At 67.2% G+C, this 56339-nt stretch carries 51 protein-coding genes and 4 tRNA genes (2 of these 55 running past the window's edge); 21 read left to right on the top strand and 34 right to left on the bottom strand.

What is annotated here, in order from left to right; all coding sequences use genetic code 11:
- A protein-coding gene (locus ACOZBP_RS05685) for a chorismate mutase (RefSeq protein WP_422675402.1) crosses the window boundary here: on the bottom strand, positions 1-78 show its start. The gene continues 255 nt to the left of window position 1, outside the view; only the first 78 of its 333 coding nucleotides appear in the window; its start codon is at positions 76-78; the stop codon falls past the left edge of the window.
- A 4-nt stretch (positions 79-82) separates the two neighbouring features.
- Positions 83-898 carry a ferredoxin--NADP reductase gene (locus ACOZBP_RS05680; protein ID WP_422675401.1) on the bottom strand — a complete coding sequence of 272 codons (816 nt, stop codon included), beginning with the start codon at positions 896-898 and terminating at the stop codon, positions 83-85.
- A 138-nt stretch (positions 899-1036) separates the two neighbouring features.
- Between ACOZBP_RS05680 and ACOZBP_RS05675 the strand changes: the two genes are divergently transcribed.
- Together ACOZBP_RS05675 and ACOZBP_RS05670 are read left to right on the top strand one after the other, a co-directional pair.
- A complete protein-coding gene (locus ACOZBP_RS05675; protein WP_422675400.1) occupies positions 1037-3286 on the top strand; it encodes a S9 family peptidase in 2250 nt (749 codons plus the stop codon).
- Positions 3220-4818 (top strand): amidase, encoded by a 1599-nt coding sequence (locus ACOZBP_RS05670; RefSeq protein WP_422675399.1) that lies wholly within the window; start codon positions 3220-3222, stop codon positions 4816-4818. Before ACOZBP_RS05675 ends, ACOZBP_RS05670 begins: the two co-directional genes overlap by 67 nt.
- Positions 4819-5092: 274 nt before the next feature.
- On the opposite strand, the gene ACOZBP_RS05665 is transcribed toward ACOZBP_RS05670, so the two are convergent.
- Both ACOZBP_RS05665 and ACOZBP_RS05660 read right to left on the bottom strand, forming a co-directional pair.
- Positions 5093-6547: an amidohydrolase gene (locus ACOZBP_RS05665; protein ID WP_422675398.1), complete on the bottom strand. Its 1455-nt coding sequence runs from the start codon at positions 6545-6547 to the stop codon at positions 5093-5095.
- An 83-nt stretch (positions 6548-6630) separates the two neighbouring features.
- A complete protein-coding gene (locus tag ACOZBP_RS05660) occupies positions 6631-9684 on the bottom strand; it encodes a TonB-dependent receptor domain-containing protein (protein ID WP_422675397.1) in 3054 nt (1017 codons plus the stop codon).
- A gap of 397 nt (positions 9685-10081) precedes the next feature.
- On the opposite strand from ACOZBP_RS05660, the gene ggt reads away from it, so the two are divergent.
- Positions 10082-11821: a gamma-glutamyltransferase gene (gene ggt / locus ACOZBP_RS05655; RefSeq protein ID WP_422675396.1), complete on the top strand. Its 1740-nt coding sequence runs from the start codon at positions 10082-10084 to the stop codon at positions 11819-11821.
- A 48-nt stretch (positions 11822-11869) separates the two neighbouring features.
- Positions 11870-14341 (top strand): zinc-dependent metalloprotease, encoded by a 2472-nt coding sequence (locus ACOZBP_RS05650; protein ID WP_422675395.1) that lies wholly within the window; start codon positions 11870-11872, stop codon positions 14339-14341.
- Positions 14342-14360: 19 nt separating this feature from the next.
- Here ACOZBP_RS05650 and ACOZBP_RS05645 read toward each other — a convergent pair whose 3' ends face one another.
- The 19 genes from ACOZBP_RS05645 to ACOZBP_RS05555 form a co-directional block, all read right to left on the bottom strand.
- Positions 14361-15482, bottom strand: coding sequence for a P1 family peptidase (locus ACOZBP_RS05645; RefSeq protein ID WP_422675394.1), 1122 nt, complete (start codon positions 15480-15482; stop codon positions 14361-14363).
- The gene (locus ACOZBP_RS05640; protein WP_422675393.1) at positions 15479-17095 is read right to left on the bottom strand and encodes an ABC transporter ATP-binding protein; all 1617 of its coding nucleotides are present in this window, start codon (positions 17093-17095) and stop codon (positions 15479-15481) included. Before ACOZBP_RS05640 ends, ACOZBP_RS05645 begins: the two co-directional genes overlap by 4 nt.
- Positions 17096-17097: 2 nt before the next feature.
- Entirely contained in the window at positions 17098-17949 is an 852-nt protein-coding gene (locus ACOZBP_RS05635) for an ABC transporter permease (RefSeq protein ID WP_422675392.1), read from the bottom strand.
- The gene (locus ACOZBP_RS05630; RefSeq protein WP_422675391.1) at positions 17946-20534 is read right to left on the bottom strand and encodes an ABC transporter substrate-binding protein; all 2589 of its coding nucleotides are present in this window, start codon (positions 20532-20534) and stop codon (positions 17946-17948) included. The genes ACOZBP_RS05635 and ACOZBP_RS05630 overlap by 4 nt, the downstream gene beginning before the upstream one ends.
- A 52-nt stretch (positions 20535-20586) precedes the next feature.
- Entirely contained in the window at positions 20587-21906 is a 1320-nt protein-coding gene (locus ACOZBP_RS05625; RefSeq protein WP_422675390.1) for an aspartate aminotransferase family protein, read from the bottom strand.
- A gap of 180 nt (positions 21907-22086) precedes the next feature.
- Entirely contained in the window at positions 22087-24282 is a 2196-nt protein-coding gene (locus tag ACOZBP_RS05620; protein WP_422675389.1) for a TonB-dependent receptor, read from the bottom strand.
- 289 nt (positions 24283-24571) lie between these two features.
- Complete coding sequence (locus tag ACOZBP_RS05615; protein WP_422675388.1) at positions 24572-25141, bottom strand: cupin domain-containing protein; 570 nt, start codon at positions 25139-25141, stop codon at positions 24572-24574.
- Positions 25142-25146: 5 nt separating this feature from the next.
- Positions 25147-26433, bottom strand: coding sequence for an acetylornithine deacetylase/succinyl-diaminopimelate desuccinylase family protein (locus ACOZBP_RS05610; protein ID WP_422675387.1), 1287 nt, complete (start codon positions 26431-26433; stop codon positions 25147-25149).
- Positions 26434-26443: 10 nt separating this feature from the next.
- Positions 26444-27571 carry a 3-isopropylmalate dehydrogenase gene (gene leuB, locus ACOZBP_RS05605; RefSeq protein WP_422675386.1) on the bottom strand — a complete coding sequence of 376 codons (1128 nt, stop codon included), beginning with the start codon at positions 27569-27571 and terminating at the stop codon, positions 26444-26446.
- Positions 27555-28319, bottom strand: a complete 765-nt coding sequence (locus ACOZBP_RS05600; RefSeq protein ID WP_422675385.1) for a glucose 1-dehydrogenase — start codon at positions 28317-28319, stop codon at positions 27555-27557. Before ACOZBP_RS05600 ends, leuB begins: the two co-directional genes overlap by 17 nt.
- 12 nt (positions 28320-28331) lie before the next feature.
- The gene (locus ACOZBP_RS05595) at positions 28332-29810 is read right to left on the bottom strand and encodes an aldehyde dehydrogenase family protein (RefSeq protein ID WP_422675384.1); all 1479 of its coding nucleotides are present in this window, start codon (positions 29808-29810) and stop codon (positions 28332-28334) included.
- A 164-nt stretch (positions 29811-29974) separates the two neighbouring features.
- Complete coding sequence (locus ACOZBP_RS05590) at positions 29975-30436, bottom strand: hypothetical protein (protein WP_422675383.1); 462 nt, start codon at positions 30434-30436, stop codon at positions 29975-29977.
- A 210-nt stretch (positions 30437-30646) separates the two neighbouring features.
- Positions 30647-30736: transfer RNA gene (locus ACOZBP_RS05585), tRNA-Ser, on the bottom strand.
- 95 nt (positions 30737-30831) lie between these two features.
- The gene (locus tag ACOZBP_RS05580) at positions 30832-31773 is read right to left on the bottom strand and encodes an NUDIX hydrolase (RefSeq protein WP_422675382.1); all 942 of its coding nucleotides are present in this window, start codon (positions 31771-31773) and stop codon (positions 30832-30834) included.
- Positions 31774-31780: 7 nt separating this feature from the next.
- Positions 31781-32374 (bottom strand): YfbR-like 5'-deoxynucleotidase, encoded by a 594-nt coding sequence (locus ACOZBP_RS05575; RefSeq protein ID WP_422675493.1) that lies wholly within the window; start codon positions 32372-32374, stop codon positions 31781-31783.
- 156 nt (positions 32375-32530) lie between these two features.
- On the bottom strand, positions 32531-33433 hold the full coding sequence (locus ACOZBP_RS05570; protein ID WP_422675381.1) for a methyltransferase type 11: 903 nt from the start codon (positions 33431-33433) through the stop codon (positions 32531-32533).
- An 81-nt stretch (positions 33434-33514) separates the two neighbouring features.
- Positions 33515-34375 carry an AAA family ATPase gene (locus ACOZBP_RS05565; RefSeq protein ID WP_422675380.1) on the bottom strand — a complete coding sequence of 287 codons (861 nt, stop codon included), beginning with the start codon at positions 34373-34375 and terminating at the stop codon, positions 33515-33517.
- Between the two features lie 76 nt (positions 34376-34451).
- The gene (locus ACOZBP_RS05560) at positions 34452-34658 is read right to left on the bottom strand and encodes a hypothetical protein (RefSeq protein WP_422675379.1); all 207 of its coding nucleotides are present in this window, start codon (positions 34656-34658) and stop codon (positions 34452-34454) included.
- Positions 34655-35089 carry a hypothetical protein gene (locus ACOZBP_RS05555; protein ID WP_422675378.1) on the bottom strand — a complete coding sequence of 145 codons (435 nt, stop codon included), beginning with the start codon at positions 35087-35089 and terminating at the stop codon, positions 34655-34657. The genes ACOZBP_RS05560 and ACOZBP_RS05555 overlap by 4 nt, the downstream gene beginning before the upstream one ends.
- Before the next feature lie 168 nt (positions 35090-35257).
- Here ACOZBP_RS05555 and flbT point away from each other — a divergent pair, with 168 nt between their 5' ends.
- Positions 35258-35683 (top strand): flagellar biosynthesis repressor FlbT, encoded by a 426-nt coding sequence (flbT, locus tag ACOZBP_RS05550; RefSeq protein WP_422675377.1) that lies wholly within the window; start codon positions 35258-35260, stop codon positions 35681-35683.
- Positions 35643-36005 carry a flagellar biosynthesis regulator FlaF gene (gene flaF, locus ACOZBP_RS05545; protein ID WP_422675376.1) on the top strand — a complete coding sequence of 121 codons (363 nt, stop codon included), beginning with the start codon at positions 35643-35645 and terminating at the stop codon, positions 36003-36005. The genes flbT and flaF overlap by 41 nt, the downstream gene beginning before the upstream one ends.
- A 255-nt stretch (positions 36006-36260) precedes the next feature.
- Here the strand turns inward: flaF and ACOZBP_RS05540 are convergent, their stop codons facing one another.
- The 8 genes from ACOZBP_RS05540 to ACOZBP_RS05505 form a co-directional block, all read right to left on the bottom strand.
- A complete protein-coding gene (locus ACOZBP_RS05540) occupies positions 36261-37040 on the bottom strand; it encodes an exopolysaccharide biosynthesis protein (protein WP_422675375.1) in 780 nt (259 codons plus the stop codon).
- An 81-nt stretch (positions 37041-37121) separates the two neighbouring features.
- Positions 37122-37310 carry a DUF3008 family protein gene (locus ACOZBP_RS05535; protein ID WP_422675374.1) on the bottom strand — a complete coding sequence of 63 codons (189 nt, stop codon included), beginning with the start codon at positions 37308-37310 and terminating at the stop codon, positions 37122-37124.
- A 38-nt stretch (positions 37311-37348) separates the two neighbouring features.
- Positions 37349-37600 carry a hypothetical protein gene (locus tag ACOZBP_RS05530; RefSeq protein WP_422675373.1) on the bottom strand — a complete coding sequence of 84 codons (252 nt, stop codon included), beginning with the start codon at positions 37598-37600 and terminating at the stop codon, positions 37349-37351.
- Between the two features lie 59 nt (positions 37601-37659).
- A complete protein-coding gene (locus tag ACOZBP_RS05525) occupies positions 37660-38826 on the bottom strand; it encodes an isovaleryl-CoA dehydrogenase (RefSeq protein ID WP_422675372.1) in 1167 nt (388 codons plus the stop codon).
- Positions 38827-38868: 42 nt separating this feature from the next.
- Complete coding sequence (locus tag ACOZBP_RS05520) at positions 38869-39720, bottom strand: lysozyme (RefSeq protein ID WP_422675371.1); 852 nt, start codon at positions 39718-39720, stop codon at positions 38869-38871.
- 41 nt (positions 39721-39761) lie between these two features.
- Entirely contained in the window at positions 39762-41177 is a 1416-nt protein-coding gene (mgtE, locus tag ACOZBP_RS05515) for a magnesium transporter (RefSeq protein ID WP_422675370.1), read from the bottom strand.
- A gap of 62 nt (positions 41178-41239) precedes the next feature.
- A tRNA-Leu gene (locus ACOZBP_RS05510) sits at positions 41240-41324 on the bottom strand.
- Between the two features lie 234 nt (positions 41325-41558).
- Entirely contained in the window at positions 41559-41864 is a 306-nt protein-coding gene (locus tag ACOZBP_RS05505; protein ID WP_422675369.1) for a FliM/FliN family flagellar motor switch protein, read from the bottom strand.
- A gap of 9 nt (positions 41865-41873) precedes the next feature.
- On the opposite strand from ACOZBP_RS05505, the gene lipB reads away from it, so the two are divergent.
- Positions 41874-42590 (top strand): lipoyl(octanoyl) transferase LipB, encoded by a 717-nt coding sequence (lipB, locus tag ACOZBP_RS05500; protein ID WP_422675368.1) that lies wholly within the window; start codon positions 41874-41876, stop codon positions 42588-42590.
- On the opposite strand, the gene ACOZBP_RS05495 is transcribed toward lipB, so the two are convergent.
- Positions 42587-42970, bottom strand: a complete 384-nt coding sequence (locus ACOZBP_RS05495; RefSeq protein WP_422675367.1) for a DUF805 domain-containing protein — start codon at positions 42968-42970, stop codon at positions 42587-42589. The two genes, lipB and ACOZBP_RS05495, sit on opposite strands and share 4 nt — an antisense overlap.
- A 173-nt stretch (positions 42971-43143) precedes the next feature.
- Between ACOZBP_RS05495 and ACOZBP_RS05490 the strand changes: the two genes are divergently transcribed.
- From ACOZBP_RS05490 to ACOZBP_RS05475, 4 genes are all read left to right on the top strand, one after another.
- Complete coding sequence (locus ACOZBP_RS05490; protein WP_422675366.1) at positions 43144-44622, top strand: hypothetical protein; 1479 nt, start codon at positions 43144-43146, stop codon at positions 44620-44622.
- A gap of 102 nt (positions 44623-44724) precedes the next feature.
- Entirely contained in the window at positions 44725-45216 is a 492-nt protein-coding gene (gene msrB / locus ACOZBP_RS05485) for a peptide-methionine (R)-S-oxide reductase MsrB (RefSeq protein ID WP_422675365.1), read from the top strand.
- 49 nt (positions 45217-45265) lie between these two features.
- Positions 45266-45862: a hypothetical protein gene (locus tag ACOZBP_RS05480; protein WP_422675364.1), complete on the top strand. Its 597-nt coding sequence runs from the start codon at positions 45266-45268 to the stop codon at positions 45860-45862.
- A 115-nt stretch (positions 45863-45977) separates the two neighbouring features.
- Entirely contained in the window at positions 45978-46634 is a 657-nt protein-coding gene (locus ACOZBP_RS05475; RefSeq protein WP_422675363.1) for a DedA family protein, read from the top strand.
- Positions 46635-46811: 177 nt separating this feature from the next.
- Here ACOZBP_RS05475 and ACOZBP_RS05470 read toward each other — a convergent pair whose 3' ends face one another.
- Together ACOZBP_RS05470 and ACOZBP_RS05465 are read right to left on the bottom strand one after the other, a co-directional pair.
- Positions 46812-50117 carry an amidohydrolase family protein gene (locus ACOZBP_RS05470; protein WP_422675362.1) on the bottom strand — a complete coding sequence of 1102 codons (3306 nt, stop codon included), beginning with the start codon at positions 50115-50117 and terminating at the stop codon, positions 46812-46814.
- A 173-nt stretch (positions 50118-50290) separates the two neighbouring features.
- Positions 50291-50365 (bottom strand) — tRNA-Thr (locus ACOZBP_RS05465).
- 62 nt (positions 50366-50427) lie between these two features.
- Here ACOZBP_RS05465 and ACOZBP_RS05460 point away from each other — a divergent pair.
- The 10 genes from ACOZBP_RS05460 to ACOZBP_RS05415 form a co-directional block, all read left to right on the top strand.
- A complete protein-coding gene (locus tag ACOZBP_RS05460) occupies positions 50428-50634 on the top strand; it encodes a hypothetical protein (RefSeq protein ID WP_422675361.1) in 207 nt (68 codons plus the stop codon).
- A 102-nt stretch (positions 50635-50736) separates the two neighbouring features.
- Complete coding sequence (murA, locus tag ACOZBP_RS05455) at positions 50737-52026, top strand: UDP-N-acetylglucosamine 1-carboxyvinyltransferase (RefSeq protein ID WP_422675360.1); 1290 nt, start codon at positions 50737-50739, stop codon at positions 52024-52026.
- Positions 52016-52498 carry a DUF2948 family protein gene (locus tag ACOZBP_RS05450; RefSeq protein ID WP_422675359.1) on the top strand — a complete coding sequence of 161 codons (483 nt, stop codon included), beginning with the start codon at positions 52016-52018 and terminating at the stop codon, positions 52496-52498. The genes murA and ACOZBP_RS05450 overlap by 11 nt, the downstream gene beginning before the upstream one ends.
- On the top strand, positions 52495-52962 hold the full coding sequence (locus tag ACOZBP_RS05445; protein WP_422675358.1) for a UPF0262 family protein: 468 nt from the start codon (positions 52495-52497) through the stop codon (positions 52960-52962). The genes ACOZBP_RS05450 and ACOZBP_RS05445 overlap by 4 nt, the downstream gene beginning before the upstream one ends.
- Positions 52963-53063: 101 nt before the next feature.
- Positions 53064-53282 carry a translation initiation factor IF-1 gene (infA, locus tag ACOZBP_RS05440; RefSeq protein WP_008261544.1) on the top strand — a complete coding sequence of 73 codons (219 nt, stop codon included), beginning with the start codon at positions 53064-53066 and terminating at the stop codon, positions 53280-53282.
- A gap of 8 nt (positions 53283-53290) precedes the next feature.
- Positions 53291-53890, top strand: coding sequence for a Maf family protein (locus ACOZBP_RS05435; RefSeq protein WP_422675357.1), 600 nt, complete (start codon positions 53291-53293; stop codon positions 53888-53890).
- Position 53891: 1 nt separating this feature from the next.
- Positions 53892-54929 (top strand): ribonuclease E/G, encoded by a 1038-nt coding sequence (locus ACOZBP_RS05430; protein ID WP_422675356.1) that lies wholly within the window; start codon positions 53892-53894, stop codon positions 54927-54929.
- Positions 54929-55084 (top strand): DNA gyrase inhibitor YacG, encoded by a 156-nt coding sequence (locus tag ACOZBP_RS05425; RefSeq protein ID WP_422675355.1) that lies wholly within the window; start codon positions 54929-54931, stop codon positions 55082-55084. Before ACOZBP_RS05430 ends, ACOZBP_RS05425 begins: the two co-directional genes overlap by 1 nt.
- 72 nt (positions 55085-55156) lie before the next feature.
- Positions 55157-55232, top strand: a tRNA-Phe gene (locus ACOZBP_RS05420).
- A 452-nt stretch (positions 55233-55684) separates the two neighbouring features.
- Positions 55685-56339, top strand: partial view of a MotA/TolQ/ExbB proton channel family protein gene (locus ACOZBP_RS05415; RefSeq protein WP_422675354.1) — the 5' portion only. Its footprint extends 263 nt past the window's final position; only the first 655 of its 918 coding nucleotides appear in the window; it begins with the start codon at positions 55685-55687; its stop codon lies off the right edge, out of view.

Raw genomic sequence — 56339 nt, 5'->3', positions numbered from 1 at the left:
TTGACGCACATCGACCATGGTGGCGCAGTCTTCCGGCGCCTTGCGCTCGTCGATGGCGATGGAACGGGGGGCGGTCATCAGATCAGCCGACAAAGGCGCGCTCCAGAACATAGTCGCCGGGTTCGGCGTTCGAGCCTTCTTTCAGGCCGTAGGATTCCAGCAGTTCGCCGGTCTCCTTGATCATGGCCATCGAGCCGCACAGCATGACGCGGTCGCTGTTGGGCGAGAAGCCGATGGGCAGTTGCAGGTCGGCGAAGACGTCGCCCGACCTGATGCGGTCCGTGATGCGGCCGGGCGTCTCGAAGCGCTCGCGGGTCACCGTCGGGTAATAGGTCAACTGGGCCTTGGCTTCGTCGCCGATCAGCGGGTCGTCGTGGATCTCGTGGGCGAAGAAGTCGCGATAGGCCAGGTCGCCGACATTGCGGACCGTGTGGCAGACGATGACCTGCTTGAAGCGGGAATAGGTCTCGGGATCGCGCGCGACGGACAGCCAGGGCGCCAGGCCGGTGCCGGTGCCGATCAGCCACAGACGCTCGCCGCCGGTCAGGGCGTCCAGCACCAGGGTCCCGGTCGGCTTCTTGCCCATCAGGACGCTGTCGCCCGCTACGATCTTTTGCAGGCGGGAGGTCAGGGGACCGTCCTCGACCTTGATCGAGAAGAACTCCAGCTCCTCGGCCCAGAAGGGGCTGGCGATGGAATAGGCCCGCAGAACGGGCTTGCCGCCATCTTCGCCGGGCAGACCGATCATGACGAATTCGCCCGAGCGGAAGCGGAAATCCTCGGGCCGTTTCACGCCGAAGCTGAACAGCTGGTCGTTCCAGTGGCGGACCCACAGGACTTCCAGATTATGGAACGGGCTGGCCTTGACGGGCGGCGCGGCGGTGGAGGCGTCAGACATGGCGACTACCTAGGCCGTCGCGGGCGAATGCGAAAGGCTCGCGGGCGTCGCAGTCGGGCAGATTTGCGGATGACGGCGGAAGATTCCGCCTCTAGCTTCCCTGCCATGCGCACATTTCTTCTTGCTTCGACGATCCTGATGGCTGCGACCTCGGCCTTCGCCCAGACCAATCCGCAACCCGCTTCGCCCCCGGCGGCGACCGCACCGGCGTCCTCGATCCTGACGGTCGAGCGGGTCTTCGCCAATCCATCCCTGTCCGGGCCGGTGGCCAAGGGCGTAAGCCTGTCGCCCGACGGCGAACTGGTCGCTTTCCTGCGCTCGCGTGAGGACGACGTGGACGTGCTGGACCTGTGGGCCGCGCCGGTCGCGGGCGGCGAGCCGTTCAAGCTGATCGATGCTCGCGCCCTGGTCCCTGACGCGGGCGAACTGTCCGAGGCCGAGAAGGCGCGCCGCGAGCGCATGCGCATCTCGGCGCGCGGCGTGGTGGAATATTCGTGGGACGAGCAGGGTCGCTACATTCTGGCCCCGCTGGAAGGCGACATCTTCCTGGCCAACCGCGCGGATGGCGCGGTGCGCCGCCTGACCGAAACCACGGCGGACGAGATCGACGCCAAGGTCTCGCCCAAGGGCGCCTATGTCAGCTTCGTGCGCGATCAGGATCTGGTCGTGCTCAACCTGGCCTCGGGCGCCGAACAGGCCATCACCTCGGACGGCGACGGCCTGATCACCTGGGCCACGGCCGAGTTCATCGCCCAGGAAGAGCTGGATCGCGACACCGGCTACTGGTGGAGCCCGGACGAGCGTTTCATCGCCCTGCAACGCACTGACGAGACGCAGGTGGACATTATACCGCGCCTCGACATCACCGGCGGCGGCGCCTCGGTGACCGAGCAGCGCTACCCCCGCGCCGGCCGCCCCAACGCCGTGGTGGAGCTCTATGTGCAGGATGTGCAGGCTGGTCAGCGCGTCAAGGTCGACCTGGGCGCTGATACCGACATCTATCTGGCCCGCGTCAACTGGGCCAAGGACGGGCGGACCCTGTACGTCCAGCGCCTGTCGCGCGACCAGAAGACCCTGGACCTGCTGAGCGTCGATCCGGCCACGGGTGTCAGCCGCGTCATCGCCACCCAACGGTCGGACGCCTGGGTGCCGCTGAACCATGACTTCAAGGCGCTGACGAACGGCGACTTCATCTGGGCGTCCGAAGAGAGCGGGTGGAAGCACCTCTACCTCTACAACCGCGACGGCCGCCGCCTGCGCGCGATCACGCGCGGCGACTATCCGGTCAAGGCGCTGGAAGGCGTCAACGAGGCGACGGGCGAGGTCTTCTTCACCGCTTCGATGCGCGACGGCAAGGAATATCCCATCGAGCAGCAGCTGTTCCGCGCCAGCCTGAAACGCCCGGTCGCGCCGGTCGAGATCACCCCGCGCGGCGGTTGGTGGAGCGCCTCGGTCAGCAGGACCGGCACGGCCTACGTCGGCAACTATACCGACGTGAACACGCCGCCGCAGTCGGCGCTGTACTCGATCAACGGCCAGCGCGTGCGCTGGATCGAGGAGAACAAGCTCCAGCCCGGCCACCCCTTCTGGCCCTATGCCGAACGCCAGCAGAAGCCGACCTTCGGCACGCTGCAAAGCCACGGCGAGACCCTGATGTGGCAGATGACCACCCCGCCTGACTTTGATCCGACAAAGACCTATCCGGTCGTCATGCAGGTCTACGGCGGCCCTTCGGGCGGGGGCGTCAAGAACGGCTGGCAGGGGGCGACCAACCAGTTGCTGACCGAGGCCGGCTACATCGTCTTCCGCCTAGACAACCGGGGCGAGGGCGACCGTTCGGCGGCGTTCAAGCAGGCCCTCTATCTGAAGATGGGCCAGCCCGAGATCGAGGATCAGGTCATCGCCGCCGACTATCTGCGGTCGCTGCCCTACGTCGACGACAGCCGCATCGCCATGATGGGCTGGTCCTATGGCGGCTTCATGAGCCTGATGGCCCTGACCGAGCCCAAGATGGGTCTGGCTGCCGCCTTGGCCGGTGCCCCGCCGACCGAGTGGAGCCTCTACGACACGGCCTATACCGAGCGCTATATGTCGACGCCGCAGGCCAATGTGGAGGGCTATGCCGCGTCGGACGTGCTGGGTCGCCTCGACAACCTGACCGGGCGTCTGCTGCTGCTGCACGGCATGGCCGACGACAACGTCATCTTTGAAAACACCACGCGGGTGCTGAACGCGCTGCAGGAAAAGAGCATCCCGTTCGAGACCATGCTCTATCCCGGCCAGCGTCACGGCGTGCGCGGCAATGAGAGGCAGCTTCACCTATGGCGCACCTACCTCGACTTCCTCGACCGCACCATTGGCGCAAGGGCGCCCGCAAAGGCGGACTGATCGCCGCCGCCGTCAGCGCCCTGGCGCTGACGGCGTGCGCTACCGCACAGGAAGAACAGGCGGTCACGACCGCCAGGTACGCGCCTCCCACGGCGGCGAAAATCGTCGACGACATGGCCATTTATGGCCCGGGCCATGCCTCTTGGGCGCTGCGGGTCGACCGAGGGACGGGCGAGGGCTTGGCTCCCAATGCCTTGGTGATGCTGGCGTCGGACATCCGTTGGTCGAAAGGCGAGGGGGAGGGCTATCTGGACGGCTTGCCTGTCCTGTTGAAGGACAACATCGAAACCCGTGACATGCCGACCACGGCGGGATCGCTGGCTCTGGCTGGCAACGCGCCGGGGCGTGATGCGCCCCTGGTGGTCCGACTGCGCGACGCCGGGGCGATCATCCTCGGCAAGACCAATATGTCGGAATGGGCCAACATCCGTTCGTCGCAGTCGATCAGCGGATGGAGCGCGGTCGGCGGTCAGACGCGCAATCCCTACGCCCCCGAACGGACGCCCTGCGGGTCGTCGTCGGGCAGCGCGGCGGCCGTGGCCATCGGCCTGGCGCCCGTCGCCATCGGCACGGAGACGGACGGGTCGATCACCTGTCCCGCCTCGGTCAACGGCGTGGTCGGGTTCAAGCCGACCGTGGGTCTGGTCAGCCGCACCCACATCGTGCCGATCAGTCATTCGCAGGACACCGCCGGCCCCATCGCCACGACGGTCGAGGACGCCGCCATCGTCCTGACCGTCATCGCCGGCAGCGATCCCGCCGACCCCGCGACGGTCGAGGCTGACGCGCGCAAGGTGGACTATCGCGCGGCGCTGGACGCCGACAGCCTGAGGGGCGCGCGGATCGGGGTGATGCGCTTCCTGCTGTCCTCCTATTCCGCCGAGACGCGCGCCGAGTTCGAGCGCGCGCTGACCGCCCTGCGCGCCGCCGGGGCCGAGGTGGTCGAGATCCAACAGGGACCCGCAGACCTGCGCGCCATCGGCGGATGGGAGCTGACGGTTCTGCTGACCGAGCTGAAGCACGATCTGAACGCCTATCTGGCCTCGACCGATCCGGCTCAGGTGAAGACGCGGACCCTGGCCGACGTCATCGCCTTCAACGCCGCCGAACCGCGCGAGACGGTTCTGTTCGGCCAGGACCTGTTCGAACGGGCCCAGGCGACCGGGGGTCTGACCGATCCCGCCTATGTCGAGGCGCGGGCGAAGTCCTTGCAGGCGGCGGGGCCGGACGGGATCGACCGGATGATGGCCGAGCACCGCGTGGTCGCCCTGATCGCCCCGACAACCTCGCGCGCCTGGACCAATGATCCGAAAGACGACGATGATATGCAGGGTTCGGCGAGTCGGCTGGCGGCGGTGGCGGGCTATCCGCACCTGACCGTGCCGATGGGCTTTGATCGCGGCCTGCCCGTGGGGCTCAGCTTCATCGGCGGCAAATGGGACGACGCCCGCATCCTGTCGCTGGGCCATGCCTATGAGCAGGCGACGAAGGAACGTCGGGCGCCGCCGAGGCCGGAGGCTTCGGGCCGCTAAAAAACAGAGTCCAATTCGTCTGAATCGTCTGAAATCCCCTCCGCGTCGCTAACCGAGAGCCATGATGGCGCACGCGGGGGCGGCGGCGGGCAAAAGCGCTTCGTGTGCGCGCAAAGCCCGAGATTTTTTGAGAGTGGGGCGCTGTATTGGGATGGCGATCTATACTCACCCGTCATTCTCGGGCTTGTCCCGAGAATCCATAGACTCGAAGCGGTGAGTGTCTGGATCCCCGGGACAAGCCCGGGGATGACGGAGAGAGTGCGTGGACGGCGCCCTAGTCGCGGTAGTTGAGCGCCGGGGCGCGGTCGCCCAGCAGGGCCTCGTATTGGAAGTCCGGGCCGCGACGGCGTTCGAACTCGGTCTTGGCGGCGGCGATGGTGTCGGGGCTCTGGAACAGTTCGGCGGTGGTCAGGGCCAGGGTCTTGGCGGCCAGGTGCGCGCCCTTCAGGCCAATGGTCGAGCCGGCGGCCACCACGTTCTGCCAGCTGTGGCCCGCCGAGCCGGGGACGAAGGTGGCGGTGGACAGGCCGACCGTCGGCGTGACCCAACTGACGTCCGAGACGTCGGTCGAACCGCCGAAGTCGCCGCCGATCACGGCGGGTTCGATCGTGCCGACGCTGGCCAGGTCCGGCTTGGATGGCAGGGTCTTCTGGATCTCGGTGGCGAGGGCGACTTCTTCGGCCGTCCAGGTGATGCCGCCGACATGGCGCAGGTTGCGGTCCATGACGGTCATCAGGGCTTCGTTCGGCAGCATGGAATAGACGCCGCCAATGGCCTCGAACTCGACGCGGGTGCCCGTGCCCAGCGCCGCGCCGTCGGCCGCCTTCTTCACCCGTTCCAGCACGTCGCGGACGATCTGCGGATCATTGTGGCGGACGTAGTAGTAGCTCTCGGCATAGGCGGGGACGACGTTGGGCGCCTTGCCGCCGTCGGTGATGGCGTAGTGGATGCGGGTGCGGTCGGGCACATGCTCGCGCATCAGGTTGACCATGGCGTTCATGGCCTCGACCCCGTCCAGGGCTGAGCGGCCCTTGTCCGGCGCGGCGGCGGCGTGGGACGAGACGCCGTAGAAGCGGAACTTGCCCGAGACATTGGACATGGTGTCGCCCTGGCGGGCGCTGTTTACGTTGCCGGGGTGCCAGTGGACGGCGACGTCGACGTCGCTGAACAGGCCGTCGCGGACCATGTAGACCTTGCCCGAGCCGCCTTCCTCGGCGGGCGTGCCATAGACGCGCAGTTCGCCCTTGATGTTGTTGGCCGCCATCCAGTCCTTGACCGCGATGGCGGCGTGGACCGAGGCCGCGCCGAACAGGTTGTGGCCGCAGCCGTGGCCGGCGTGGCCGCCGGCCGATTCCTGCACCGGGTTCAGGGTCTGCGACAGGCCGGGCAGGGCGTCGTATTCGGCCAGGACTGCGATAACGGGACCGTCGCCGTTCTTGAAGCTGGCCAGGAAGGCGGTCGGCTCGTTGGCGATGCCGGGCGTGACGTTGAAGCCAGCCTCGCGAAGCTGACCCTGAAGCAGGGCCGAGCTCTGCGTTTCCTGATAGCCCAGCTCGGCAAATTTCCAGATTTCGAGCGCCGCGTGATCCAGGGCCGGCTGGTTGCGTTCGACCGTGCCGGTGATCCGGGCGCGGGCCTGAGGCGAAAGTTCCGCCGCCTGGGTCGGAAGGGCGACGACGCTGGACAGGGCGGCGGCTACAGCGAGGGCGCGCATCGAGACGGGTTTCATCAGGAACTCCACAAACGGGCATCGGATAGAAGGAGAAGGGCGGGAGGCCATGGCTCGCCTCCCGCCCGGTCGTATCGTCGTCTTCAGAAGGACTTGCGAACGCTGGCGTACCAGTAGCGCCCGTAGGGCTGGTGCACCGTGCCCAGGTATCCGTCCACGGCGAGCGGCGGGGCCTCGTCGGTCAGGTTGCGGACCCCGAGGCGAACAGCGGTTCCTGCCATGCGGCCATCCTCCCACTCATACTCGCCGTACAGGTTTCCGGTGATCTGCGAGTCGACAGTCCAGACCTCGCCCGCCGCATTGGTCAGCCCGTCCTGATAGACGCTGCCGATATAGGAGGTGTAGGCGCCGAGGGTGATGTTCTGATAGCGCCAGGTCGCGGTGCCCGACCATTTCCATTCCGGACGCCCGCCAGAGCGGATCAGATCGCCGGCGCTGCCGCTGAAGGCGACGACCGGGTCGATCTCGCCGTTCGCCTTGGCCTCCATCAGGGCCTGAACGCCGGGCGAGGGCTCGAGGTAATATTTCAACAGATGGGAGACATTCAGGTTGACGCTGAAGTCGCCGTATTGCGTCCCGCGCAGGCTCCACATGACGCCCAGGTCGATGCCCTCGACTTCCTGCGGCTGAAGGTTGTCGTACAGATCCTTGACGTAGAGGATCTCGCCTGCGGCCTGCAGCCCGGTTCCCGCGAAGATGGCCACGTCTTCTGGCGTCGGCGCGGCGCGAACCACGTTCGGATTGAAGCTGCCCTGCTTGCGCAGCAGGTAATCCAGCGTCAGGGCGTTCTGACCGCGGAAGACGCCGACCATGCCGGTCTGCTTCACGTTCCACCAGTCGATCGTGATGGTGAAGTCTCCCAGCTGGGCCGGGGTGAAGTCAGGCTGAATCACCGTGCCGAACGACAAGGTCTCCGACTCTTCCGGCTGCAGGTTCGGGTTGCCCGCGCGTTGTTCGGCCACGTTGCGACGGATGCGGGCGGTGTTGACCGACGCCGCGTCCGAGAAGCCGGGGCGGATGGTCGGGCTGACGCAACTGCCCAGACCGGCGATCGCCGTGCGCCGGGTCAGGGCCTCGCAATAGGTCCAGTCCGTGCTGCTGTTGGAACGCGTCACGATGCTGGCGTTGATCTGCTCGAGGTTGGGGGCGCGGAAGCCCTGGGCCCAGGAGCCACGCAGACGCAGGCCTTCGGCCAGATCCCACGCGACGGCGACCTTGGGCTTGGCGATGTCGCCGAAGTCCGAATAGTGCTCGTAGCGCCCGGCGATCTGGGCTTCCAGGTTATGGACGAACGGGATGTTCATCTCGGGCGAGATGATGGGCACGGCCAACTCGGCATAGGCCGAATAGACCGTGCGGTCCCCTTCGGTGTCCGGGTTCATGGAGGAGTTGATCAGGTCGCCGTAGACCGCGCCGGAGGCGTCAGTGAAAGTGATGGTGCCGTCGATCCGCTCGTCACGGTCGTCCAGCTGGGTTTCACGACGGGCCTCGATGCCGGCCGCCATGCCCAGGTCCCCGGCGGGCAGGGCGAAGAGGTCGGGACGCGACACCTTGAAGTCCCACAAGGCCAGGCTGGTTTCGGTATAGCGCCGCAGCTTCTGGCGGATGGCGTCCAGCGCGACCTGGCTGCTGGGCGTGCCGTCGCCGAAGCTGGGATTGTTCAGGTCGCCGCCGTTGAACGGATTGTAGGCGTCGGCTGTGGAGAGGGCGAGTTGCTTCTGCAGAGCCGTTGTCGAGACGTTGTCGCTGATGTCTTCGGCGCTGGCCTCGGAGTAGAGGAGGGCGCTTTCCCAGTCCCAGCCGGCGATCTCGCCGCGCAGACCGCCCAGGGCGCGATACTGCTTGTTGGTGACATTGACCTCGATCGGCCCCAGGTCGTCGAAGCGGTAGCCGCTAAGCAGCAGGTCGACGCCGCCGGCGGGCGCGGTGATGCCAGGCAGCCGGTTGGGGTTGGCGCCGCCGCCCGGCAGGGTCGTGGCCCCGAAAGGGTTGTAGAAGTTGGTCTTGGGGATGGTGAGGACGATCGACGACAGGGTGCTGATCGGCGCCTGCCAGGCGGTGGTTTCCGCCTGGTAATAGCCCAGCTCGCCGAAGGCCTCGACGCTGTCGTTCAGCTTGTACTTGCCGTTCAGGAAGACGTTGAGGCGTTCGACCTTGGGCATGACGCTGACGCCCTGGGCCGCTGAGTCCGAATAGAGGCGCGAATCGATCGCGGTGCCCGACTTGAGGCAGAGGCCGGCGCCCAGCGCGGCGCTGCAGCCGGCGAAGCTGGACGGTTGCGTGCTGAAGGCCGTCAGGTTGGACGTCGCGCCGGGCAGGCGTACCGTGCCGCCGGTGGGACGAAACAGGCCCCAGGCCGTCAGGGACGAGCGGCTGTTCAGGGTGGTGGCGGTCTCGAAGCCGGTGCCGGCGAACAGCGGGCGCTTGTCCAGCGAGGCCGTGTAGTCCTGATCCGTCGTCGACAGCTCGGTGCGGTGATCATAGTTCAGGAAGGCCGACAGATTGCCCCGGCCGTCGAGGAAGTCGCGGCCGCCATAGGCGCTGAAGTTGGTTTCGCGCATGCCGGTGCCTTCGGCGCCGCCATACTGGGCCGAGACCGTCAGCCCGTTCAGGTCGTCGCGCAGAACGGTGTTGATCACCCCGGCCACGGCGTCAGCGCCATAGATGGCGGCGGCGCCGTCACGCAGAACCTCGAGGCGTCGCAGGCCTGTCACCGGAATGGCGTTGGTGTTGTAGGTCAGGACCGGGACCAGATGCTCGTTGGCCTGGCTGGTCGGGTGACCGACGACGCGACGGCCGTTCAGCAGCACCAGGGTGTTGCCGATGCCGAGACCGCGCAGGTTGACGGAACCGGTGTCGCCGCGCGCCGAGTTGGAGCTGGCGGGAAGGTAGGACGAGTTGAACGTCACGTCGCCCATCTGAGGGATCGACCGCATCAGGTCGTCGCCCGACGTCGCGGCGACGGCCAGGATCTGTTCTTCATTGACCACGGACACCGGCAAGGCCGCCGTCACATTGGCGCCGCGGATTTGCGAGCCGACGACGACGATCTCGTCGACCTGCGTAGCCTGCCCCTCGGGCGCATCCTGAGCGACGGCGCCGGTGGCGGCGCCGAACAGCGCTGTTGTGGCCAACATGGCCGTCTTCAAGCTCCGACGAGCGAAGGTTGCACGCATGGTCTGGTTATCCCCGTTGGTGGTCATCGAACCCGGTATCCCCCGATGTTCGTCTTGGCGGCGGTCGGCGTTTTCAGGCGCGAGACGTCCGCCCGGGAGTGCGCGATTGAAACGAACTGCGTCTAACCCGGAGCTTTCCCCTCGAGCATGACTAGAAACGGACACAATCAAGCCGTCAACCACTCAAGGTTAAATATTGCTGTTATTCAATATAATGAGCAAGGTAATCACCTGTAATCGCCCTTGAGTTCGCTGTTTGAGCAATGCTATCGCTCTACTAAGGCCCTCTCATCACGAGGGCGGGTTGGGATTTCATCCCGTGAGCGGACGAAATCGCGTGAATTGTGACGGGGTGGCTATGCGTTCTCATTTGAAGATTATCGCGGTCGCGGCGGCGGCCCTGCTGGCCGCTGCGCCTGCCACGGCGCAGCAGGCGTCTGTCCAGACCCGGCCCGCCGTCGGCAGCGGCGGCGACATCGTCAACTACGGCCAGATCCACAGCCCGACCGTCGGACGGGGCGGCATGGTGGTGAGCCAGAGCGCCCTGGCGACCCAGGTCGGCGTCGACATCCTGAAACAGGGCGGCAACGCCGTGGACGCCGCCGTGGCCGTGGCCTTCGCCGAGGCGGTGACCCTGCCGCGCGCCGGCAATATCGGCGGCGGCGGCTACATGATCGTCCACATGGCGGCGACGGCCGACCGTCCGGCGGCTGACATCGCCATCAACTATTACGGCACGGCGCCGCGCGCCACGACGCCGGACTTCCTGCTGGACGACAGCGGCAAGTTCGACCGGCGCGCCCCGTCCAGCTTCCGCAACGTCTCGGTGCCGGGCACGGTCGCCGGCATGTGGGAGGCGCACAAGCGCTTCGGGGTCCTGACCTGGGCCCAGGTCGTGGCGCCGTCGGTCAAGCTGGCCGAGGACGGCGTGATCCTGTCGGACGGCGAGGCGGACGCCACGGCGGGCCGCGCGAGCGTGCTGGCTACCGATCCCGGCGCGCGCGAAGCCTATCTGAAGGCGGACGGCACGCCCTATCGCGCCGGCGAGTTGTTCAAGCAGCCGCAACTGGCGTGGAGCCTGCGTCAGGTGCAGCAGGGCGGGGCCGACGCCTTCTATCGCGGCGAACTGGCCCAGAAGATCGTCGAGGGCGTACGGGCGCGCGGCGGCATCATGGACGCGCAGGATCTGGCCGATTACCGTGCCGACGTGACGGCGCCCATCTGGTCCACCTATCGCGATCACCGCATCGCCTACATGCCGCCGACCGCCTCGGGCGTCAGCGTCGCCGAGGGGCTGAACCTGCTGGAGCACTTCCCCATGCGCGAGCTGCGCTGGGGCAGCGTCGACAGCCTGCACCTGATTTCGGAGGCGATGAAGATCGTCTCGTCGGACCGTCGCCTGATCGGCGGCGCGCCGCAGTGGACGACGCCGGCCCAGGGTCTGGCCAGCAAGGAATTCGCCGCCGAGCGGGTCAAGCTGATCTCGATGGACCGCTCGCTGGCGGCCGCCGACATTCCCGAGGGCAATCCCTATCCGTACGAGAGCCAGGACACGACCCACTATTCGGTGGCCGACGCCCACGGCAATGCGGTGTCGAACACCTATACCCTGTCCAACTCCTATGGCGCGCACGTGGCCCCGGTCGGGACGGGCATCCTGCTGAACAACTCGCTCGACAACTTCTCGTGGGGCTCGAACGGCCAGCCGAATTCGCCGGCGCCGGGCAAGCGTCTGGGCTCGACCATCACGCCGATGATCGTGTTTGACGACGACAAGCCCTGGCTGGTCACCGGCACGCCGGGCGGCGGCTATATCATCGCCACCATGGTGCAACTGATCTCCAACGTCATCGACCACCAGCTGAACATCGCCGAGGCGGCCATGCGTCCGCGCCTGAATCAGGGCGGCGGCGACAGCCCGCTGGAGCTTGAAGGCGGCTTCTCGCCCGACGTCGAACGCCTGTTGGAGGCGCGCGGCCACACCGTCCGCCCGTCCATGACAATGGGCAGCACCCAGTCCATCATGATCGAGGGCGATCGATTCCTGGGCGCGGCGGACACCCGCCGGCCCGACGCCCTGGCGCTCGGCGTCCAGTAGCGGGCGTCCAGCAAGCTTCTAGTCTCAGTCAACCGCGGGGGGCGGCTCATGTTGCGCAAGGTTCTGCTGGCGAGCGTCGCCGGGTTGGTCGTGGCTGCCGGGGCGGCGCCGGTTCTGGCGCAAGCGGCAGGTCCGGCCGCCGCGACGGCCCCGGCATCCGCCTGGCAGGACGGTCTGTTCGGTGTGAAGCTGGATCGGCAAAAGGGCAAGGCTAGCGTGCGTCTGCCGGCGCCCGGCGCGGACGGGGTGCTGGGGCGCTATCTCTACCAACCGGGGTTGTCGGCCGGGCTGGGCATGGACGGCGCCGGTCTGGATCGCTCGGGCCTGGGCCAGGCCCAGGTCCTCGCCTTTCGCAAGGTCGGCAATCGCGTCTTCGCCGAGTTCGAGAACACCCGCTTCCGCGCCGTTGACGCCGACGCCGATCAGGTGAAGGCGGTCGCCGCCTCCTTCTCGCCCTCGGTGGTCTGGTCCGGCGAAGTGGTCGAGACGGCCGCTGACGGATCGGTCAGCGTCGATCTGTCGAGCTTCCTCGAACGCGACGCGATCAACGCCGTGGGCCGCCTGAAACGGGCGCGTCTGGGCTCGTTCAAGGCGGCGCCGACCCTGGGCTATCTGGATACAGACCAGACCCTGGTCTTCCCCGACAACGTCGAGTTCCAGACGGTCCAGACCTTCACCAGCGACGAGCCCGGGATGGAGCTGTCGCGTGTCGCGCCGGACTCCCGATCGGTCACCCTGACGGTGCGCCATTCGTTCATTCGACTGCCCGACGCGGGGTTCCAGCCGGTGTTGCATGACCCGCGCTCCGGCACCTCGGCCCAGGTTCTGGTGACGGACTTCGCCGCCGATCTGGATCAGCCGGTGGTCAGCCGTCTGGCGCGTCGCTTCCGACTGGAGAAGACCGATCCGACCGCCGCTCGCTCGGCGGTCAACAAGCCCATCGTCTTCTACGTCGATCGCGCAGCGCCCCAGGCCATTCGCGAAGCCCTCATCGAGGGCGGCAACTGGTGGGCGCAAGCCTTTGATCGCGCGGGCTACATCGACGCCTTCCGGGTCGAGCTGTTGCCCGAGGGCGCGCACCCGATGGACGCGCGCTACAACATCGTCTCCTGGGTCCACCGCGAGACGCGCGGCTGGTCCACCGGCGCCAGCGTCAATGATCCGCGCACCGGCGAGATCGTCCGCGGCGTGGTGCAACTGGGCTCGTTGCGCGACCGTCAGGACAAGATGATCTTCGAGGGTCTGGTCGGCGCGGCGCGCAGCGGCACGGGCGGCGAGGACGACCCAGACCGTCTGGCCTACCAGCGCCTGCGCCACCTGTCGGCGCACGAGATCGGCCACGCCCTGGGCATCGCCCACAACTTCGCCGCCTCGACCTATGAGGACCGGGCCTCGGTCATGGACTATCCGGCGCCCTGGGTCATCGCGGACGGCGAGCGTCTGGACTTCAGCCGCGCCTATACGACCGGCGTCGGGGCCTGGGATCGCTTTGTTGTCGACTGGCTGTATGGGGATGCGCCGGGCCAGGACCCGGTCGCGCGTCGCGCCGCGCTGGCGGGGGAAGCGCAAGCCAAGGGCTATCGCTTTGTCAACGACACCGACACCCGGCCCCTGGGCAGTCTGCAGCCCTACGCCGCCATGTGGGACAATGGGACCGACCCGACGGTCGAGTTCGCCAATGTCATGGCGGTGCGGCGCATCGCCCTGTCGCGCTTCGGCTTGGCCAACCTGCCGGCGGGCGCGCCGGCGGCGGACCTGCGCCGGGTCATCGTGCCCATCTACCTCTATCATCGCTATCAGACCACGGCGGTCGGGCGGCAGATCGGCGGCGTGGACTATGGCTACGCCATCAGCGGCGACGGCCACGAGCGGGCCGAGGTTGTGCCCGCCGACAAGCAGCGTGCGGCCCTGGAGGCCTTGATGCAGGCCCTGTCGCCGGCCGAACTGGACGTGCGTGACGACCTGATCGACCTGCTGTCATCGGCCCAGTCGGGCAATACCGACCGGCAGACGGAGATCGAGCTGTTCGAGGGCAAGACCGACGCGGTCTTCGATCCGTCCTCGGCGGCGGCGGCGGCGTCCCAGGTGGTGTTCGAGACCCTGCTGGCGCCCGAGCGTCTCAATCGTCTGGTCGAGCAGCAGCGTCGTGATGCGGGTCAGTTGGGCCTGACCGAGGTGCTGGATCGGGTGGCGACGGCTGTGGGGCCGGGGGCTGGCCTCAGCCCGCGTCAGGCGGAACTGCGTCGTGTGACGCGCGCCCGCTACGCCGCCTATCTGGCCGCTCTGATCCAGGGCAAGGATCTGTCGTCCACGGCGCAGGGCGTGGTGCGCGACAGCGCGCGGCGGTTCGGCGAGCAACTGAAGCGTTGCCGCGGCGACCGGCTGGAAACGGCGCAATGCGCCTGGCTGGCCGAGGCCTTGACCGGGCCGGTCGACGGGCTGAAGGCGCTCAGTGAAACCCTGCCGGTAGTTCAGCCCGTGCCGCCGGGCGCGCCGATCGGCGGCGGCGAGTGGCATTGAGCGACCGGCTGGCGGGGGCTTAACGCTCTCGCCAGGTCTTGCCCGTGACGCCTTCGTAGTTGGTTGCGTGATAGACGCCGCGGGCCACGGCCCGGGCCAGGACGTCGGCGGCGACGTTGCCGAGTTGAGCGACGGCGACCTGACGCATGGCCGGGTTCTCAATGACCTTCTTGCCGGTGGACAGGCAGAACAGGGTGTCGCCGTCGAAGGGGGCATGGGAAGGGCGGATGGCGCGGGCCATGCCGTCCTGGGCCATGATGGCCATGCGCTGAAGCTCGACACGTGTCAGGGCCACGTCGGTGGCGATGCAGGCGATGGTGGTGTTCTCGCGCGGGCGGGCGCCGAACTTGGACAGGCCCCAGTCCTCGGCCGAGGCGTGCAGGCCTGACGATCCCATCCCGCCGAACTCGTCGCCGATCTCATAGGGGGCGGCCCAGAAGGTCTTGCCGCCCGGCGCGACGACCGAGCCGACGCTGTTGACCGCGACGATCGCCCCGACCGTCCAGCCCGAAGCCATGAGGGCGGAGGCCGAGCCTATGCCGCCCTTGAGCGCCCCGGCCTCGGCGCCATAGCCCGCGCCGGCGGTGCCCAGATCGAAGCGGTCGCCCGCCTCCTCCAGCGCCTGAACCGACAGGCGGCGGTAGGGCGGCTCCATCTCCCAGGCCTTGTTCCCGCCATTGGCCAGGTCATAGAGGCAGGCGGTCGGGATGATGGGCGACGGGGGCACGCCCGGCGCGCCGCCCATGCCGTAGCCGCGCCCGCGCATGCCCATCCAGGCGGCGACGCTGTCGGCCGAGCCCAGGCCATAGACCGAACCGCCCGACAGGATGATGGCGTCCACCTCCTGCACCAGGTTCTCAGCCCGCAGCACGTCGGTCTCGCGCCCGGCGGGACCCCCGCCGCGCACGTCCACGGCGGCGACGGCGGGCTTTTCGGCCAGGATGACGGTGACGCCGGTTCGGACGCCCGCGTCATGCGCCTGACCCACCTTGATGCCTTCGACGTCGGTGATGAGGTTCAGCGGCCCGGTGCGGCCCGAGGCGCGGGCGGCGGATTGTGCCGCCGGCTTGGCGCTGGCGACGCCGGCTGCGGAGGCGGCGGCGCCGATCAGGGCCGAGCCGAGGACGGTTCTGCGGTTCATCCGGCGGTTTCCTTTTCCAGAGCGTGATTGCGAACCAGATCCGGCGTCGCCGCCAGAAGTGTCTGCGTATAGGGGTGCGAAGGGGCGGCGAAGACGGCGGCGGTTTCGCCCTGTTCGACGATCTTTCCGGCCTGCATGACCAGCAGACGATCCGTCACCGTCCGCACAACCGTCAGGTCGTGGGTGACGAACAGGTAGGACAGGCCCAGGCGGTCCGACAGGTCGGCCAGCAGGTCCAGCACCTGGGCCCGCACCGATACGTCGAGGGCCGAGACCGCCTCGTCCAGACAGATGACGGAGGGCTCGGTGATCAGGGCGCGGGCGATGGCGATGCGCTGGCGCTGGCCGCCAGAAAACTCGTGCGGATACTTGTCGCCGGCCGAGGCGGGCAGGCCGACCTGATCCAGCATCTGATCGACCCGGCGGCGGGCCTCGGCAGGTGAGGGCTGCGTGTCCAGCAAGTGGAAGTTCTCGGCCACCAGCCGCGCCACGGTCCAGCGCGGATCGAAGCTGCCATAGGGGTCCTGGAAGACCACCTGAATATCGCGGCGGATGGCTTTCAGCGCCGCGCCCCTGGCCGCCGTGATGTCGCGGCCGCGGACCAGAACTCGACCCGCTTGGGGCGTCTCCAGAGCCAGGATGGCGCGCAGCAGGGTGGACTTGCCGCAGCCGCTCTCGCCGACCAGTCCGACGCTCTCGCCCGGCTGGATCGACAGGCTCACTTGATCCACGGCGCGGAAGGTTCTGGCCTTGCCGAACAGGGCGGGCGCGCCGCCGTATTCGCGCACCAGACCCTCGACCTGCAGCACCGGGGCGGCGTCGGCCTGCGGGCGGCTGCGTCGCTTAGGGGCGTGGGTGGCGTTGGCCAGCAGGCGTTGAGAATAGGGATGGGCCATGCCGGTGCGGATGCGCGCGACGGGGGATTCCTCGACCAGTTCGCCGTCCTTCATCACCGCCACGCGGTCGGCGGTTTCGGCCACGACGGCGAGGTCGTGGGTGATGAGGATCAGGGCCATGCCGTCCTCGCGCACCAGCCGCTTCAGCAGGTCCAGCACCTGGGCCTGCGTCGTCACGTCCAGCGCCGTCGTCGCCTCGTCCGCGATCAGCAGCCTGGGCGTCAGGGCGATGGCGATGGCGATGGCCACGCGCTGCCTCTGGCCGCCCGACAGTTCGTGCGGGAAGCGGCTTAAGGGGAAGCGTTCGGCGGGCAGGCCGACGCGGTCCAGCACGGCCCGGGCGACGGCGAGGGCCTCCTTGCGCGACGCGCCCTTGTGCAGACGCACCGTCTCGGCGACCTGATCGCCGATGGTCATGACGGGGTTCAGGGCCGTCATCGGCTCCTGGAAGATGATGCCGACGTCGCGGCCGCGCACCTTTTGCAGGGCGGCGTCGGGGGCCCCGGATATGAGCTGGCCGTTCAGGCGGATCTCGCCGGTCACGGCGGCGCGCGGCGGCGTCAGGCCCAGCACGGCCAGCGCGGTCATGGACTTGCCCGAGCCGCTTTCGCCGACCAGGCCGAGGATTTCGCCGGGAGCGACCGACAGGCTGACGTTCTTGAGGATGGGCGTCTGCCCGATCGACAGGCTGAGGTCGCGGATGTCGAGGACGGTCATGCTCAACGCTCCCGCCGCACGCGCGGGTCGAACAGGTCGCGCAGGCCGTCGCCGGTCAGGCTTAGGCCCAGCACGGTCACGAAGATGGCCAGACCCGGCATGACAGCCAGCCAGGGAGCAAAACCGATCATGGTCTGGGCCTCGGCCAGCATCCGGCCCCAGCTGGGCATGGGCGGCTGAGCGCCGAGACCGACGTAGGAGAGCCCGGCCTCGGCCACGATGCCGACGGCGAACTGGATCGCGGCCTGCACGACCAGCAGGCTCATCAGATTGGGCAGGATGTGCTGGAGCGAGATCAGGGCCTTGGACTTGCCCGCCGTGCGCGCCGCCAGGACGTATTCGCGGGTCCACAGGCCCATGGCCGCGCCGCGGGCCACGCGGGTGAAGACGGGGATGTTGAACAGGCCGATGGCGATGATGGCGTTGATCGCCCCGGGGCCGAAGACGGCGGTGATCATCACCGCCAGCAGCAGGGCGGGGAAGGCGAAGATCAGGTCGTTGCCGCGCATGACCAACTCGTCGACCCAGCCGCCGCGCGCGGCCGCGGTCAGGCCCAGCGGCACGCCGACCCCGGCGCCGATGCCGACGGCGACCAGGGCCACGGCCAGCGAGTTCTGCGCCCCGACCATGATCATCGACAGGACGTCGCGGCCGAAATGGTCCGTGCCGAACGGGTGGGCGTCGTTGGGGGCGGTCAGCTTGGCGGCGATGTTCACCGCCTCGACCTCATAGGGCGTCCAGACGAAGGCGATCAGGGCGGTCAGGACCACCACGACGGTCAAGGCACCGCCGACGACCAGCGACAGCGGCCAGCGGACGCGCGACTTGGCGGCCAGGGCAGGGGCGTCGGTCATGCGCGGCGTCCCCTCAGGCGCGGATCAGCAAACAGATAGGCCAGGTCGATCAGGAAGCTGACCAGAACCACGGCGAAGACCAGCACCACCACCACCCCCTGCACCACGATCAGGTCGCGCTGGGTGATGGCCTGGAAGACCAGTCGGCCCAGACCGGGCAGGGAGAAGACGTTCTCGATGATGATGCCGCCGGCCAGCAGGAAGGGGAACTGAAGGCCGAGGATGGTCAAGACGGGGATCCAGGCGTTCCTCAGGGCGTGACGCCACAGAGCCTGGTTGACCGACAGGCCCTTGGCGCGAGCGGTGCGGACATAGTCCTCGTTCATGGTGTCGAGCAGGGCGGTGCGCAGGACGCGCGCGAGGATGGCGGCCTGGGGCGCGGCCAGGGCCACGGCCGGCAGGATCAGGGCCTTGAAGGCGGGCCAGACGCCCTGGCTCCAGCCGGGGAAACCGCCGGCCGAGAACCAGCCCAGGTTCACCGAGAACAGCAGGATCAGCAGCATGGCGATCCAGAAGTTGGGCAGGGCCACGCCGACCTGGGTGACGCCGATCAGGCCGGTGTCGACCGCCGTGCCGCGACGGCTGGCGGCCATGACGCCGATGGGCAGGGCGACGGCCAGCGATAGGATGGTGGCCATCAGGGCCAGGGGCGCCGACACGGCCAGACGCTCGGCGATCAGGCCGCCGACCGGCACCTGATAGGTGTAGCTGGTCCCGAACTGGCCGGTCAGCAGGTCGCCCAGCCAGGCGAGGTAGCGTTCGACGCCTGACCCCTCCAGCCCCATCTGCTGGCGCAGGGCGGCGATGGAGTCCGGGCTGGCGTTCAGCCCCATCATGTAGCTGGCCGGGTCGCCCGGCACGACCTGCAGCAGCAGGAAGATGACCACCGTCGCCGCCAGCAAGGTCAGGGCGTGGCCGCCCAGCCTCTTCAGCATCCAGCTGACGCCGAAACGCCAACCGACGAAGGCCAGCAGAGCCGCGCCCGCGACCAGGCTGATCCAGCCCCAGGGCAGGCCGCCGCCGGTCCGCTCGGCGGTCGTCGCGCCAACCGCGCCCGCGCCGGTGAACCAGGCCCCCGACACGTCGTTCGCGGCGATGGGGGCGTTGATCCACAGGCCGTTCAGGTCGGCCTTCCACACGCCGATGCGCGAGGACTGGAACAGGAAGGCGTTGACCGCGTCTTCGCTGATGCGGCGTTGCAAATCGCCCAGCAGACGTAAGCGCGTCGGCTCGTCAGGGGCGGCCTGAACCTGGGCCAGCAGGGCGTCGAAGGCGGGGCTGTCGTAGCCGAAATAATAGTCCTTGCGGCCATAGATGTCGTAATCCATCGGCTCGACGTGCTCGACGATGGTCAGGTCGAACTGGCGGCGCTTGAACACCTGATCCAGCCACTGGGCCCATTCCAGATTTTCGATCTTCACCCGAATGCCCGCCTGCGCCAGTTGCGAGGCCAGCACCTCGCCGCTGCGTCGCGCATAGGGGCGGGGCGGCAGGCGCAGGGTCACGTCGATGCCGTTGGGATAGCCCGCCTCGGACAGCAACCGACGCGCCTTGGCGACATCGTGCGGATAGGCGCCGGTCAGGTCGACATAGCCCGGGGCCTGACGCGAATAGTGGCTGCCGATGGGCTGGCCGAAGCCGAACATGGCCCCCTGGATCAGGGCGTCGCGGTCGATGGCGTAGGACAGGGCGCGGCGCACCCGCACGTCGTTGAACGGCGCCTTGGTGTTGTTGATCCCCAGGATGACCTTGCCCTCGGAGGCGCCGACGACGACGCGGAAGCGCGGGTCGCGCTGAAACTGGGCCACGTTTTCCGGCGCGGGATAGTTGGGGAAGGCGTCCACGTCGCCGGCGCTGACGGCGGCGAAGGCGGCGGTCGGGTCGCTGATGAAACGGAAGACGACGGTGTTCAGGCGTGGGGCCGGGCCCCAGTAGCCGGGCCAGCGGGACAGGGTCAGCTGGCTGCCGCGCCGCCAGCTATCAAAGCGGAAGGGGCCGGTGCCGACAGGCGAGACCGCGTTGGTCGCCGCGCTGCTGGGCGAGACCATGACGGCGTCGCCCCAGGCCAGGACATAGGGCAGGGTCGCCATCGGCCGCGACAGACGGATGCGCAGGGTCGCCGGGTCGATGACCTCGACGCTCTGGATCGGTGCGAACAGGGCTTTCTGGGCGTTGGTCGAACCCTCGGCGGTGATCCGGTCCAGCGAGAACTTGGCGGTCGCGGCGTCGAACGGCGCGCCGTCCTGGAAGGTCACGCCGCGCCGCAGGTGGAAGGTCCAACTCAGACCGTCGGGCGCGGCCTCCCATGACTCGGCAAGGGCCGGGGCCAGGGCGCCGTTCTGGGTCAGCCTGGTCAGGCCCTCGAAGATGTTGCCGTAAACGACCTCGTCCACGGCGGCGGCGGCGGCCGAGGTCGGGTCGAGATTCGGCGGCTCCAGCGGCAGGCCCAGCACCAGACGGTCGCGGGCAGGCGCGGCGTGGGCGTCAGGCGCGGGCGCGAGAACGGTCAGGCCGATCAGCAGCGCAGCCGACAGCAGCGTGCGGCTCAGCCGATCCCTTGCCCTAAGCCCCAAACCCCGCTTCACGCAGTCCCGCCTCCCGTTTGATGATGCAGCATCGCCCAAATCGCGCGCGGCGTCAGGGCGTGTTTCGCAGAATGTCGGCCAGCCGTCCGATCAGTTCGTCGATCTGTTCGCGGCTGATGATCAGGGGCGGCGACAGGGCAATGACATCGCCAGTGACGCGGATCAGCAGCCCCTCGTCAAAGGCCCGGTGAAAGACCTCGGTCGCGCGGGCGCCGGGGGCGTCGGGGCGCGAGGCCAACTCGACAGCGGCGACCATGCCCAGATTGCGGATGTCGATGACGTGGGGCAGGCCCTTCAGGCTGTGCACACCCTCTTCCCAATAGGGCGCCATGTCGGTCGCGCGCTGGAACAGGCCCTCGCCGTCGTAGACGTCCAGCGTCGCCAGCCCGGCGGCGGCGGCCAGCGGATGGCCGGAATAGGTGTAGCCGTGGAAGAATTCTATGCCGGGCGCCGAGGCGTCGTTGACCACGGCCTCGTAGATCTCGCCGCGCACCCCGACCGCGCCCATCGGCACGGCGCCATTGGTCAGGCCCTTGGCGCAGACCAGCAGGTCGGGAATGACGCCCAGGGTTTCGGACGCCGTGGCCCCGCCGATGCGACCGAAGCCGGTGATGACCTCGTCGAAGATCAGCAGGATGCCGTGGCGGGTCGCGATCTCGCGCAGCCGCTCCAGATAGCCAATGGGCGGCACGATCACCCCGGCCGAACCCGACAGGGGCTCGACGATGACGGCGGCGATGGTCTCGGCGCCGTGCTCGGCGATCAGGACTTCCAGTTCGTCGGCCAGATGCGCGCCCCAGGTCGGCTGGCCGCGTGAGAAGGCGGCCTCCTCCAGGTTCAGCGTATGCGACAGGTGATCGACGCCGGGCAGGGTGGGGAAGCCGCGTTTGTTGTTCTCCAGACCCCCGACGGAAATGCCGCCGAAGCCGACGCCGTGATAGCCCTTCTGCCGTCCGATCAGTCGGGTGCGCCCTTCGAAGCCCTTGGCCTTCTGGTATGCGAGGGCGATCTTCAGCGCCGTATCGACGCCTTCGGAGCCGGAGCCGGCGAAGAAGACATGGTCGATGTCGGCGGGGAACAGCAGCCCGAGGCGAGCGGCCAGTTCGAAGACCAGCGGGTGGCCCAGCTGGAAGGTCGGGGCGTAGTCGAGAATTTCAGCCTGGCGCTGGATCGCCTCGACGATGGGTTTGCGCGCGTGGCCGGCGTTGACGCACCACAGGCCCGCCGTGCCGTCCAGGACCGGACGGCCGTCAGGCGTGAAGTAGTGCATGTCGCGAGCCGAGGCCAACAGCCGCGGATGCGCCTTGAAGCTGCGGTTCGCGGTGAACGGCATCCAGAAGGAATCCAGGTCGTTGGCGGCCCGTGTGGTCATGCAAGCATCCTCTCGAGACGACCAGTAGCGGATGAATGGCCGAGGAAGGAAAGACTGTTATTGGCGCGACTTAACCTGCTGATTTTACGCCAACAGGCAGCGCATTGATCAGGATCGTGGACGTCATGATCAGGGGCGGGCTGGAAGGCGTACGGACACCCTCCAGCCCGGCGGCGGCGCTCAATACTGCAGGCTGAGGCGCGCGCCGATGGTGCGGGGCCGACCCGGTTGGGCGATGTCGGCGCTGGTGAAGAAGTTGCGGGTCAGGTCGTATTCCTGATCGAACAGATTGCGTGCCCAGAAGGTGACGGACCAGTTGGCCGCCTCCGGTCCCATGGTTACGCTGGCGTTGGCCAGCCAGTAGTCCGGCACGTCGTATTTGGCGCCCAGCCACGACGGGTATTCGTCTCGATAGGAGTAGTTGGTCTCGGCCGTCACGGCGAAGCCGCTGACGGTCCAGTCGTAGCTGATCGAACCGGCGTAGCTGATCGCGGGGAAGAGGATCGGGTCGCCGGCCTTGTCTTCAAAGACGGCCATGTTGGCGGCGCGGGACGCGGCGACGTCGAGGGCTTCGTACTCGTCGTACTCACCCTTCTTGTAGCTGAGCGACTGGCTGATGCGGAGGCCCTGGACGGGCCTCAGCACGGCCTCGAGTTCAGCGCCCCAGATATGGGAGGACGGAGCGTTGGCGAAGCGGCCGACGGGACCGTTCGCGCCCCACACCGCCGACAGGACCTGCTGGTCGGTATAGTCGTAGTAGTAGGCCGCGCCGTTGATCTGAACGGCGCGCGACGGATCAGCTTTGAAGCCCACTTCGTAGGCCCAGAGGATCTCGGGGTTGAAGGGCTCGATGCCGCTGCGGTCGCCGGTGTTGTAGGTGGTGAATCCGCCCGACTTGGCGCCCCGGCTGGCCGAGCCGTAGATCAGGATGTTGTCGGAGGGTTTGAACTCCAGCGCCGCCTTGCCGGTCAGGGGCGTCATCTTGGTGTCGACGCTGGTCGGCGGCAGGGCCGTGGCGCCGCCAAAGGCCGAGCCGAAGCCCTGAAGCTCGCGCGTCTCTTCCTCGTAGCGCAGGCCCACGATGGCCTTAAGCTGGTCGGTGAAGGCGTATTCGGCCTGGCCGAACAGGCTCCAGGACTCGACCGACTGGTCGTAGGTGACCTGGGCGTAGGTGCCGTAGATGTCGATGAAGTCCGAGAAGTAGCGCTCGTTCAGATCCTGCTTGGAATAGTAGAATCCAGCGACCCAGGTCAGGGCGCTGTCGTTGTCGGAGGCCAGGCGCAGTTCCTGGGAGAGCACGTCCACGTCGCTGCCGAAGAAGGTGTCGGCCTCGGCCGAGGCGCTTGAATCCCAGTCGCCGTATTCGCTGCGGTCCAGGGTCTCGTAGCTGGTGATGCTGGTCAGGTTCATGCCCTTGAGCGCCAGGTTGGCGTTCAGCGACGCGCCCCACGCCGAGTTGTCCCGGCCCGGCTTGTCCGTCACGTCGCGTCCGATGGAGGCGGCGAAACGCGGCGACAGGCCCCAGCCGGTCTTGGAGTGATCCCTGTCGGCGGGAATGGTTGGGCCGGTTCCCCCGCGTGTTCGCAGGTCGCTGAGCAAATACAGGCCCTGGTTTTCGGACTTGTCGATGCCGCCGTGGACGTCGAGCAGTAGGGACAGGGTCTCGCTGGGATCCCAGGCCAGGAGGGCGCGGGCGCCGGTGCGGTCGGCGTCGCCGAGCGATTCTCCCGTCGTGCGATTGCGCTGCCAGGCGCCGCCCTGTTCGGTCGAGACGGCCAGACGGCCGCGCAGGCCGCCCGCCAAGGGGCCTGAGACATGGCCCTCGGCGCGGAAGAGGTCATGGCTGCCCCATTCGGTCATCAGACCGGCCGACAGGTCCTCGGTCGGGCGCTTGGTGACGAAGCTGATGGCGCCGCCGGTGGTGTTGCGGCCGTAGAGGGTGCCTTGTGGACCGCGAAGCACCTCGACCCGGTCGATGTCGAAGATCAGACCCTGGGTCATGACCGGGACCGGATAGGCGACCTCGTTCACATAGACCCCGACGGTGGGCGAGTTGTTCGAGGCGTAGTCCTGGAAGCCGACGCCGCGCATGCGGAACTGGGCGGCGCCGCCGCCGAAGGCTGGCTCGACCTCCAGGTTGGGGGTGACGTTCTGAAGCTGGTTGACGTTGGTGACGCCCTGCTGGATCAGGGCTTCGCCGCTGAGCACGCTGAGGGCGATGCCGACATCCTGGGCCGCCTGTTCGCGGCGCTGGGCGGTGACGATGACTTCGTCGATCGTCGTGGCCGGATCGGGCGGCGCCTGTTGCGCCATGGCGGTGGTGGAACACAGGGCCGCGAGCGCCCCGGCGGATACGCTGACCAAAAGACGATTCATCGCCTCATCCCTCCCAATGAAACCGCGCAGATCGTTCTAGGCGATCTTGCTGCGGTCGAACGGGCCGAACGGCCCGAACCCCTGCATATTCCTCAGACCGAAGACATTGTGCAACGCAACAACCTTGACGCTGTCTGGGTCTTCCTCCCGGTGTCACTCATTCGTCACGCACGAAGTAGTCGTCTAAAAGGATAGGGTCGCAAGCCTGTTTCTTCTAAAGCTCATGAGGCTGAGAACGCTTGGAATTTTATTTTTCTTGATCAGTATTCCGATCAATCGCAACGCAGCATCAGAAGGTCGGCGGCGTGCAGGCGCTGATGACCACGCAAGGGACGTCGCCCACGTTGCGAAACCGGTGGGGCAAGGTGCTGGGAAAGAGGTAGCCGTCGCCAGCTTTCAGGACGCGCGACTGGCCGTCGACCGTGACTTCGAGGCGACCGGAAATGACCAGGCCGCCTTCCTCGCCTTCATGGGACAGCATGACACGGCCGCTGTCGGAGCCGGGCTGATAGGTCTCATGAAGGATCTGCAGGCTGCTGTCCTGGCCCGAACCCAATTGGCGGTAGGAGACCTCGCCGCGCGAGATGTCGGTCAGTTCGTCGTGGCGATAGAAGTGCTTGGTCGGGGTCTCGAACTCGGAGCTAAAGAATTCACCCAGGGACACGCCGGCGGCGTCCAGCAGGCGTTTCAGTGAGCCGACCGATGGGCTGGTGCGGCCGCTTTCGACCAGGCTGACGGTGCTGGACGGCACGCCGGCCTTTCGGGCCAAGGCGCGCTGGGACAGCCCCAGCCGGTCCCGCAGCGCCCGCAGGCGCGGACCGATGATGTTGTCGCCTTCGTCGCCATCGCCACGCGCCATCTGCGTCATCCTTGCTCGCGGGTCAGCAGGCTGTAGGCCGCTCTAGCCATCACCTTGGCCGAGTTGGTCATGTCGTCGATGCCGACCCATTCATCGGGCTGGTGCGCCAGATCAAGCACGCCGGGTCCGTAGGCGATGCAGTCCTTCAGCTTGCCGATGCGGTCGATGTGCTTTTGGTCATAGGTGCCGGGCGAGCAGACAAACTGGGCCTTGCGTCCCAGCACCGTCTCGATGGCGGCGGCGGTGGTGCTGGCGACCGGCCCGTCGCGGTCGGCCATGCTGGGCGCCACCTGGAACAGGTCGCGCATCTCGTAGCGGAAGCCGTGGCGCTGGGCCGCCAGCCCGTCGAGGATGGCCTTCACCTCGCCCTTCACGTCGTCCAGCGTCTCCTCGATCAGGAAGCGACGGTCGATGATCACGCGCGTCGAATCGGCGACGCAGGGCGCGGGCAGGCCGTCGAAGCCCTCGGCCTGACCGCCGTGGATGGAGTTGATGTTCATGGTCGACTGCCGGGCGCCTTCGGGCACCACCGGCATGTCTGAATGGCGGCCCGCCATGGCGGGATAGAGCTTGTCCTCGAAGGCCTGCATCACCGCATTCATGTGGCGGATGGCGGAATCACCGAGGAAGGGCATCGAGCCGTGGGCGATGCGGCCCTTGGTCTCGATCTCGGCCCACCAGACGCCGCGGTGGCCGATGCAGACCCGGTCCACGTTCAGCGGCTCGGGGATGATGACGTGATCCACGCGCGGGGTGGAGAACCAGCCGCGCTCGGCCAGATAGGCGACGCCGCCGTAGCCGCCGGACTCCTCGTCCACGGTGCCGGAAATCTCCAGCGCGCCCGGCAGGGGCAGGCCGGAATCGATCAGGGCCTCGACCGCGATGATGGAGGCGGCCAGCCCGCCCTTCATGTCGCAGGCCCCCCGGCCATAGACGCGGCCGTCCTTCACCTCGCCGCCGAACGGATCGACGGTCCAGCCGGCGCCGACCTCGACCACGTCGATGTGGCTGTTGAAGTGGACGCAAGGGCCCGGTTCAGAGCCGGTCCAGCGGGCGATGATGTTGGTGCGCGGGTATTGATCGCTGTCGCCCGGCGAGCCTTCGCCGCGCACATATTCGACGACGAAACCGCGCTTCTTCAGTCGCTCGCCGATGTATTCGGCGCAGGGACGATAGGCCTCGCCCGGCGGGTTGATGGTGGGAAAGCGGATCAGGTCCTGGGTCAGGGCGACCAGTTCGTCGGTGCGCCCGTCGATCAGGTCCATGACGGTCTGCATTGTGGGGGAGCTCATCGGTCGGACCTCATGCGGACGTGGACAGGTGGTCGAGCGCGGCCAGCACCGCGTCGGTCATCTGAAGGGTGGAGACGGGGGCGACGCCGGCTTCGGCGATGTCGGGGGTGCGGACGCCCTGGGCCACGACGCGGCGCACCGCGCGCTCCAGCAGGTCCGCCTGTTCAGGGGCGTCGAAGGAGTGACGCAGGCACAGGGCGAAGGACAGGATGGTCCCGATGGGATTGGCGATGCCTTGTCCCGCAATATCGGGCGCCGACCCGTGGATCGGCTCATACAACGCGCGGCTGCGGCCGGGGTTTACCAGCCCCGACAGCGAGGCCGAGGGCAGCAGTCCCAGCGACCCGGTCAGGGCCGCCGCCGCGTCCGACAGGATGTCGCCGAACAGGTTGTCGGTGACGATGACGTCGAACTGGGCAGGACGTCGCACCAACTGCATGGCGCAGTTGTCGGCGTACATATGGCTCAGCTCCACGTCGGGATAGTCGGCGGCGACCTCGGTGGCCACGGTGCGCCACAGGGCGCCGGTCTCCATGACATTGGCCTTGTCCACCGAGCAGAGGCGGCGCTGGCGGGTGCGCGCGATCTCGAAGGCCGTGCGGCAGACGCGAGCGATCTGGCCTTCCGTATAGGCCTGGGTGTCGTAGGCGCGGCGCTGGCCGTCAGGGCCGACCTCATTGGCGCGCGGCAGGCTGAAATAGACCCCCGCCGTCGCCTCGCGCACGATCAATATGTCGAGCCCCTGGATCAACTCGGGCTTCAGCGCCGAGGCGTCCAACAGTTCGTCGAAACAGACGGCGGGCCGCAGGTTGGCGTAGAGGTCCAGCGCTTGACGTAAGCGCAAGATGCCCATCTCGGGCCGCTGGGCGCGGGGCAGGTGGTCCCATTTCGGCCCGCCGACGGCGCCGAACAGGACGGCGTCAGACGCCAGCGCCTGATCCACGACGTCCTCGCTGACGGGCGCGCCGACCGCGTCGATGCTGGCGCCCCCGGCCAGGCCCTCGCTCAGTTCCAGCCGCAGCCCGGCGTTGCGGCCAAACCAGTCGGCGACGCGCAGGGTCTCGCGGATGATCTCGGGTCCGATGCCGTCGCCGGGCAGGACCAGCAGCTTGAACGCGCGGTCAGATGCAGCGGCCACCGTCCACCTCCATGGCCACGCCGGTGATCATCGAGGCGTCGTCCGAACAGAGGAAGGCCGCGGCCGCCCCCATGTCCTCGGGTGTCGAGAAGCGGCCTATGGGGATGGAGGCTAGGAACTTTGCCCGAATTTCGGGCGTGTCCTCGCCCATGAAGGTCTTCAGCAGCGGCGTCTCGCCCGCCACCGGGTTCAGGGCGTTCACTCGCACCTGGAAGGGCGCCAACTCGACCGCCATGGCGCGCGTCGCCGTGATGACCCAGCCTTTGGACGCATTATACCAGGTCAGGTTCGGCCGGGGGCTGACCCCGCCGGTCGAGGCGATGTTCAGGATGGCGCCGGACCCCTGCGCCTTCATCCCCGGCACGAAGGCCTTCGACATCAGATAGATGGAACGCATGTTGACGTTGGCGATGCGATCGAAGGCTTCGTCCGACAGCTCGTCCAGCGGCTGGGGCGTATGCCCGACCCCGGCGTTGTTGACCACGATGTCGACCCCGCCCAGCAGGCGGTTCGCCGTCTCGGCCAGGGCGGCCACGTCGGCGGCGCTGGCCACATCGACCTTCACCCCCAGGGCCTCGTCGCCCAGTTCGGCGGCCAATGCGCGGGCCGCCTCGCCGTTCAGGTCGGCGACGACAACGCGAGCGCCCTCCTCGGCGAAGCGACGCGCGATCCCGGCGCCGAAGCCCGAGGCCCCGCCCGTGACGATGGCGCGCTTGCCCTCCAGCCGCCTTGCTCTGTTCTCCCCCAAGACGCCTGCTCCCTATCCGTGATGGGCCGCGACGGTCTTGAGCGCGGTGAAGGCGTAAAGCGCCTCGAACCCCTTCTCGCGACCGTGGCCCGACCTGCCGACGCCGCCGAAGGGCAGTTCGACCCCGCCCGCCGCGCCATAGTTGTTGATGAAGACCTGTCCGGCCCGCAGCCGCTTGGCCAGCCGCATCTGCCGCCCGCCGTCGGCGGTCCAGACCCCGGCGACCAAGCCGTACTCCGTGCCGTTGGCGATGGCGACGGCGTCCTCTTCGGTGTCGAAGGGGATGACGACCACGGCGGGGCCGAAGATTTCTTCCTGCGCCAGGGCATGATCCGGGGCCACGCCCGCGAACAGGGTGGGGCGCACATAGTGGCCGCCTGTGGGGGCGTCGGCGGCGATCTCGCCCTGGCCCACGATCAGACCGGCCTGGGCGCCGAGGTCCAGGTAGCGGTCGACCATGGCCTTTTGCCGCGCCGAGATCAGCGGCCCGACGTCGCGGTCGTCGATGGCGGCGCCGACCTTCAGCGCGCGATAGCGTTCGCTCATCCGCGCGACCACCGCGTCATAGACGCCGCGCTGGACCAGGACGCGCGACCCGGCCGAGCAGGTCTGGCCCGCGTTCTGGATCCCGGCGTTGACGAGGAAGGGCAGGGCCTTGTCCAGATCGGCGTCGTCGAACACCAGCTGGGGCGACTTGCCGCCCAGCTCCAGCGTCACCGGCACGGCGTTGACCGCCGCCGCCTGCTGGATGGCCACGCCGACCCCGGTCGAGCCGGTGAAGGACAGGTGGTTCACCGCCGGATGCGCCGCCAGCGCCGCGCCGGCCTCGGCCCCCGTCCCGGTCACGACGTTCAGCGCCCCGGCGGGCAGGCCGCAATCCTCGGCGATGTGAGCAAAGGCCAGCGCCGTCAGCGAGGCCTGCTCGGCGGGCTTCAGCACCGCCGCATTGCCGACCGCCAGCGCCGCGACCACGGAGCGACCGATGATCTGCATCGGATAGTTCCAGGGAATGATGTGGCCCGTCACCCCGTGCGGCTCGCGCAGGGTGTAGACCGTATAGCCTTCGAGGAAGGGGATGGTCTCGCCGTGCAGCTTGTCCGCCGCCCCGCCATAGAACTCCAGATACCGCGCCAGGGCGACCACATCGGCCCGCGCCTGTTTCAGCGGCTTGCCGACATCCAGCGCCTCAAGCTCGGCCAGCATGTCGATGCGGGTCTCGACCTCGCGCCCCATGCGCGCCAGCACCCGCCCGCGCTCGGCGGCCGTCATGCGGCCCCAGGGGCCGTCCAGCGCCGTCCGGGCGGCATGCACCGCCGCGTCGATATCCTCGGTTCCGCCCGCCGCCAGCCTTCCCAGGATCTCGCCGGTCGAGGGGTTTTCGATAGGCAGAACGCCGCCGCCGACAGGCGAACGCCACTGGCCGCCGATGAAGACCTGATCGGTAGGGAAGGGCGCGACCATCAAGCTCTGCTCACCATGGTTGCTCGCCATTGCGAGCGCTTCAGGGGCAGTGGGCATGATTATTGATTATGCAACAAGCCTTTTATGGATTGAGTCTAAGTCACTGATTTCTCGATCCAGATGATCATTATTATGAGCGACGTGCGCGACTTTGATCATGGGCGAAAGGCGGGGTGCTGGCGTGGGGGCCGATGTCACGGAAGGGGCAGCCTGAACCTGGCCAGAACCTCGGCGAGGGTTGCGAAGCGTGGTCCCCCAAACTCGGACGGGGAGCACAGGGCTTTCATGCGCTGTGCGCCCTCGGCGCCAAGTCGGATAGGATCGGTGGGAGATGTGGAGCCGCCCAGGTTGGCGCCGTCGTATCCGATGACCGCCGACTGCATCCACTCCACGGTAGTCGCGAGACACTCGCGTCGCCCCTGGGACGCGAAATGGCTGATTGGCACATCCCCGCGGTAGTAGATTACGCGGGGAATATCGACCTGCCAGGCGGTCACGGATTGGCCGTTCCGTTCAATTGAGTCGACGTCCAGGAAAGACCAGTTGGTCTCATCCATATGGAGGAGGGTCCAACTTTCAGACTTTGCCGCGCGGACATCAGCAAGCAGCGCTGCGGCAGCCAGGAAGAAGATGGAGGGCAGGGTGCGATAGCTCATCTGGCTAGCTAGAGCGCCTTGCTGGAAGCAGCAACCTCGACCACCCTCATTGGCTTTGGGCGACAGCGAACGTACCCGTCCTCCAGGGTCCTCTAGGGCATTTTCTGCGACACATCTCTGCGGACCTTGCACGCCGGAAGCGCTGACCCGCTCAGAGCCTGGCTTGGACAGGCCTGCCCTTTTGGGGCGATTTCTGGGTTCAAAGGCCGGTGGCGGAGAGGGTGGGATTCGAACCCACGGTAGGCTTCCACCTACGCCGCATTTCGAGTGCGGTACATTCGACCACTCTGCCACCTCTCCGCGGGGCCGATATTCGCTTGGTCGAGCGAGGGGCTTCTCTAGTCAAAGGCGGCGCTGGCCGCAAGCGATTCTGGAGAAGAAATTCGATAAAATTTTCAGCGCTGTCCGGGCAGGGTCAGGCCGGGTGCGGGACCGCCCAGAGGATCAACGCCGACGAAGCGAAACAGCTCGGCTGGACGCCCGCCCGTGTCGCTGGAAAACACCCCCGTCGCCTGGACCAGGCCGGCGCGTTCGACGCCGCGGCGGAAGTTCTGCTTGTGCAGGGACAGGCCCGCTACGGCCTCTGCGGCGGCCTGTAGAGCCGAGAGGGTGAAGGTGTCGGGCGTCAGGTCGAACAGGACCGGGCGGTACTTCAACTTCGAGCGCAGGCGGCCCAGGGCCGTCGCGACGATGCGACGGTGGTCCGAGGTCATCGGCAGGTCGGGCATGGTGGAGGCGGCGGGCCGGTCCTGGTCGCGGGCGGCCTCGGCGACAAGGCCGGCTTCGTAGAGCAGCTCATAGCGTTCGAGCACGCGTTCCTCGTTCCAGCGACGCTCGGGCGTCAGGGCGAAGAGAGTCTCGGCTCGCCCCTGTCGGCGGGCGTCGCCGCCGGCCCAGGCGCGCAGGGCGGGCGCCAGGATCGTCATTACAGCGGGCGGGCCGTCGCGCCAGTCCTCCCAGGGGAAGATGTCGAAGACCGGCGTCCAGGCGGCGTCCAGGCCGGGCGCCTCGGGCGCGTCGGCGGTCAGGGCCAGATAGCCGACCGAGACCTCGCGCGCGCGCTCGGGGCCGGGCGTGGCGCGCGGCGAGGCGCGGCCCGCGTCGCCGAAAGTGTAGAGCTGCTCGACAAAGCCGAGCGGAAAGCCCGTCTGCTCGGTGACGAAGGCGCGCAGAGCCAGTTCGAACGTCCGGTCGCGCGCCGGATCGAAGGGGCCGAAGGGCAGGGCCGGGGCGCCGTCGGCGGCGTGGGTGGTCAGGACCACGGCCTGACCGGCGCGCAGGGCGATGACCACGGCCGACAGGCCGATCCGCACGCCCTGTTCCCCCGCTTGCGACATACAGCCCCTATTCCGTGTGCCAGGCGTCGGCGCCGGGCAGGATGCCGACAGCTTCGGCCAGAACGCGATAGCGGTCCAGATAGCGCTGCTGCGCCACCGAGGCGGGCAGGGGGTCGATGATCAGCTCGTAGCCGGCCGGCGGGGCGCCGAAGATCTGCAGCGACTCTCGCTTGTTGAAGCCGGCCAGTTGCGTCGCCTCGTAGAAGGCGCAGGCCCGATCGGCCTTCTTGATCAGGGTCTTGATTGTCTGAGGCGTCTTGGGCGGCAGTTGGAAGCGCACGTGGATGGCCGCCTCCAGCCGGGCCTCGAAGTCCTTGTAGCCGGCGCCCAGCGCCGACTTGAACGGCGAGATCATGTCGCCGATGACGTATTCCGAGGCGTCGTGCAGCAGGGCGGCCAAGCGCCATTTCGGCTCAAGGCCGGGACGGATGTGGGCGGCGATCTCCTCGACCACCAGGGAGTGCTGGGCGACCGAGAAGGCGTGCTCGCCGATGGTCTGGCCGTTCCAGCGGGCGACGCGGGCCAGGCCATGGGCGATGTCCTCGATCTCGATGTCGAAGGGCGAGGGGTCGAGCAGGTCCAGACGACGGCCCGACAGCATCCGCTGCCAGGCGCGCGGGGGCTTGGGCGTCTTCGGCTTGGGCTTGGGCGCCAGGTCTTCGTAGTCTTCGGGCAAGTTCGGCATCCTGCGCATGGGGCAGGTGAGGTGACGCATCCCGAACGCCCGATCAAGGGCAGGCGTTGCGATTCGTGGGGGTTAATCCCCGACGTTCAGCGTCACCAGGGCCTTGGCGGCGTCCATGATGCGGTTTTCATTACGATCCTTGGTGCGCACCGTCGCCACGACGATGGGGCCGCCGACGGGGCCGCGCGCTTCATAACCGACCATGCGCCAGCCCGTCTCGGCGTCGGCGCCGTTGGTGGTCATAAGGAAGGTGGAGCGGACCGACTGGCCGGGCGCGCTGGTGCGAATACGCGCGGCGCCTTCATGAGCGTCGATGCTGACCGCCTCGTCGCTGGAGCGGACATTGACCTGGCTCGACTTGTCGTCCGCCCTAATGGTGAGCCCGCCGATCCTGATGTTGGCCCGATCACCATCCGCGTCGATCCGCATGCCGGGCAGGCGAACCGTGGCCTTGTCGTCCTGGGCGTCTATGCGCACACCCGGCGCGCTGACGTGGGCGGTGGAACCGGGCTCGCCGTGAGCTTCGGCGCGGGCGGCGTCGGCTTCGGCGCGCGCCATGTCGGCATCGGCCCGCGCGGCGTCTGCGTCGGCTCGCGCAGCCTCCGCCTGATTGCGTGCTTCCGCAGCGCGAACCTCGGCGAGGGCTTGCGGCAAATCGTTGGCCAGACGGTCCTCGAAGACCTTCAGCGCCTCCTGACTGGAGCGTCCGTTCAGGGCCACCAGATGCAGCATGACTTCCGAGCCGCGTGGACCGCTGTAGATGCAGGTGGCGCCGTCGGCCTGGGCGGACCCCTTGCGCGTCAGCACGCCTTGGGTTTGCGGGCATTGCAGGGTCTCGACGACCTTGAGGACGCCCTTCCCGTCATTGTCCGACGACGAAGTGGTGATGCGCACCTTGCTGCTGTTTCCACCGTTGTCGCCGCAACCGGCGGTCAGCAGAGCCAGAGCGCAGACGGGCCAGAGGAGTTGATGCATGGTCGGCTCCTGGTCGAAACCCGATTGTGCGCGCGGGGCGCAGCTAATCCAGTGAAATCGCGGTAATGGCGGCGGCTGAAGTCAGCTTCCAGGCCGCCCGCCTTCGCGACGGTTCAGAAAGGCCAGCCGCTCGAACAGGTGGATGTCCTGTTCGTTCTTCAGCAGGGCGCCGTGCAGCGGCGGGATCAGCTTGCCCGGGGTCTTCTCACGCAAGGTTTCGGGCGAGACATCATCGACCAGGAGCAGTTTCAGCCAGTCGAGAAGCTCCGATGTCGAAGGTTTTTTCTTCAATCCGGGCGTATCCCGGATTTCGTAGAAGGTCTTCAGAGCCTCTGCGACCAGGCGCGGCTTGATGCCGGGGAAGTGGACCTCGACGATGTCCTGCATCGTCTGGGCGTCGGGGAAGCGGATGTAGTGGAAGAAGCAGCGGCGCAGGAAAGCGTCCGGCAGTTCCTTCTCGTTGTTCGAGGTGATGACGACGACGGGGCGAACTTCGGCGCGGATGGTTTCGTCAATTTCCTGGACGTAGAACTCCATGCGGTCGAGTTCCTGCAACAGGTCGTTGGGGAACTCGATGTCGGCCTTGTCGATCTCGTCGATCAGCAGGACGGGGCGGACGGGGGCGGTAAAAGCCTCCCACAGCTTGCCCTTCTTCAGGTAGTTGCGGACGTCGTGGACGCGCTCGTCGCCCAGTTGGCTGTCGCGAAGACGGCTGACGGCGTCATATTCATAGAGGCCGCTGTGGGCCTTGGTGGTGGACTTGATGTGCCAGGTGATCAGCGGCGCGCTGAGCGCACGGGCCAGTTCATAGGCCAGGACCGTCTTGCCGGTGCCAGGCTCGCCCTTGATCAGCAGCGGACGCTCCAGCGCGACGGCGGCGTTGACGGCGATCTTCAGATCATCCGTGGCGATATAGTCGGATGTGCCTTCGAACCGGCTCATGAAGGACCTGCTCCAATCCAGGGGAAAGGAGCAGGTAGCTTATCAAGACGGGCCTGAACAGGCTGTGTTGAGCGTGTCAGGTGATCCGCTTGGCCGAGACCGGGTCGCTGGCCGGGAAGGTTTCCTCGACGCCTTCGTCGATCAATGCTTCCTGACGGTTTTCGGCGTCCTTTTCCCTGTCTTTCAACTGGTCCGGCTTTCCTTCCTCGCGTTCGGCGCGCTTGGCGGGGGCGGTATTGGTGTCGCAGTCTTCCTGGGTCTTGGTGGGACGATGATCGGTCATGCTGTCTCCTTGCTGTCGGGGCCGTAGCCCAGGTCTTCGATATCGTCGTCCGACAGGCGTTTGGCCTCCCAGTGGGCGGCGCTGGACTGGGCGCCGCGCTGGTTGCGCATCAGGCCGGCGTAGACGAGTTCAATTTCTTCGGGACTTGAGCCGACTTCGCCGCCCGCGTCCGATTCTCCCACGCGCACGGAATCTATCCCGAGCAGAGCGTCAGCCTCGGCCTCCACGCCGTCCAGCGCCAGGTCGCGATCCAGATCGAGGTCGTCCTCGTCGAAGGCGTCTTCGTCGGCGTCCCCGTCGGCCTGGGTGACGTCCAGAACGTCATCGGCCTCGTCCAGCGACAGATCGCCGTCGCCCTCGTCGTCGATGTGGGTTTCGTCGTAGATTTCGGCTTGATCCTGAGGATCGAAATCGCTCTCCGGCCTGCTCATCTGGCTCTCCTTGCTGGAGAGGTAACGGCGCCGGCTGGCGCGGCGTTCCTTGCTTTCGGCAAAGCCTCAGGTTTTCCGAACGAGACGGGAATAGATGGTTAACCACGCCGGTTTACAGTTCTTCAGCCGTGGACCGTTCAGGTTGCCGGTGCGCCACGGAGATGCCCTTTGCCGCTGAAACTATCGCTCAAGCCTGGCGAAAAATTCGTCCTGAACGGCGCCGTCGTCCAGAACGGCGATCGACGCGGCGTGCTGGTCCTGCAGAACAAGGCCAGCGTCCTGCGCGAGAAGGACATCATGCAGCCCGAGGACGTCACCACGCCTGCGCGCCGCATCTATTTCCCTGTCATGATGATGTACCTGGACGAGACGTCCGCGCCGAATTTCTATGATGAATTCGCGCTGCGCCTGACCGAGTTCATGGGGGCAATCCGCAATCCCGATGTCCTGACGGAATGCGTTTCCTGCTCCAAGCATGTGCTGGCGCGGCAATACTACAAGGCCCTGATGGGCGCCCGTAAGATCGTGGATTACGAAGACCAAAGGCTCGGCAATGTCGCTTCAAGCGTACAAGACGGCGGCGACGCGGGCTGAATCACCGCGCGAAATGGAATACCGGCTGTTCGGACAGGTGACGCGCGCCCTGATGCACGCTTCCACGGTCGACCGCTCGGACATCACCACCCGGATCGACGCCATCGACTGGAATCGCCGGCTGTGGTCGACGCTGTCCACCTCGTGCAGCGAGCCGTCCAACGCCATGCCCCAGGCGCTGCGGGCGCAGATCATCTCATTGGACCTTTTCATTGGTCGCCACAGCTCGGCGGTGATGCGCGGCGACGGCGATTTCGAGACCCTGATCGACATCAACCGCATGGTGATGCAGGGGCTCGCTCCGCCGGCCCAGGCCGCCTGACGCCCGCCGATCACGATGGCGGGAGCGGCCTTTACGAAGGCCGCCGCCCGGTCCTAGCCTGACCTTCCTGTTCAGCAGCTGAAAGGAGGTGGCCAGTGTCTCATTGTCATCAATCGCGAGCGACAGCCGCGATCTGGGCCTCGCGGGAGGTTCGGGCCTGATCCTTCGGGAAGGCAGCGGTTCGGCCGTTCACGGTCAGACAATGAAGCGCCGCTGGGGCGACCCGGCGGCGCTTTTTGCGCTGCATGAGCAGGTTTAGAACAGCGCGCCAAACCAATGGCCTACGCCATGGATGATGGCGACGACCGTGGTCCAGACCAGGGCCACATAGACCCCGCAGATGGCCGTCCCGACAAGGCCCGCCAGAATGAACACGCCGTCCCTCTGAATGATGCCCAGACCGAATACGACCAGCGTCAGGCCTGGCAGGGCGTCGCCGAAGGGTACAGGCAGGGCCATCATCATGGCCAGAAGAATGCAGATGACGCCGATGACCACATCAGCGGCCTCGCCGGTCATGATGGGCAGGCGTGGTCGGGTCAGGCGTTCTGCGCGGCGCAGAAGTGCGAGCGCCGTGGGGCTGTCGGGACGCTTCCGGACAGCGTGTCGGACCCAGTCCGAAAAACCGTAGCGCGCCGACCATCGACCAAAACCGATGGGAAGCTCGCCCAGCAGAATCCACCGGCGCAGCCAGCGTGGGGCCGCGAAATGAGACGCCAGCAACCTTCTGTAGGTCTCACGGCCGATCGTCGCCTTCATCAACCAGCGGGGCAACCAGACCTTGTCGCGTTGAAGCGCCATCTCCGCTGCTATCAGGATAATAGGAACAGAGAAGACGGCCTTTCCGCCCGGCGGCCATGGCAACAGGGCCATGAGCGATAGCATCAGGATGACCGCGCCGAAGCCGCGCTCGCCGAAGGCCTCGACCATCTCCCTCAGTGTCAACTTGGGGTCTGCGCCGTGCCCGAGGGATTCCAGGACGTCCGAGAACGTCCGGTTCTCGTCCGGCGGCAGGGGCGTGGAAACAGGCGTCATCAGGCGAGACTCAGGGCGCTAAGGTTCGCCAAGTTAGGGGGCGTGCGAACCCTGCGCCATCCCTGACGCACGCGGCGGGGCTTAATGTTTCGCCACGTGCTCCGGTTTGCCCTTGCGCCTGGTATGAGCAAGCTCCTCAAGCTGGGTCTCGCTCATGGACTCCGCCATGGATTTCGACGCGCCTTTCAGCTTGGATTTTGGCGTCTCGCCGCGCTTGGCGGACAGGGCGGCCCCGGCGGCCTTCTGTTGGGCGGCGGATTTGGCGGGCATGGCGAACCTCCTGAAGTCAAAGGCGCTAACCCGCGATGCTAGACTGCGTTCCCCAGCCAGACGATCACGGCGGCGACCAGCATCAGCGACGTGGATGCCGCGCTGAGCAGGCGAAAAACCAGCAAGCGTCGATGAATGCTGGTCTTCCATGAGGGATCGGCCTTGAGCGTCATCAGCGCCCACCAGCTCTGGTTGAGCTGATCCTTGTCCTGATGGTCGAGGCCCGAATCCATGCTCGTGCCCGGTCGCCGCGTGGCGCGATAGATGTCCTGCTGAAGGGGCAGGAGCATCCATTGTCCAAGGCCCCCGCAGGCCAGAGCCGCAAGGGTGATGACGACAACCGGCAACATCAGCCTAGCAGTTCGCGTCCGATCAGGAAGCGCCTGATTTCATTGGTGCCGGCGCCGATGTCGTAGAGCTTGGCGTCGCGGACCAGGCGCTCGACCGGCCACTCCCTGGTGTAGCCTGCGCCGCCCAGGGCCTGAACGGCCTCCAGCGACACCTTCACGGCGTTTTCCGAGGCCAGCAGGATGGCGCCCGCCGCATCGTAACGGGTGGTCTTGCCCTGATCGCAGGCGCGGGCCACGGCGTAGACATAGGCGCGGGCGCTGTTCAGGGCGACATACATGTCGGCGACCTTGGCCTGCATCAGCTGGAAGCTGCCGATCGGCTTGCCGAACTGCTTGCGCTCGCGGACGTAGGGCAGGACCACGTCAAGCGCCGCCTGCATGATGCCCAACGGACCGCCCGACAGGACGGCGCGCTCATAGTCCAGCCCGCTCATCAGCACGCCGTTGCCGCCGCCGACCGGGCCCATGACGTTCTCTTCCGGAATCTCGCAGTCCTCGAACACCAGTTCGGCGGTGTCGGAACCGCGCATCCCCATCTTGTCCAGCTTCTTGGAGACGCTGAAGCCCTTCATGCCGCGCTCGACGATGAAGGCGGTGCAGCCCTTGGACCCGGCCTCGGGATCGGACTTGGCGTAAACGACAAGCGTGTCGGCCGAGGGGGCGTTGGTGATCCAGAACTTGGCGCCGTTCAGGACGTAGCGGTCGCCCTTCTTGTCGGCGCGGGTGCGCATCGACATGACGTCCGAACCCGAACCGGCCTCCGACATGGCCAGAGAGCCGACGTGTTCGCCGGAGATCAGCTTGGGCAGGTATTTCTGCTTCTGCTCGGGGGTGCCCCAGCGGCGGATCTGATTGACGCACAGGTTGGAGTGGGCGCCGTAGCTGAGGCCGATCGAGGCCGAGGCGCGCGACACTTCCTCCATCGCCACGACGTGTTCGAGGTAGCCGAGGCCGAGGCCGCCGAACTCTTCCTCGACCGTGATGCCGTGCAGGCCCAGCTCGCCCATCTCGGGCCATAGCTCGCGCTTGAACTCGTTCTTCTCGTCGATTTCGGCGGCGAGGGGGGCCAGCCGATCGGCGGCCCAGCGGGCGGTGACGTCACGAATGGCGTCGGCGTTCTCGCCGAGGCCGAATTCCATGGATTGGGGCGCGAAGGGAATGCTCATGCCGCAAGGCGTAGCATCGCGCACGCGCTTCGCAAAGCGGCCTTAGGCGGCGCGTTTATTGTTCCGCTTCCGCGTCAGATTCCAGCCCGCGACACCAATGAAAATCAGGCCGATCACCGCCAGAACGCCGCCGACCAGCACCGTGCCGTCGGACGCCTGTTGCGCCGCCAGAACCCGCCGGAAAGCAGCGACGCCCGCGGCGAAGGCCAGGAGGCCGATGCCGCCTATGAAGATGACCGCGCCGGTGTCGTTCAGGACGGGCGCCTGAGCGGCCCGCCTCTCGTGGCGCAGGACCTGGACGGTTGCAGGGGCTTCGTCCTCAGGGCGGGACGCGGAATGCGGACCGTGGACCGGGGCGGTGAGCAAGAGATCGAGAGGCGCCGGGCGATCCGGCGCGGCGTCGAACAGGGCGCGCTCAGCCGAGCGGCGGCGATAGGGGGCGTCGACGGGCGGCTGCACCCGGTCGGGCCAGCCGCTCAGGGCCTCCGCCGCCCGGGCCGGGGCGCCGGCGTTCAACTGCTCCAGCACGTCCGAGCCCTCGAAGCGCTGAACCCCGACCGAGAAGATGAAGCTGGCCAGGGCGTCGAACTGGTGCTGGTTCAGCGAAACCGCCACGCGGCCGTTGAGGGCCTCGACGATGGGCAGGAGGTCGTATTGCAGCAGCAGTTCGGCCTCGGCCTCGCTGATCGTCGCGCCGGGACGGGCGGATTTCGTGTGGCCATAGCCGATGACCAGCGTGCCGTCGCGGCGACGCACGGCCCGGGGACGAAAGCCCTCGAAGCTCTTGATCAGAAGCAGGCCCTCGCGGGACACCTTCAGGCGCTGGGACGGAGTTGCGGACACGGACTGACCCAATTCGAAACGGGCGCGCTCGCCCGCAAGGCGAAGCAGCAAGCCGCGTTCCGAACGGCGTCGGATCAGAGCAGGACGCCCTCTTAAAGGAGAACGATGGTCGCCAGGCCCAGGAAGATCAGGAAGCCGAAGAAGTCGGTCGTCGCCGTCACGAAGACGGCCGACGACACGGCGGGGTCAAACTTCAGCTTCGACAGGGTGAGCGGCGTCAGCACGCCCACCGTCGCCGCCACCAGCAGGTTCAATATCATGGCCGTCGCGATGACCGCCCCGATGCGCCAGTCGTGGAACCAGAACCCCGCCGCCACGCCTATCAGGGGCGACAGCACCAGACCATTGGCGAGGCCTACCATCATCTCGCGCCAGAAGGTGCGGACCGCGTTGGACGAGGTCAGTTCACGCGTCGCAAGGGCGCGGACGGTGACGGTCAGGGCCTGGGTCCCTGCATTGCCGCCGATGGCCGAGACGATGGGCATCAGGACGGCCAGGGCGACGATCTGCTGGATCGTGCCCTCGAAGAAGGCGATGACGCCGGCGCCGAGGACGGCGGTGAACAGGTTGATGCCCAGCCAGGGCACGCGACCGCGCACGATCTCCAGCACGCCCGAGGACCGGTCTTCGTCGGACACACCGGCCAGGCGCAGGATGTCCTCGCGGTTTTCTTCCTGAATGATGTGAACGATGTCATCGACCGTCAACTGACCGACCAGCCGCCCGCCGGTGTCCACGACGGGGGCCGAGATCAGGTTGTACTTCTCGAAGATGTAGGCGACCTCTTCCTGGTCGACGTCGACGTCGATCGCGTTGACCGGCTGCATCAGCTCGGACAGCGGCGTCTCGCGCGGGGCGCGCAGCAAACGGCTGATGGCGACGCCGCCGACCGGGCGGTTCAACGGGTCGACCACATAGATGTCGAAGAAGAGCTCGGGCAGGTCCTCGCCCTGACGCCGGACGTGGTCGATGGTGTCGCCGACGTTCCAGAACAGCGGCGCGGCCATGACCTCGCGCTGCATCAGGCGGCCGGCGGAATCCTCGGGATAGCCCAGCGAGCTTTCGATCGCGGCGCGGTCGCCCTCGGGCATGGCGGCCAGCACCTTCTCGCGCTGGTCGTCCTCCAGGTCCTCGACCACGGCGGCGGCGTCGTCGGAGTCCAGTTCCTGCAGGGCTTCGGCCAGGGTCAGGTGAGGCACCCGCTCCAGCACTTCCTCGCGAATGCCGTCATCCAGCTCGGGCAGGGTGTCGGCGAGAAGGTCGGGCGGCAGCCACTGCACCACGACCGCGCGGTGCTCGGACGTCAGGAAGCCCATCAGGTCGGCGACGTCGGCCGGGTGAAGGTCTTCCAGCAAGCCGCGCAGGCGCATGCCGTCGCCGTCGTCGGCGGCGTCCACGACCTTTTCGACGAAGGACGCCGTCAGGGCGTAGTCCTCGCCCAGGGCGACGTGGTCTTCGGTTTCGATTTCGGATGCAGGGGCCGGGGAGGCGGAATCCGTGTTGGTCACGTGTCTGCCTCCCCGAATGTTTTCAGCCTGGTAAAAGCCGAATGTCGCCCTGTCAGATCAGATGGTGCGGTCGAGAAGACTCGAACTTCCACGGGTTGCCCCACAGCGACCTCAACGCTGCGCGTCTACCAATTCCGCCACGACCGCTCGCATCGGAGGGCGGGCAATAGCGGAGAGGCGATGGAAAGAAAAGGGGGATTTGCGGAAATAGCGGGGAGCTCTGCTTTTCCTCCCCATTTCATGGGGAGGGGGACCACGCAGTGGTGGAGGGGGCGACGCATACGGCTGACGCGGAGTCGCCCCCTCCGTCACGTCGCCTTCGGCGCCGCGCCACCTCCCCATCGCTGCGCGACAGGGAGGAAAGGCAAAGTCAGGCCAGCATTAAGCCGCGCCGGCCATGAAGTCGTAGATGTCGGCGGTGCGGGTCACGGTGATGGCGATGCGGTCGTCGCGAATCTCGATCTCGCCGCGCGCGACCGGGTGATTGTTGGCCAGGATCCAGACCTCGTCACGTTCCGAGGCGTCTAGCGGAATCACCGCGCCGCGACCCATGCGCAGCAGTTGCTGCATCGGCAGGACTGAACGGCCCAGCACGACTGAAATCTCGACGTCGACGGCTTCGATCTGGCTCAAGACAATACTCGCAATCAACGGGCGGCCCTTGCGCCGCCGCGTCAGCAGACACATTGAAGCGTCATGCTTGCCGACCCGTTAAGTATCGCCCAACCATCTTTGATCCGCGCCGATGGTCATCCCGTCGAATGGGCGGTCTCGACCGGCTATGTCGACTATGAGCCCGCCGTCGCCGCCATGGAGGCCCGCGTCGCCGCCATCGCGGCGGGCGAAGCCGAGGAGGTTGTCTGGCTGCTGGAGCATCCGCCCCTTTATACGGCGGGCGTGTCGGCCAAGGACGACGACCTGCTGGCGCCCGACCGCTTCCCGGTCCACCGCACGGGCCGGGGCGGGCAGTTCACCTATCACGGCCCCGGCCAGCGCGTGGCCTACGTCATGCTGCACCTGAACCGGCGCGGCAAGGACGTGCGCGCCTTCGTCCATGGGCTTGAGGACTGGATCATCGGCGCCCTGGATCAGTTCGGGGTCGAGGCCGGCATGCGCGACGGTCGTGTCGGCGTCTGGGTCGAGCGCAAGGGCGCGGGCTGGTCCCGCGAGGACAAGATCGCCGCCATCGGGGTCAAGGTGCGCAAATGGGTCAGCTTCCACGGCATCAGCCTGAACGTGGAGCCGGACCTCGACCATTTCGGGGGCATCGTGCCCTGCGGCATCACCGAGCACGGCGTGACCAGCCTGGTCGATCTGGGCGTCCTGGCGACGATGGACGAGGCGGACGGGGCGCTGAAGGCCTCGTTCCAGCGGGTGTTCGGCCCCGTCCAGACGGCCGCCCCGCCGATCTAGGCATTCGGGGGAGCGCCGTAGCGATTGAAGGTTTTCTGCCCCGGCAGCAGCGCCAGATCGATGGCGATAACCAACATAAGGCCCAGGGCGACCCAGTCGATGGGCGCCTGCGGGCGCGGCCAGGCCATGGCGAAGGCCAGCAAAATCAGTCCGCTCCACCACCCCGATCGCCCTCGGTCATGCAGTCGCTGCGACAGCAGGCAGGCGGCGCTGTAGAGCAGGGTCGCCGCAACGATCCAGCCTGTGAAATCCCGCACCATCAAAGGCGACAGCAGGTCGAACGCCGCCCACAGCGCCAGCACGACCAGCGCGCCGCCGATGAAGGCGGGGCGGCCGATACGCCCGCTGGACGTCAGGAACAGGTCTGAGAAGCGGTGCATCCGACGTCGTTTCAACGAAAAGTGACGACTTCGATTAAGGCGCGGACCTTCCTGAGTAAACCGGCGCGCCGGCGCCAAGCGTCGCGGTCAATTCGTCGCGGGGGTTTAACGCGGGCCTTTCTTGGGTTTAAACACGGCGAAATCCTGTTTCGACGCCTCTTGGAGTTCCCTTCATGCAACGTCTGCTCACCACCTCGGCGGCTGTCCTTGCCCTGGCTTTCGCCGCCAGCAGCGCCTCGGCCCAGAACTTCAGCGACCTGGCGCGGCAAGACCTTCAGGCCACTCATGATGCGCTGAAAGCCAATCACCCGGCCGCCGTGGTGCCGGGCGCCGCCAGCGAAACCTTCCGGGGCTGGATCGACGCCGGTCTGCAGGACGCCCTCGGCAAGGCCGGACAGGTCAACAGCGGCGAGAGCCACGCCTATCTGCTTCGCTACTACGCCAACGGTTTCCGTGACGCGAACATCGCTACCGATCCGACGTTTGAAGGCGCAAGCCCCTTCTTCGCCACCAGCTGGCCCGGCGTGGCCACGGCCTGGCGTGACGGTCAGTATGTCGTCTCCTACGTCCAGCCCGGCGTGCGCGGCGCACCGCCCCTCGGCGCCGTGGTCAAGAGCTGCAACGTCCAGCCCATCGAAGAGGTCGCCAAGGCCAAGCTGGATCTTTTCGAAGGCGACCTGACGACCGAGGCCGGTCGCGTTCGCACCGCCCCCTATCTGCTTTGGAACCGCAACAACCCGATGGCCGGCGGCGTGCCCTCGACCTGCGAGTTCCAGGTCGGTCGCCGCACCCGCGACTATAAGCTCAGCCCGCAACCGGCGACGCCGGCCGACCTGGAAGCCGCCTACCGCGCCTCGGTCTTCACGCCGGGCGCGACCAAGCTGTCGATCGAACAGGTCGATGGTCGCCCGTGGGTTCATGTGAACTCAATGGAAGACACCGCTGGCTGGGACGCCTTCTTCGCTCAGGTTGAAGCTCAGGCCGCCACCCTGCGCGGTGCGCAAGGGCTGGTCATCGACCTGCGCGGCGCGGATGGCGACTCGATCAACGCCACCTCGCGCGGCTATGGCCTGGCCAACCGCATCTGGACGCCGGAGTTCACCGTCAGCCGCCAGCCCGAAGCCGGCCAGATCACCTATCGCGCCACAGCCGCCAACCGCCAATGGTTCGCCGACACCCTGAACCGGATGCAGTCGGATCCGCGCTTCGTGCAGGAATCGGCCCCGGTCATCGAACAGACGCAAGCTATCGTGGCGGCCTTTGACGCAGCCCTGGCCGCCGGTCAGCAGACCTTCGTCATGCCGGGCCGCCCCTCCGTGGCCGACACGGGCGCCGCCAATCCGGTGCAGGGCAAGGTCGTGGTTCTGGTCGATGGCGGCTGCACGAACGGCTGCCTCGACACGCTCGACCTGCTGACGCGTCTGCCGAACGTGCAACTGGCCGGTTCGGCCACCGCCGTGGACTCGATCTTCATCGAGCCGACCGTGCAGCGCCTGCCGTCGAACTATTCGGACCTCAGCTACGGCCACAAGGCCTGGACCACGCGTCAGCGCGGCAACAACCAGGGCTATGTCCCGGCGCAAGGTCTCGCATTCACCGGCAACCCGACCGACGAAGCCGCCGTCCGCACCTGGGTCGGAACTTTGTTCTAGGGCCTACCGCCCTTCGGGCTACTTGAGGCCCGTCTAGGGTCTTGAAGACGACATTGGGGCCGGGCGGTGGAAACATCGTCCGGCCCTTCCTACTTTAGGGGCATGACCCAGACCGAATCCCCCCCGTCGCTGCGATCGCCTTCGGGCTTTGATCTGACGCCGCCGAGCGAGAGCCAGCGCGTCGCGCTGGAAGCCGATCTGTCGGCCGAGGAAAAGCGCGTCCTGCTGGCCCATGGCACCGAGGCGCCCTTCTGCGGCACCCTGCTGGGCGAGAAGCGGGCAGGGGTCTTCTGCTGCCGCGAATGCGGTCTGCCGCTGTTCCGCTCGGCGACCAAGTTCGAAAGCGGCACGGGCTGGCCCAGCTTCAGCGTTCCGGTAGACGAGGCCCACGTTCGCGCCGTCCGTGACGAGACCTATGGCATGGTCCGGGTCGAGACCCGCTGCGCCCGCTGCGACAGCCATCAGGGCCACGTCTTCCCTGATGGCCCGCCGCCGTCCGGTCTTCGCTACTGCATCAACTCCGTGGCGCTCAGCTTTGTGCCCGAAGGGGCCGCGCTGCCGGATCCTCTGGGGCGCGGCGACGGTCGCGCCTGACCTTGGCCGCATTTGCGGTTAGGGTGGTGACGAACGGGAGTATGGGCGCATGATGATCGAACTGGCCGCGGCCGCGATATTGCTGTCGAACATGGACCCCGAGGGCGTGGTCGCCACGGCGCCGCGCGGCGATCAGGCTGTGCTGACGGCGTCGGCCGCCAACCTTGCCGAAACCACCGCCGACGCTTCCCCAAGCACCACGGTCCAGAGCGCCTCGCCGCATGGCCTTTCCACCGACGAGCAGATTGCGCGCTGGATCAGCGAGCGCACGGCCGAGACGTCAGGCAGCGCGCCTGCCGACCCCTGGGCCGAATCCGAACCGCGCAAGATGCATGGCGAGTTCAGCGTCGGCATGGGCACCGGCGGCTATCAGGACTATTCGGCGGCCGTTTCCATGCCGGTGGGCGAGAACGGAACGTTGAACCTCAGCGTGAGCCAGACCAAGAACAGCCCGTGGGGATACGGCTACGGTTCCTATCGCGACTATCCCTACGGCGGCTATGGCCGTCCCTTCGGCGTGATCGAGCCGCCTGGATTTGAGGGCACATATTTCCGTGGTCGCCCCTATGCGCCGTTGCGGGTGCGGCCGACGGGGGTGAAGGAAACCAGCACCTCTGTCGGGTTCTCCTGGCAGGGCGGCGGTTGAGCGCTTCTGACTGAGGCCTTCGCGCCACGGCTTGACCTGTTTCGCCGGGGGCGTCCCATCGCCGCATTCCCTTGGGGCGGTGATCTCCCATATGCGTGGGAGATAGAGGATCAGTATGGATAGTTTGCTTAGTTCGGCCGCCGATTTCATCGCCAGACACCATGTCTGGGCCGGGGTCGTTCTGGGGGTTGTCACCTTTTTCGAGTCGCTGGTGGTCATCGGCGCCTTCGTGCCGGCCACGGGCCTGCTGGTGGCGGCGGGCGGCCTGGTCGCGGCGGGCGTCCTTGATCCTTGGACTGTGATTGCGGGCTGCGTGATCGGCGCGGTCATGGGGGACGCCATCTCCTACTGGATCGGACGGCGACTGGGCACGGGCGTTCTGCGCCAGCCGCTGCTGCTGCCGCATCGTCGCAAGATCGCCTGGACGCGGCTCTATTGCCGTCGCTACGGCGTGGCCTCCATCTTCATTGGCCGGTTCTTCGGTCCTCTGCGCGCCTTCGTGCCGGTCATGGTGGGGGTGCTGCGGATGCGTCAGCGCGTATTCCAGTTGGCCAATGTCACCTCGGCCTTCGTCTGGGTCCTGGCCATGCTGGCGCCCGGCTATCTGGCCGCCAAAGGTCTGGCGAAACTGGAGTTCATGAGCGAGGCCCATGGTCCGACCCTGATGCTGATCGCCTTTGGGACATTGGTGGTCGTCGCCGTCGTCGCCATGCGCTGGCTGAAGGGCAGGGCGGCCAGGCGCTCGGCCTTGCTGGCTGCGGCGGTCAAGTAAACTAGAACGTCATCCCGGCCGCAGCGCAGCGGAGAGCCGGGACCGTCCAGGACGTCGACGTCAGCGCTTCTTGCGGTCCCGGATAGGCGCTTCGCGCCTTCCGGGATGACGTAAAGAGCCCATGAAAAAAGGCCCGACCGGATGGTCGGGCCTTCTTCGTTCTCAGGACTGACCGCGTCAGTCGTGGCCGTGGCTGTGGCCGTGCGCATCCGCCTCGGCGGAGGCGGCGCCAGCGCTCCAGGCCTGACCGTCGGCGGTCTGGTGCCAGAAGGGCTGACGCGGGGCCTGGCCGACCTCGTTCATCTCCTTGTCGAAGATGCGGCCGTTGATCATGGTGTAGCCGATCTTGACCGTGTTGCGCAGGTTCTCCAGCGGGTTGGCGTCCAGCACGACCAGGTCGGCCAGCTTGCCGGCTTCCAGCGAGCCGATGTCCTTGTCCATGCCGAGCGCCGCGGCGCCGTTCAGGGTGCCGACGCGCAGGGCCTGATGTGGGGTCATGCCGCCCTGTTCGAACATCCACAGCTCCCAGTGGGCGCCGAGACCTTCACGCTGGCCGTGGGCGCCGATCTGCACCGACACGCCCTCGTCCGACAGGCGCTTGGCCTCGCGGGCGATGTCGATGTGGTTCAGCTCGTTTTCCGGGACATGGACCGGGCGCCGGGCGCGGCTGTCCAGAATGCGGCGCGGGACGTACTTCGTCAGGATGGGATCGTTCCAGACGTCCGTGGCCTGATACCAGTAGTTCTCGCCCCAGTTGCCGCCATAGGCCACGACCAGGGTCGGGGTGTAGGCCACCTTGGTCTGACGCCACAGCTGGTGCACGTCGGCATAGAGGCGCGCCAGGGGGATCGAGTGCTCGATCGTTGTGTGGCCGTCCACCACCATGCTCATGTTGTGTTGATACAGGGACCCGCCCTCGGGCACGACCATCATGCCCAGTTCGCGCGCGGCTTCCAGAATCTGCTGGCGCTGGTCGCGGCGCGGCTGGTTGTAGCTCTTGACGCTCCAGGCCCCCACGGCCTGCATCCGGCGCAGGTTGGACAGGGCGTCGTCCAGATCATTGACCTGGGCCGTGAACGGCGTCGCCGCGCCATAGAGGATGGTGCCGGTCGAGAAGATGCGCGGCCCGACCACCTTGCCGGCCTTGGCCAGTTCGCTGTGGGCGAAGATCTCGCTCGAATCATTGGACGGGTCGTGGATGGTGGTCACGCCGAAGGCCAGCGCGGCGTAGTTGACCCAGGACTGCTGCGGGATGATCTCGTCCGAGCCCATCGAGCCATGCCAGTGGGCGTCGATCAAACCGGGGATGATGGTCTTGCCCGCCATGTCCATGACGCGGGCGTCGGCCGGGACCGTCACCGAGCCGCGGGGGCCGATGGCCTCGATGCGGTTGCCGTTGACGACGACCACGCCGTCCTCGATGACCTCGTCGCCCTTCATGGTGATCAGGCGGGCGCCGCTCAGGACCACGCGGCCGGTCGGCTTGGCGTAGTCGGTGCTGAAGCCGATCTTGACGCCATGCTCGGCGGGCTTGGGCAGTTCGGCGGGCGCGCCCTCGGCGAAGGCGAAGCTCTCTTGCAGCGGGCGCGAGAACAGCTCCGGTCCCATCGACCATTGCAGACGGCTGGAATCGCCCGACCAGTGCAGCCACTCGCCGGCGTCGCGGGTCACGCGGGTCTGGGGCAGGGCCTTGGTCTCGGCGCCGACCGTGACGGCGCGGCCGGTCGAGACGAAGGGCGCCACATAGGCGTTGAAGCGCTCGGTCCAGGCGACCCAATGCTCATCAGGCGAGACCGAGAACTCGGCGGCCCATTCGCTGCTCAGGTGGGTGCGCTCGTCCTCGCCCGACAGGTTGACCGATTTCAGCACGCGCTTATCGCCGTCGCGCCCCGTCAGGAAGACGCGGTCGTTGCGGGCGCCGAACTGCGGGTTGGAGCCCTCATCGGTGATCAGGGTCGCCTCGCCGCCGCGCACCGAGGTGCGATAGACGCCCGGCTCGCGGCTCCACAGGGCCGTGCGCAGGAAGCCGTCGCTGGAGGTGCGATAGACGACGGTCTGGCCGTCCGGCGAGAACTGCGGCTCCAGATAGTGGCCGGGCTGGGCGCTGATGACGCGGCCCTCGCCGCCGGCGGCGGGAATCACCCGCAGGGTGCCCAGGTCCTGATCGTTCCAGGTCGTGTAGACGATGGAGCGGCCGTCGCGCGACCAGGACGGATAGAGCTCGAAGTGGTCGCTCTGGCGCGTCAGGCGACGCGGAGCGCCCGCCACGCCGTTCCTCAGGTCGCGAATCCACAGATTGCCCAGGGCCTCGAACACCACCTTGGAGCCGTCGGGCGAGGTCTGGGCCCAGCGGACCATCTTCACGTCGAACTGATCCGGCGCGACCTCGACGGGGAAGCGCACGGCCTCCTGCACGCGACGGGTGTCGGCCACGTGGAAGGGGATTTCGCTGACGGCTTTCGACGCCACGTCGATGCGATGGATCTTGCCGCCGGCCCAGAAGACGATCGAACGGTTGTCGGGCGTCCAGCTCATCGTCGGATAGACGCCGTGGATGGCCCAGGTTTCCTGCAGGTCGCGGTCCAGGGCGTCGTGGATCGGGGTCTCGCGGCCCGATTCCAGGTCCATGACGTAGAGGACGGACTTGTACCGATCACGCCGGATGAAGGCCAAGGACTTGCCGTCGGGCGAGGGGGTGGGGCGAATCGAGCCGCCCGGCCCGGTGACGAAGGGCGTGACCTCGCCCGTTTCGCGATCCAGGCGACGGATCACATAGATCTGGGTGTTCGGGTCCTTGGAATAGTCGAACACGCCGCCCGCGGTGGCGTCGTCGCTGAAGTAGAGATAGCGGCCGTCGGGCGAGAAGGCGGGCTCTCCCGTGTCCTTCTGCTGGGTGCGGCGTTCGGTCAGTTGCACGCCGCCGCCGCCGCCCCGGTGATAGAGCCACATCTCGCCCGCGCCCAGTGAGCGCGACGAGGTGAAATGCTTGCGGCCGACGACGAACTGGCCGTCCGGCGACCAGTCAGGCTGGGTCAGCAGGCGGAAGGTCTCGTTCGACACCTGCTTGGCGTTCGACCCGTCGCGATCCATGACCCACAGGTTGTCGCCGCCGCCCCGGTCCGAGGTGAAGGCGATGGAGCGGCCGTCCGGCGAATACTTGGGCTGCATGTCCCAGGCGACGCCCGAGGCGATGGCGCGGGCCTCGCCGCCGCTGATCGGCATGACATAGATGTCGCCCAGCAGGTCGAAGACGATCTCGCGGCCGTCCGGGCTGACGTCCAGCGACATCCAGGTGCCCTCGGTGACGTCGATGGTCGCATCGTGCGACGCGCCCGGCGGGTTCTGGACGTCCCATTTCGGCTTGGCGGGCGTGGTCGCGGTCGCCGTCGAATCGGCTGCGGGCGTCGTCTCGGACGCGGTCTGGGCGAACGCCGGGAAGGCCACGGCCAAGGCCGCGACGGTGGTCAACAAGCTGCGCTTCATGGAAAGCCCCAAACCCCTCGAAACTGAGTTCCGAAGGTCTAGCGGCCAGGGGGCTGTCTTGACCAGACGTCCGGGATCGACCGGGCGCATTTCGTCCGCGTCAGGACAGCGCATCTGATTGTCGGGGAGAGTGGCCCGGATCCTTGCAAATCAATGATCTGCAAGGATCCGGATGGTGCCGCCGGGGGGAATCGAACCCACGACCTCAGCCTTACCAAGGATGCGCTCTACCACTGAGCTACGGCGGCGGTCACTGAGGAAGCGGCCGTATAGCCAACGGCTTCGGCCGGGCCAAGTGCAAAATGCATGCTTGATCAAAAACTTTGCTCGGCGTCTGCTGCACATCATGGACACGCCGCCCAAAGACGCTCTTTCTCCCGCTCCGACCACGGAGCCCTCACGCGAGCAGAAGGCCAGGGCGGAGCGGGCCGTGCGGCTGGCCGCGGCCCTGCGCACCAACCTCAAGCGTCGCAAGGCCCCTGCCGCTCCGGCGCGTCCCGCCGCAGAGCGCAACTGAAAGTCATCGCGCCCGCGCGCATCCGGCCCTTTCGCGAGGGCGCAAGGGCTTGCTAGATAGCCGGTTCGCCGGGACGCAGTGTTTCCGGCCGTGAAAGATTCCATGGACAGCATCGTCATCCACGGCGGCAACCGCCTGAACGGCCAGATCGAGGTCAGCGGCGCCAAGAATTCGGCCATCAAGCTGATGGCGGCGTCAATTCTGACGGATCAGCCCCTGCTGCTGACCAACATGCCGCGTCTGGCCGACACCCGTTTCCTGGGCCAGCTGCTGCAGCAGTTTGGCGTCGAGGTTACGGAACGCGACGGCGCAGACGGGCAGGAGACCCTGTTCCACGCCGCAGAGCTGACCTCGACCTTCGCCCCATATGACCTGGTTCGGCAGATGCGGGCCTCGTTCAACGTCCTGGGGCCGCTGCTGGCCCGCACCGGCAACGCCAAGGTTTCGCTGCCCGGCGGCTGCACCATCGGCGCGCGCCCGGTCGATCTGCACCTGATGGCCCTGTCGGCCATGGGGGCGGCGATCGAGCTGGAAGAGGGCTATGTCTCGGCCACGGCGCCCAGAGGGCTGCGCGGCGCAGAAATCGAGTTTCCCTTCGTCTCGGTGGGAGCCACGGAACATGCCCTTCTGGCGGCGGTCCTGGCCAATGGCGTGACGGTGCTGAAGCGGGCGGCTCGCGAACCCGAGATCGGGGATCTGGCCCGCTGCCTGATCGCCATGGGCGCCAGGATCGAAGGCTTGGACACCGACGTCCTGACCATCACCGGCGTCTCGTCGCTGAGCGGCGCGACCTGGTCGGTGATTCCGGACCGGATCGAGATGGGCAGCTATGCCCTGGCCGCCGCCATGGCCGGGGGCGAGGTGCGCCTGACCAAGGGCCGCGCCGACCTGATCACCGCCCTGACCGACAAGATGGTCGAGGCGGGGGTCGAGGTCGAACCGACCGCCGACGGCGTCATCGTTCGACGTGATCCCGCGCAGCGGCTGAAGGCGGTCAACGTCACGACCGAAATCTATCCGGGCTTCGCCACCGACTTGCAGGCCCAGTTCATGGCGCTGATGACGACCGCCGAGGGCGAGAGCATCATCCACGAGAACATCTTCGAGAACCGCTTCATGCACGCGCCCGAGCTGGCGCGCCTGGGCGCGGACATCTCGGTCCATGCGGGCGAGGCGCGGGTGCGCGGGGTCGAGAAGCTGACCGGGGCGCCTGTCATGGCCACCGACCTGCGGGCCTCGATCAGCCTGGTCATGGCCGGCCTGGTCGCGGAGGGCGAAACCACGGTCGGTCGTGTGTATCATCTGGATCGCGGCTTCGAGCGGATGGAAGAAAAGCTGGGAGCCTGCGGCGCCGACGTGCGGCGCGTGAAGGGCGAGGCGGATGAGCACTGAGGTCGACACGGTCTCTGACAACGACGCGGCGGCGGAGTCTCTCGCGCCGATGGAGCCCTTGCGCCTCTTGGCCGAGGACGCTGTCGACCTGCAGATCATCTCGGCTGCGCTTCAGGACGCCATCATGCGTCCTGTCGACATCCGCTGGGAAAAGGAAGCCCGGCGCCTGACCATCGTCCTGTCGCGCTTCTGTTGGGAATGCGGCGGCACGCGGGTGATGGCCGCCATGCAGTTCGGCGACGTCGAGGCGGTCAAGAGCCGCCGCCTGCCGCGCCTGCCCGAATCGGCGCTGGAGCTGCTGGCGCTCGACTTCGAGCCGACCGAGGCGCCCGGCGGCCGCGTCATCCTGATGTTCGCCGGCGGCGGCGATCTGCGCATCGACGTGGAATGTCTGGACGCCGTCCTGACCGACCTGTCGGACCGCTGGCCTGCGCGGATGGCCCCGACCCATCTGGACGAGACTCAATCATGAGCGGGCCGCACAAGCTGTCTTCCATCGAGGTGGACGCCGCGACCCTGCCGGCCGCCACCGCCGAGATCGAGCACCAGCGTCGAGTCGCCATCTTCGACCTGGTCGAGGCCAACAGCTTCGCGCCCGAGGGCGCCGAGGGCGGGCCCTATACGCTTCGCCTGTCGTCGCAGGAGAACCGCCTGGCCTTCGATATCGCCGGGCCGGACTTCGCCCGCACCCACGTTCTGTCGCTGTCGCCGATGAAGACGGTGATCCGTGACTACGCCCTGATCTGCGAAAGCTACTACGAAGCCCTGCGCGGCTCGTCGCCCAGCCAGATCGAGTCGGTCGATATGGGCCGTCGTGGCCTGCACAATGAAGGCGCCGAACTGCTCAAGGCGCGGCTCGACGGCAAGGTCGCGATCGACCACGAAACCGCCCGTCGGCTGTTCACACTGGTTTGCGCCGTCTATCGACGCGGCTGAACTCGACTATTTCGGCGTTTTGGTGCATTAGGCGCCTCCTTCACGGCTTGCGTTCACACCCGACGCGAGCCTTAAGCTGTTTTACGGGTGAGAGAGACCGCATGGCCAAGGAAGAGCTTCTCGAGTTCCCCGGCACCGTCAGCGAACTGCTGCCGAACGCCACCTTCCGCGTAACGCTGGAAAACGACCACGAGATCATCGCCCACACCGCCGGCAAGATGCGCAAGAACCGCATCCGCGTCCTGGCGGGCGACAAGGTGCTGGTTGAAATGACGCCCTACGACCTGACCAAGGGCCGCATCACCTATCGCTTCAAGTAAGGACGCGCGTGTCGCGTCCTGACCTTTCGGCTCCTAGGCTGGTTCTGGCCTCGTCGAGCCCGCGCCGCATAGAACTGCTGGCGCAGATCGGGGTGGTTCCCGATCATGTTGATCCCGCCGACATCGACGAGACCCCGCTGAAGGGCGAGACGCCGACGCGTCTGGCCGAGCGGCTGGCGCGCGGCAAGGCCGAGGTCGTGGCCGCGCGTTCGCCCGACGCCATCGTCCTGGCCGCCGACACCGTCGTCGCCCTGGGCCGTCGCCTGCTGGAAAAGCCGGCCGACGAGGCCGAGGCCAGGCGCTTCCTTGAACTGCTGTCGGGCCGCAATCACCGCGTCTTCACCGGCGTCGTCGTGATCGCCGATGGTCAGGCGACCAGCCGCGTCGTCGATACCCGCGTCTCGTTCAAGACCCTGTCGGCCGAAGAGATCGCAACCTACGTCGCCTCGGGCGAATGGCGCGGCAAGGCGGGCGGATACGGCATCCAGGGGGCGGCCGCCGCCTTCGTGCGCCGTATCGTCGGCAGCCATCCCGCCGTCATGGGCCTGCCCCTCTATGAGGCGGCCAATCTGCTTCGGGGCGCCGGCTGGCGACCCCGCGTCGCCTGACATGGCTGATGTCGAGGTCTTCCTCGATCAGACGCCGGGCGAGACCCGCGGCGTCGTCGCCCGCAACGGGCGCTTCCATCATCTGATCCTCCAGCGTGACAGCGACCGGCCGAGCGATCGGCTGGGCGCGCGTTGCGTCGGGCGTATCGCGCGGGTCGAGCCGGGTCTGCGCGGCGCCTTCGTCGATCTGGGGGCGGGCGAGCCGTTCGGTTTCCTGCCGCTGGGCCAGAACGACAGGCCGGGGGAGGGGAGCAAGGTTGAAGTCGAGGTCTCCGCCGAGCCGCGCGAGCGCAAGGGTCCTGTGCTTCGCCGCATCGGCGAAGCGGCCGGCGAGCCGCGCCTGCTGACAGCGGGGTCTGACGTGGCCGCGATTCTTTCCCTACTGGCGCCGGGCGTCGTCCCTCAGACCGGCGTGGTCGCGATTCGCGCCGCCCTGGAGGCTGAGGAGGATGCGCTGTCCGCCTCCGTCGTTGATTCCGCCAGCGGTCTGGACCTGATGATTCAGCGCACCCGCGCCCTGATCGCGGTCGATATCGATCATGCGCCCGCGCCGGGTCGCGATTCCCGCAAGAGCCGCGAGGCGGCGAACCGTGCCGGATTGTCGCACGCCGCCCGCCTTCTGACCCTGAAAGGGTGGGGCGGGCTGATCGTGATCGATCTGATCGGCGCCGGCCTGCATGGCGACACTATAATGAAGGGCGTTCGCGCGGCCTTCGCTGACGAGCCCAAGGCTGTCTTCGGCCCGCTGAGCCGTTTCGGCCTGATGCAGTTGTCCTTGCCGTGGCGTCGAACCCCTCTGGATGAGCGATTGCTGGATGCGGCCGGACGGCTGAACCTGGAGGCGCGCGCCATCGCTGTCGTCCGTCACCTGCGTCTGGCCATGTTGTCCGATCCCGCCACGCCGCGTTTCGTTGCGCGCTGTGGTCCTGAAGAGGCGGCGCTGGCCGCAGCCTGGGTTCAGGCGCTGGGGCCGAGGGCCGGGCTGCGGGCCGATCCGTCGATGGCTGCCGGCGCTGTCAGAATTGAAGAGGCTCTCTAATGTCGCTCTGCCCCATCTGCCGCCGCCAGAAGGCGGTCGAAGCCTATAAACCTTTCTGCTCCAAGCGCTGCGCCGACGTCGATCTGCAGCGCTGGTTCACCGGCGGCTACGCTGTTCCGACCGATGACGCCGTCGATGATGAAAAAGATCGCTGAATTGAGTAAATTGGCGTCTGGACAGCCTCTCCGGCCTCGCCTATAGACCCGCCTCTCGCGACGAGATCGCGCGCCTGGATAGCTCAGCTGGTAGAGCAGCGGATTGAAAATCCGCGTGTCGGTGGTTCGAACCCGCCTCCAGGCACCACTCCCCTTACAAATGAAGCGTCAACGTTCCCCAAGGATCTGCGCGCAAGCTACGCCGTAAAATGGCCTAAATTTCGCCTTGGGAATTGCATTTCAGTAACATGCCGTGATGCGACGTTTTCGTGTCGTCTTTATAACGAAAACTGCAAATTTCTTGCCGACCTACCCGATTGCTGCAGGTGCGAAGGGGAAAAGAAACTTTGCGGACTTGACGCTAAGATAGCCGTTCGCCAAAGGGTCTTAACCGCATTCCTGCTTGCAGGTCGGGGTTACCGGGATATTGTGTCCTGGACCTTGGCGGCGACGCCCGTTTTCGAACGGACGTTGCGGGGGGGCGGCTCCATACGTCGGGCTCGATCCAGGCGATGGCGCAATTTCATTATAGGGACGGCCGACTGACGCGGTCCGTGTCTTGGGTTCCACGTGTCAGACCAAAGCAGGAACTGGCGAACAATGCTCGATAGCAAGAAGACGAATATCCTCCTCGCACTGGCCGGCGCTGCCGTCCTGATGGCGAGCTCGCCGGTTCTGGCGCAAGACGCCGCAACCCCGGCCGCTGATCCGGCAGCCGCTGCTTCGACCGCCGCTCCGGCCGCCGACGCTGCTGCTCCGGCTGCTGACGCCGCCGCCCCCGCTGCTGACCCCACCACGGTCAGTGAATCGGTTTCGGGCGGTCACGGCAGCGGCGGCATCACCCCGGTCTCCATGTTCATGGAAGCCACCGCAGTGGTTAAGGTCGTCATGATCGGCCTGCTGCTGGCCTCGATCTTCTCGTGGACCCTGCTGCTCATCAAGCTGCTGGAGTTCGGCGCGCTGAACAAAGCCACCGACCGCTTCCTGGAAGCCTTCCGCGGCGCTCGCACCATCGCTGACATGCGTCGCGTGTCGACGTCGGAAGAGTTCGACGGCAACCCGCTGGCCGACATGGCCGCCGCCGCCACCGAAGAAATCGAACTGTCGCGTCAGGCTGGCCTGAGCGTCACCGGCGATCACCGCGACTCGGCGCTGCTGCGCGCCCAGACCGCTGTGGCTGCTGTTCAATCGGGTCTGCCCAAGCGCCTCTCGGGCGGCCAGCAGTTCCTGGCTTCGGTCGGTTCGACCGGTCCGT

This window comes from Brevundimonas sp. NPDC058933 (genome assembly GCF_049315965.1).
GTDB lineage: Bacteria > Pseudomonadota > Alphaproteobacteria > Caulobacterales > Caulobacteraceae > Brevundimonas.
Note: the sequence above shows the minus strand (reverse complement) of the source record. Positions and strands in the feature narration are given on the sequence as shown.

Bases quoted from the DNA above. Each gene is read 5' to 3' on its own strand.
- ACOZBP_RS05620 (WP_422675389.1), bottom strand. From the start codon at position 24,282: ATGAATCGTCTTTTGGTCAGCGTATCCGCCGGGGCGCTCGCGGCCCTG.
- ACOZBP_RS05555 (WP_422675378.1), bottom strand. From the start codon at position 35,089: ATGAGCAGGCCGGAGAGCGATTTCGATCCTCAGGATCAAGCCGAAATC.
- ACOZBP_RS05480 (WP_422675364.1), top strand. From the start codon at position 45,266: ATGATGATCGAACTGGCCGCGGCCGCGATATTGCTGTCGAACATGGAC.
- ACOZBP_RS05595 (WP_422675384.1), bottom strand. From the start codon at position 29,810: ATGGCGAGCAACCATGGTGAGCAGAGCTTGATGGTCGCGCCCTTCCCT.
- ACOZBP_RS05530 (WP_422675373.1), bottom strand. From the start codon at position 37,600: ATGCTCCTGCCCCTTCAGCAGGACATCTATCGCGCCACGCGGCGACCG.
- ACOZBP_RS05495 (WP_422675367.1), bottom strand. From the start codon at position 42,970: ATGCACCGCTTCTCAGACCTGTTCCTGACGTCCAGCGGGCGTATCGGC.
- ACOZBP_RS05680 (WP_422675401.1), bottom strand. From the start codon at position 898: ATGTCTGACGCCTCCACCGCCGCGCCGCCCGTCAAGGCCAGCCCGTTC.
- ACOZBP_RS05650 (WP_422675395.1), top strand. From the start codon at position 11,870: ATGTTGCGCAAGGTTCTGCTGGCGAGCGTCGCCGGGTTGGTCGTGGCT.
- ACOZBP_RS05490 (WP_422675366.1), top strand. From the start codon at position 43,144: ATGCAACGTCTGCTCACCACCTCGGCGGCTGTCCTTGCCCTGGCTTTC.
- ACOZBP_RS05470 (WP_422675362.1), bottom strand. From the start codon at position 50,117: ATGAAGCGCAGCTTGTTGACCACCGTCGCGGCCTTGGCCGTGGCCTTC.
- ACOZBP_RS05660 (WP_422675397.1), bottom strand. From the start codon at position 9,684: ATGTTGGCCACAACAGCGCTGTTCGGCGCCGCCACCGGCGCCGTCGCT.
- ACOZBP_RS05505 (WP_422675369.1), bottom strand. From the start codon at position 41,864: ATGTGTCTGCTGACGCGGCGGCGCAAGGGCCGCCCGTTGATTGCGAGT.
- murA (WP_422675360.1), top strand. From the start codon at position 50,737: ATGGACAGCATCGTCATCCACGGCGGCAACCGCCTGAACGGCCAGATC.
- ACOZBP_RS05575 (WP_422675493.1), bottom strand. From the start codon at position 32,374: ATGCTGTCGGGCCGTCGTCTGGACCTGCTCGACCCCTCGCCCTTCGAC.
- ACOZBP_RS05450 (WP_422675359.1), top strand. From the start codon at position 52,016: ATGAGCACTGAGGTCGACACGGTCTCTGACAACGACGCGGCGGCGGAG.
- ACOZBP_RS05640 (WP_422675393.1), bottom strand. From the start codon at position 17,095: ATGACCGTCCTCGACATCCGCGACCTCAGCCTGTCGATCGGGCAGACG.
- ggt (WP_422675396.1), top strand. From the start codon at position 10,082: ATGCGTTCTCATTTGAAGATTATCGCGGTCGCGGCGGCGGCCCTGCTG.
- ACOZBP_RS05475 (WP_422675363.1), top strand. From the start codon at position 45,978: ATGGATAGTTTGCTTAGTTCGGCCGCCGATTTCATCGCCAGACACCAT.
- ACOZBP_RS05565 (WP_422675380.1), bottom strand. From the start codon at position 34,375: ATGAGCCGGTTCGAAGGCACATCCGACTATATCGCCACGGATGATCTG.
- ACOZBP_RS05635 (WP_422675392.1), bottom strand. From the start codon at position 17,949: ATGACCGACGCCCCTGCCCTGGCCGCCAAGTCGCGCGTCCGCTGGCCG.
- flaF (WP_422675376.1), top strand. From the start codon at position 35,643: ATGTCGCTTCAAGCGTACAAGACGGCGGCGACGCGGGCTGAATCACCG.
- ACOZBP_RS05645 (WP_422675394.1), bottom strand. From the start codon at position 15,482: ATGAACCGCAGAACCGTCCTCGGCTCGGCCCTGATCGGCGCCGCCGCC.
- ACOZBP_RS05540 (WP_422675375.1), bottom strand. From the start codon at position 37,040: ATGACGCCTGTTTCCACGCCCCTGCCGCCGGACGAGAACCGGACGTTC.
- msrB (WP_422675365.1), top strand. From the start codon at position 44,725: ATGACCCAGACCGAATCCCCCCCGTCGCTGCGATCGCCTTCGGGCTTT.
- ACOZBP_RS05590 (WP_422675383.1), bottom strand. From the start codon at position 30,436: ATGAGCTATCGCACCCTGCCCTCCATCTTCTTCCTGGCTGCCGCAGCG.
- ACOZBP_RS05670 (WP_422675399.1), top strand. From the start codon at position 3,220: ATGGCGCACCTACCTCGACTTCCTCGACCGCACCATTGGCGCAAGGGC.
- ACOZBP_RS05625 (WP_422675390.1), bottom strand. From the start codon at position 21,906: ATGACCACACGGGCCGCCAACGACCTGGATTCCTTCTGGATGCCGTTC.
- ACOZBP_RS05615 (WP_422675388.1), bottom strand. From the start codon at position 25,141: ATGGCGCGTGGCGATGGCGACGAAGGCGACAACATCATCGGTCCGCGC.
- lipB (WP_422675368.1), top strand. From the start codon at position 41,874: ATGCTTGCCGACCCGTTAAGTATCGCCCAACCATCTTTGATCCGCGCC.
- ACOZBP_RS05610 (WP_422675387.1), bottom strand. From the start codon at position 26,433: ATGAGCTCCCCCACAATGCAGACCGTCATGGACCTGATCGACGGGCGC.
- ACOZBP_RS05535 (WP_422675374.1), bottom strand. From the start codon at position 37,310: ATGCCCGCCAAATCCGCCGCCCAACAGAAGGCCGCCGGGGCCGCCCTG.
- ACOZBP_RS05445 (WP_422675358.1), top strand. From the start codon at position 52,495: ATGAGCGGGCCGCACAAGCTGTCTTCCATCGAGGTGGACGCCGCGACC.
- ACOZBP_RS05425 (WP_422675355.1), top strand. From the start codon at position 54,929: ATGTCGCTCTGCCCCATCTGCCGCCGCCAGAAGGCGGTCGAAGCCTAT.
- ACOZBP_RS05570 (WP_422675381.1), bottom strand. From the start codon at position 33,433: ATGCATCAACTCCTCTGGCCCGTCTGCGCTCTGGCTCTGCTGACCGCC.
- ACOZBP_RS05665 (WP_422675398.1), bottom strand. From the start codon at position 6,547: ATGAAACCCGTCTCGATGCGCGCCCTCGCTGTAGCCGCCGCCCTGTCC.
- infA (WP_008261544.1), top strand. From the start codon at position 53,064: ATGGCCAAGGAAGAGCTTCTCGAGTTCCCCGGCACCGTCAGCGAACTG.
- ACOZBP_RS05580 (WP_422675382.1), bottom strand. From the start codon at position 31,773: ATGTCGCAAGCGGGGGAACAGGGCGTGCGGATCGGCCTGTCGGCCGTG.
- ACOZBP_RS05560 (WP_422675379.1), bottom strand. From the start codon at position 34,658: ATGACCGATCATCGTCCCACCAAGACCCAGGAAGACTGCGACACCAAT.
- ACOZBP_RS05525 (WP_422675372.1), bottom strand. From the start codon at position 38,826: ATGAGCATTCCCTTCGCGCCCCAATCCATGGAATTCGGCCTCGGCGAG.
- ACOZBP_RS05430 (WP_422675356.1), top strand. From the start codon at position 53,892: ATGGCTGATGTCGAGGTCTTCCTCGATCAGACGCCGGGCGAGACCCGC.
- ACOZBP_RS05675 (WP_422675400.1), top strand. From the start codon at position 1,037: ATGGCTGCGACCTCGGCCTTCGCCCAGACCAATCCGCAACCCGCTTCG.